Source organism: Chryseobacterium subflavum (assembly GCF_055762745.1).
The window spans coordinates 57672-115342 of the sequence record NZ_JBVTMR010000005.1; the positions used below are offsets into that span (position 1 = coordinate 57672).

Sequence of the window (57671 nt, forward strand, 5' to 3'; positions counted from 1 at the left end):
TTTCAGCTAATACATCCTTCAGTTTTTTAAGGTATTGTCCAAAATATTTATTAAATGTGTATTCACTGATCAGATAATGGAATCCGAATATCGCCGCATATATACATAATCTGAGAGGAAAATCAATTTTAGCCAGCAGGTCAAGTCCCTGAATCCAATCCACCCTATTATATCTGAGTAAAACTTCCGAAGAAATGATCAGCAATAAAAAAAGGAACCTTGTTGCTATAAGATAACGGCCATTGCTTTTGATAAGTTTCCTGATCTTTATTTCAATATCTTTCTTTACCGGGCCATTAAACGTTTCCAAACCATTGATCAGTTTTAAATTGAAAAAATGATAAATGATCATTACAGGCAGAATGGCGGCCGCCACCCATATAAAAAAACTGTTTCCCGTTTTATTTGCATTTATGCCTGCAATTATTAAAAAAACGAAAAGAGCGGGTAAAATCATCAGCTGCTTTTTTGTTCTTTTTTTGAGGGCATCAAGTGGAGAGGCTATCCCTCTTCTAGTAGCAGAAATAATATCAAATTCGTTCTGATCTACATTTACTGAAATTGTTTTCCAGTTGTTTTTCAATACATCTAATTCCATCTTATTTGTTGTTTGTTAAGGTTCTTAATTTGTCTTTAATCCTGTTCATCTTTACTCTCAACGTTGCATTGCTGATCCCCAGAATCTCTTCCATTTCATCGTAAGATTTATCTTCCAGGTACAACATTACAACCGACTTTTCCACATCATTCAGTTGTTGTATCGCTACATACAACTGTTGATGCTGTTCTTCTTTCAATCCCGTATCTTCTTCATAGGAAACCTGAACGTACTGCAGTTCAATATCACTGATCTGAATAGAACGTTTCGGTTTGGAAAGACTCATCAGAACCGTATTAATAGCAATCCTGTAGAGCCAGGTACTGAATTTTGACTCACCTCTGAATTTCGGATAAGATTTCCACAACTGAATAATAATATCCTGATACATCTCCTGAATAGTATTTGGATCATTACTATACATCCTGCAAACCTTATAGATTAAAAGTTTATATTCTTTTAGCCTGAGCTCAAACTCTAATTCTAAATCTGTCTTTTTCAAATCTTTAGATTTTAGCTATTTGTTATACGTTGTAACAAAATGTTACGAAATAATTGATCAAAAAAAATAATCCCTCCTGATGTTTTCCGGAGGGATTATTTTAAATCTTTTTCTAATTTATACTAATCAAACTTAATGAACATCTGATCGAAATTCATCGTCATTTTATTAAATTTTCGGATAACATCCTGCCCTATATTTCCATACACGGTTTCTTTATTGATCTTATCTTTTAATAAACGGATATCCCTTACTTCGATTTCTTTTCCAAGGATATGGAAAGTATGATTTATTTTAAATCCATCGTATTCGGCTTTTCCACCAGCTCCTCCCATGCCGATCTTACTTACTTTATAATGCTCATCGATTTCTTTTTTATTCTCCTGGTAAAAGGGAGCATATAACATCGTCTGATCTGCTCCCGTATCAAAACTATAGTGTTTTCCATCTATAAAAATAAGAGGTGAAAGACCGTCGATCGCCATATTGGAAGGACTACTTATTTTGGTTTCAGCCTCCGGTACAATAAAATAGTCATCCTGTGTCAGCTGTACTTCACGAAGTGCTTCAATAACAGGAAATCCAAGAATGCCATTGATCTGGTATTTAATTTGCGGAAAGCTAAGCGCAGTATCTGCAAACACCAAAAAAACAGCATTTTCTATGATGATATTCCCTAGCTTAAACTTTTCACAAACCGCAAGGTCAGCCTTTACGGATAGACCGGTAATTGCATCCACATCTATGCCTGCGGGAATAATCCTCATTTTCAAACGCTTAGCCGCAGATTCTGAAATAGTAGATATATTAGCTCCCGTATCGAAAATAAAATTCATAAAATCGTCACCAATCTGCACTTTGAGATTTTTTAAATTAGCCACATCTTTTTCCATTTTCATGTTTGTACTCCCTTTCATCGTAACTTTCTGACGAGGCTCCTTTTCAAGTGCCGTCCAGATTTTCAGGTTATTCTTCAGATCACTCCTCTCTTCTTCTGTCAATATCTGATCATATTTTTTCAGGGTATTCTGTACCGCAGTTTTTGCTCCCGCATAATCATATTGCTTCATACTGTTATCCTCTTTAAGATGAGATATTTTCAACAGTAGTGAATCTGGTAACGTTATTGTTTTCAACTCTTCCAGTTTCAAAATCTTCAGGTTAGACTCCCGGGGCTTATTGAATGCATTGTTAAGAATCGCTTCCGTAAAGTATTGGTATTCTACCGGCAATTTTTTCCTGGCTGTTGTAAAAATTTCACGTGCACTAAAGAAGTTTTTTTTCTGTATTTGCGCATACAAACTATTAAATTCAGAATTATGGGTCTGGCTAAAACTAAAGCTACAAACCAACAGGAAGGTCATTACCATAATTTGACCAATAATCTTATTCTTATGAAACAACTTTCCTCTTTCTAAGTTTTTTCTAAATCTTTTAAACTTAATTTTATAATTTTTCATAATAACAAACTTTTCACTAATAATTTAAATAGTTAGTCCGCTAATTTATTAAATACAGCAACGCTGCACATATAAATTACTTAAAATTTTAAACACTTACCTTCAATCCATTTTCCCTGATCATCCCTATTATCAATAATCTTGTCATATTGTTGCTGCAACCCTGTTCAATTATCAGCACTTAAACTGACCAGCTTGGTACCAAATTATTGAAGCAATTCCTCGAATTGATTCTTATTCGTTTTGTAAAAAAGACGACGTTTTTAATATTATATTTTTGTAATACAAAAAACAAATCCCTACCCGTTGAAATATTTAATTTTTATTTGTACATTTGCGTGACGTTACCGGATAATTGTAAACATTTTACAATTGAAGTGACACAGATTGTACCCGTTTAATGACCGGAATAAAAATTTAAGAAACAGATAATTAGCATTATTTGGAGTATGGATTTTATGATATGGACGTGACCATCTTTATACAAAATCAACTGAATTTTCTACCAATTCAGCCTGCTCATTTTTTCCAAATATACCCCTATTTGTATGTTATCTTTTTGTAATATTAAAAAAACAAATCTCCACCTATTGAAATATCACATTTTTATTCATATATTTGCTTAATATTGCTAAATAATTATAAATATTTATAATTATTATCACATAGATTGTACCAGTTTTTTCATAAGAATAAAAATATAAGTTTCAGGTGTTTAATGATATTTGAAGGCTAAAAAGAGGCATTGTTAAAAAATCATTACCAAATCGCCTTTATTATTAAACATATCACAGAATTAATTATTTTTATTCCATCATAACAGACGATCGTTCTATATATCGGACGTTCAGCATCCTGCTATGACATTTCCCGCCGTTTATCTCAAAATTATAAATGTAATGAAAAATCTAATCACCATCGACTTAAAGCCCCATGAAAAGAGCAATGTAGAATGCATGCCATATAAGCACCGCTCAATAGCATTTTGGAAAACCAATTCTTTTAAAATTAAAGAATAATCATTAAATACTATTTATTATTGAATATATAATATAATTTTACTATTTTTATTCCTCCATAACAAAACAACCGGATATAACATTAAACGTTTTACCGATTGGTTATAGGAATCCTGATCACTCAATATAAAAACGCCATGAAAAACATAACTATTATTGGGCTTACTCCTTTCGAGAAGCCGGATGCCCATCTTATATTAAAACTACACCAGGCAGGTGCATTTGCTGTTTTAAGCTTGGGACATGAGTCAGCAATCGCCCAGGCAGCACTTCATCAATTAGACCAGACCGATATACCTTCTTACGGTATTTATTCCTCCAATGATAAATTCGAATCCCTTCAAATCTCTGAAAAAGTAGAATTTGTGATCCTTCCATTTGGCAGTTCCGCCAATCTCTTCCCGAATTTACCGATTGTTTATCAGGTAAGCAGTCTGAAAGAAGCCAAAGAAGCTGAACGTATGGAAGCTGCAGGTATTATTATTAAAGGAAATGAAGCAGGTGGACTTGTAGGATATGAGTCAACATTTGTTTTATTTCAGCGAATCATAAAAGAAGTAACCTCTATCCCGGTATGGATCCAGGGAGGCGTGGGACTTCATACCGCTGCCGCCGCAAAAGCACTGGGAGCAACCGGTGTTGTACTGGACAGCCAGCTTTCGCTGTTTCCGGAAAGTTCTGTTCCACAGGATCTAAAAGATCTCTGCTCAAAGCTTAACGGAACCGAAACAAAAATCATTGCTAACCATCGTGTTTTGGTAAGACCCAACTCACCTTCTTTACCGGAAAATACCACCGAAGAAGATCTTAAAGAATTTTTCACAGATCTTGACCCGGCTAACAGCTATATCCCAATGGGACAAGATATTTCATTAGCAACAGACCTCTTTGAAGACTTCAAAAACCTGAAGAAAATGGTCTTTGGATTTAAAGAAGCCATGTATGGCCACCTTAAACAGGCAAAAGCCCTACAGGTAATTGACGAGGAAAATGCTTTAGCGAAAGAGCTAAACCTTCGTTATCCTATTGCTCAGGGCCCAATGACCCGTGTCAGTGATGTTCCTTCGTTCGCTAACGCTGTAGCTGATGCAGGCGCCTTGCCTTTCGTTGCCCTTTCTTTACTTAAAGGAAACCAGGCTAAAGATTTGGTTATGGATACTAAAAAGCTTGCGGGAGAAAAAACTTGGGGTGTAGGAATTTTAGGATTTGCTCCCCAGGAATTACGAGATGAGCAAACCTCTTATATATTGGAGGCAAAACCTCCTGTAGTTTTAATTGCCGGAGGAAGACCTGCTCAGGCAAAAATATTTGAAAAAGCAGGAATAACGACCTTTCTTCATGTTCCTTCACCGGCTTTGCTGGATATTTTCTTAAAAGAAGGAGCCCGAAATTTCATATTTGAAGGACGCGAATGTGGCGGACACGTAGGACCGCTTTCAAGCACTGTTCTTTGGGAAAAACAAATTGAACGTATATTAAAAGAAGAACACCCTGAAAATATCAGCGTCTTTTTTGCAGGTGGGATCCATAATGCATTTTCAACAGCATTTGTTTCTATCATGGCAGCACCTCTTGCAGCAAGAGGTGTAAAGGTTGGAGTATTGATGGGTACAGCATATCTTTATACCCAGGAAGCCGTACTTACGGGTGCTATCCAGGAAGAATTCCAGATACAAGCCATGCAGGCAAAAGACACCGTTTTATTGGAAACCGCACCGGGACATGAAACGCGATGCCTGAACACGGCATTTGCTCAACATTTCAGTGCTGAAAAAACAAAACTTCTGGCAGCCGGAATGGATAAAAAACAGGTTTGGGAACAGCTTGAAAAGCTCAACGTAGGCCGTCTGAGGATTGCAGCAAAAGGAGTAGATCGTCAGGGGGACCAACTCGTTAATATTCCTAAAAATCAACAGCTGGATCTTGGGATGTACATGATTGGTCAGATCGCTACGATGCACGACCGAGTTATTTCTATTTCGGACCTTCATGAAGATGTTGCTGTAGATAATTTTAAATATATACAGGATGCCGCTTTACCGGAAGAACCATCTTCCCATGAAAAACCGCTTGACATAGCAATCATAGGTATGGAATGTATATTTCCGGGTGCAAAAAATCTGGAAGAATACTGGCGTAATATCATTTTAGGAAAAGACAGTGTAACAGAAGTACCCGATGAACGATGGAATAAAGAACTCTATTATCATCCGGATTCAGATGGACCGGATGTATCCCATTCCAAATGGGGTGGATTCATTCCGAAAATTGATTTTGATCCGCTTGCCTTCGGAATACCTCCTCAATCTCTCGCCGCTATTGAACCTACACAATTATTAACATTACTGGTGGCCAAACGTGCCATGGAAGATGCAGGTTATGGTGAGAAACATATCAACAGAGAAAATATCTCTGTAATCATAGGAGCTGAAGGCGGTAATGACCTTGCGAACAGCTACAGTTTCAGAGGGTATTACAAACAGGTTTTCGGGGAACTTCATGATGAAGTAAAAGAAGCATTCCCACATACTACAGAAGATTCATTCCCGGGTATTTTAGCCAATGTAATCGCCGGAAGAATCACCAACCGTCTGGACCTTGGAGGAAGAAACTTTACGGTGGATGCCGCTTGCGCATCATCTCTGGCCGCAATAGAACTGGCATGCCAGGAGCTTGTATTAGGCAAATCGGATATGGTGCTGGCCGGTGGAGCAGATTTGCATAACGGGATCAACGATTATCTTATGTTTTCAAGCACACATGCACTTTCCCGAAAAGGAAGATGTGCAACTTTTGACAGTGAAGCCGACGGAATTGCCCTGGGAGAAGGGGTTGCTATTCTTGTCCTGAAACGATATGAAGATGCCTTACGTGATGGTGACCGCATTTATTCGGTGATCAAAGGTGTCGGAGGATCCAGTGATGGTAAGGCTTTAGGGCTTACTGCTCCACGAAAAATTGGCCAGGTAAGAGCACTGGAACGTGCTTATGCCCAAGCAGGTATTAGTCCTGCAGCTGTAGGATTAATAGAAGCTCACGGTACAGGAACTGTAGTCGGAGATAAGACCGAACTTAATGCATTAACCAATCTATTCAGCCGCTCTGGAGCGATACCGGGCCAGACTCACCTGGGATCTGTAAAAACCCAGATCGGACATACCAAATGCGCGGCAGGATTAGCAGGGCTGATCAAAGCATCATTAGCAGTGTATCATGGTGTAAAACCACCTACCCTTCACCTTCAGCAGCCTAATGCTTATTATAATGCACAAACCAGTCCTTTTGCATTCTATGCAGAAAGCGGATTGTGGGGCGATAAAAACCGTTATGCGGGAATCAGTGCTTTTGGATTTGGCGGAACCAATTTCCATACTGTGATTGCCAATCATTCGAAACAGGAAGAGCCTGTGACCATGCAATCATGGCCATCGGAATTATTTGTATTCCGTGGAGATACTTATGAAGAAGCAAAAAGCCAGCTAAGCCAAATCACTTCTTTACTGGAAATCAATGATGATATCTCATTGAAAGATATAGCATACAGCTTAAGCGTAGGTTCTGAAAAGCCTGTCCAGTTGAGTATTGTAGCGGACACAGCTGAAGATCTGATGATGAAGATCGAGCTGATTCTGTCCGGCATCGAAACCAAAGACACTTTTACCGTTAATAAGAAAGCCGGTAAGGTAGCCTTTTTGTTCCCTGGACAAGGCAGTCAGCGTATCAATATGGCGCGTGATCTGTTTGTCGTATTCCCTGCAATGCGTAAACTTCTGGACCAGTACCCTGAGCTTGAAAAAGTAGTTTTCCCTTCTACGTCTTTCGATCCGGAAACTTTAAAGCAACAAAAAGAAACCATTAAAGATACCCGCCTAGCACAACCTCTTTTAGGAATTGTGGATTTTGCACTGGCTAAATTCCTTCAATCTCTGGGGATTGTTCCGGATATGCTGGCAGGTCACAGCTACGGAGAACTGCCTGCATTATGTTTTGCCGGTGTTTTTGAAGAAGAAAAACTTGTAGACCTTAGCAGACGCAGGGCGCATGCTATTCTGAACTCTGTGGAAGGCGGAGATCCGGGTACCATGGTAGCTGTAAGCATAACAAAAGAACGTTTATTACCGATCCTTGAAAAAACCGAAGGCTGCTATCCCGTAAACTATAATGCACCTTCCCAGTGCGTGGTTGCAGGAAGTACCAATGCAATCAATAACCTGATGACAATCCTTAAACAGGAAGGAATTTCTGCTAAAAAGCTGGAGGTTGCCTGTGCATTCCATAGCCCTGTTGTTGCCAAATCCAAAGATCTGTATACAACGGTACTCAACGATATTCCATTTGAGGAAATGCAAATTCCTGTCTGGTCGAATACTACCGCAACAGTATATCCGACAGAATCTTCAGAAATAAAGGAAAGGCTAACAGACCATCTTGTACAGCCGGTGAGATTTGTAGAGCAAATTCAGGCGATGTACGAAGACGGAGCGAGAATATTCATCGAAGTAGGACCAGGAAAAGTACTTACCGGATTAACGCAATCTTCCTTAGGTAAAGATCAGTTGACCCTGTATGTGGAAGACAACAGTCGTAATAAATTCAGCCATCTTCTGTGCATGCTTGCCCAATATTTAGGTACGGGTCGAAACTTTGACATCAGCAAGCTTTTCGATGGCCGCAATACCCGATTTATTCAGATTGACCAACCTGATCTTTATAAGAAAAACCCGGCCATCTGGCGTGTTAACGGACAAACAGCACACCCTACTACAGGTAATTTGCCTGCCAATGGTGCACTACCCATTTTAAACCCTATCCAAATGAACAACTTTACTAATAATCAAGCACCTGCAACCGAGAATTTACCCGCTGCCGAGCGTATGCTGCAGGAATATTTAAATAGTATGAAGATGATGATACAGGCTCAAAGGGATGTAATGCTTTCATTCCTGGGTCAGAATCCTCAAATTACTTCTGCTCCCGTGTATCACGCACCGGTAACAAACGGAACCAATGGAACCAACGGGGCTAACGGGGCTAACAACGTGGTTACTATACCAACTTCGCAAATCGTTACAGAAAAACCGGCAGTTGTTACTCAGACAAAACAAGCCCCAACAAAAGACGTTAAAACTTTATTACTACAGGTTGTAAGTGAAAAAACCGGATACCCGCATGAAATGCTGGGCATGGAAATGGATCTTGAAGCGGACCTTAGTATCGATTCCATCAAAAGAGTTGAGATCATAGGAACACTTCGAAGTGAGCTGGGTGCTTTATCTATGGACAGTTCTAATGAAGACACTGTAATGGAGCAACTTGCCTCTATCAAAACTTTAAACGGGCTGGTTTCCTGGCTTACGGAATTTATGGGAGCTCCTGCTGCAGTGAATACAAAAACTGAGGCCGTAGAAGTTGCAGAACCGAAAAATCAGTCTTCTTTTTCCCTGGAAGACCTTCAAAATGCAATCCTGGATATTGTAAGTGAAAAAACAGGATATCCGAAAGAAATGCTGGGACTAGACCTGGATCTTGAAGCAGATTTAAGCATCGATTCCATCAAAAGAATGGAAATTATCGGAGATCTGAAAACCAAAATAGGATTCGGACAGGATTTAGAGCAGGCAGATGACATCATGGAGAAACTGGCAGCAATTAAAACCCTTCGGGGATTGGCATCATGGATCAGTGAGCTTAATGGAAAAAGCAGTGAAGCCAGCCATGAAGCAGAAGCTAAAATTACTGAACAGATATCAGGAGAAGCTCAGGAACAGGCCATGTTATCACGTCTAAGATTTGACCTTACGCCAAGTGATGTTTCTGCAATACAAAATACAGAAACAATAAAAGGAAAGCGTTTCGCCATTACTCCTGCTACGATTATAGAAACATTAGCCATTAAAAATATACTTGAAAAATGCGGAGCCATCGGTGAAGTGATCGATATGGAAACGGACCTTAAAGATTTTGACGGGCTTATCATTCTTGACATCTTCTCTTCTGAAGTAAAAAACGGCATCATTGAATATGTTGACCTTATAAAGAAGCTGGACTTCGATAAAGTAAAATGGGTATACCTGATATCCGATATTCCTGCACATCTTCAGGAACTGACCGATATTAAAGTATTACGCCATTATCAGGGATATCCAGGCTTCTTTAAGAGCCTTGCCAGGGAGTATGAGCAAACTTCATGCAGACTGATCAACCTGAGTACTCCTCAGGATCTTGATCAAATTGCAGATATTGCCTTAAAAGAAATACTTACGACAGACAAGCCATCCGAAGTTATTTATAAAGATGACCAACGTCACAAGGTAGATATTATACCATCTCCTCTATCAACCAGCCTGGAGGAAGCACACATCCAATTGAACAAAGAATCTGTAGTGCTTGTATTAGGTGGTGGACAGGGCATCACGGCTGAACTTGTTAAACACATGTCCGAAGCCTACCCTTGCACCTATATCCTTGTTGGCCGGTCTGCAGATCCGCGAGAAGGAACGTCTGATTTTAAAGAATTGGAAACCCTGAAAACGAAAGAAGAAATCAGAAGTTACCTGATTAAAACAGGACAATTTACTTCTCCTTCAGAAATAGAAAAAGAAACGGTTAGGGTATTTAAGAACAATCAGATCCTGCGTACTATCAGAGATATGGAACAACTTGGAAGTACGGTAGTTTACCATTCCCTGGATCTTTGTGACGAAGACGGATTATGCGATCTTATCAATACTATTTATGAAAAATATGGGCAGCTGGATGGCGTGATCCACGGTGCAGGCCTTCTGGAAGACAAACTATTTAAACAGAAAACAACCAGTTCGTTCGGACGTGTATTTGATACCAAAGTGAAACCGTTACGTGTATTAGCAGAACAGCTTCGTCCGGAATGCCAGTTTGTAGTTCTCTTCTCAAGCATTGCTTCCGTATATGGAAATAAAGGGCAGACGGACTACGCAGCAGCCAATAGTGTATTGGATGATTATGCCAAAGCTCTGGATAAAAAATTAACAGGAAAAGTGATCTCCATCAACTGGGGACCATGGAAAGGTGCCGGTATGGTTTCCTCAACCCTGGAAACAGAATATGAACGTCGTGGAATCTCTCTGATTCCGTTGGATCAGGGAAAAGAAATCTTCCTTAATGAGATCAAGTACGGAACGGAAAGCCAGGTGCTGATCATGTCAGGAAATAATTGGTAAATCGCTGTATCAGATAACTATGAAAAAAACAGATATTGCTGTAATTGGCCTATCCTGTGTCTTCCCCGGAGCACAGGATGCCAACACCTTTTGGCAAAATATCATTAATAAGGTAGATTCTACCCAAACTGCACCTGCGGATCGTATTGATCCGATCCATTTCAGCGATACACCAGGTTCGGTTGACCGTTTTTATTGTCAGCGTGGCGGATTCATTCCCGATTACGAATTTGACCCCACCGCCTATGGTATTTTACCGTTAGCTGTAGAAGGCACCGAACCTGATCATTTGCTAACCCTTGATCTGGTGCAAAAAGCATTAGACGATGCCGGTGTATTCAAAAAACAGGTTTCGCTCGAAAAAACAGGAATCATCATTGGTAAAGGAAATTATACAGGCCCGGGAGCTACCCGTGCTATCGAAATCGTAAGAACCGGGGAACAAATATCTTCATTGCTTCAGGAGCTGCTCCCACAAATATCTCCTGCAGAAATTGAAAAAGTAAAACATGCTTTCCAGGAAAGAAAAGGACGCTTTGCTGCAGATACTGCAATGGGACTGATCCCTAACCTTGTTGCTTCTTTAGTGGCCAACCGGTTCAATCTGGGAGGAGCCGCGTTCACAGTAGATGCCGCTTGTGCCAGTTCTCTGATCGCAGTAGACCACGCTGTTCAGGAGCTTAACAGGGGCCGTTGTGATATGGTTATTGCCGGAGGCGTACACACCGGACAAAATGCAGCTTTTTGGAGTATTTTCGCCCAATTGGGCGCCATGTCACGCCAACAGCAGATCAAACCTTTCAGCATGGATGCCGATGGATTATTGATTGGAGAAGGCTGCGGATTTGTTGTCCTGAAACGTCTGGAAGATGCCATCAGGGATCAGGATAAGATCTATTCCGTGATCAAAGGAGTTGGTGTAAGCAGTGACGGCAGTGGCACGAGTGTTATGAGCCCATCTGCAAAAGGCCAGCTGAAGGCACTGCAACAGGCATGGATCAATGCAGACCTTGATGAAAAGAAAATCGGTTATCTTGAAGCCCATGGCACTGGGACACCGCTTGGAGATAAAACAGAACTTCAGACGCTCGCTCAGTTTTTTGGAAAAGAAGAATCTGCTCTTACGGCAGGTATTGGATCCGTTAAATCCAATATCGGACATGCCATGCCGGCAGCCGGTATTGCAGGTTTAATAAAAACGTGTATGGCCCTGCATCATGATATCCTTCCCCCAACATTATATTGCGAAAATCCTATTGCCGATATGCAGCAAACCAGATTCGCACCGGTACAGGAACCTACAAGCTGGTCCAAAACCGGCTTACCGAAAGTAGCAGCTGTTAATGCATTTGGGTTTGGAGGAATCAATGCCCACGTGGTTCTTGAAGGATACGATATGCCTAAAAAAGACCGCGTATTGCTACTGGCCAGAAAAACACATCAGGAGTTACTTTCAGCTTTACAGAATAACGAAAGTACAACCGGAGAAGGAAACTACAGGGTGGCCATGTTTGATCCTACTCCTGAAAGAATAGAAAAACTTATTAAAATTGTATCCAAGGACAAACCTTGGCGTAATAAACAGGATATCTGGTACACCAATACTCCGTTGCTTCATGATGGAGGAAAAGTTGCTTTTGTATTCCCTGGACTGGATGGACTGGCAAAAGGCGAAGTAGAAAGCGTAAGCCGTTATTTCGGATTAACAGAACCAATACAAACAGAGGGCGAAGGCTTACTTACGGATGCACTAAACATATTCAACAACTGCAGTATCCTGGATAATTCATTGAAAAAACTAGGCATAATACCGGATATGAATGCGGGACACAGTTTGGGAGAATGGCTGGCCGGCTACTCCTCTGAGCTGGCAGAAGTGAATTCTGTAAAAGCACTGATCGATGTTCTGAATCCTGAAACATTTGAACTAAAAGATTCTAAGTTTATTGCGATCGGGGCAGGTATTGATATCATCACCCCCATTATTGAAACAATTCCGAATATCTATATTTCCAATGATAACTGCCCGAATCAGGTAATCCTTTGTGGCAGTAATGCTGCACTGGAAGAACTGGTCCCTTTATTAAAAGCCCAGCAGATATTTCATCAGATACTTCCCTTCCAATCAGGATTCCATTCACCTTTTATCGCAGATAAACTGGATATAATCCTGCAGGGAATGGAAAAAGCACAATTCCAGAAAACGAAAATCCCGTTATGGTCTGCAACGACGTTGGAGCCTTATCCTTCGGACGAGGAGGCCATCAGAAAACTAAGTGCGGAACATTTGGTTCAGCCTGTACGCTTCAGGGAACTGACGGAGAAATTGTATGAAGAAGGAGCCAGATTCTTTATCCAGATAGGTACCGGAGGACTGATCGGCTTTATAGATGATACCTTGAAAGGGAGACCATTCAGTACATTAGCATCAAGTGTCGCTACCCGATCTTCTCTTGCCCAGCTACAACGTGTAGTTGCCGCATTATTTGTGGAGGGTAAAGATATTTCACTCGACTTTTTAGAAATACATCACGCTTCTAAAAAATCATCAGGTAAAGGTATTAAACTGGAATTAGGATCACCTATCATCCGTAATTTTAAAGAAGCTAAAACACTGGCTAAATCTTTTGATGTACTAGCACAAAACGGAACTTCCGCCATCGCAACGAAAAGCGGGCATCCTCTTGTGCAGGCTTTCCAGGAAAATATTGCGGATATGATCCGTATGCAAGAAGAAGTTTTAACGCTATTCCAGCACGGACCAAAGACGACAACTCAAAGTCCGGTAATTACTCAACCTAAAGCACCTGTAAGCAAGAATTTTTCAAAATCCCTGCATGTGAATCTGGATACCCATCCATACCTCATCGACCATAGTCTGCTTAGACAACCTGCAGGCTGGCCTGATGTAACGGATATGGAACCTGTGATTCCCATGACCATGATCTTTGAATTACTAGCAGAAATAGCCCAGGCTGAGATCCCGGAAATGCAGGTCCATAAAATAATGAACATTAGCGTATTCCAATGGATGAACGTAGCCAAACCATTTGAAAAAACAGTGAATGGAGAATGGCGCTCTTCAACCCACGCTTATCTTGATATAGAAAATTTCGCCAATGCTGAAGTCATATTAAGATCTTCACCTCCTGTCGTACCGGTTTTTGATCTTTCGATCGGAGATCTGCTACCCATCCATCGTACTCCTGAGGAAATCTATGATAAACATATGTTCCATGGAGATGCTTATCAGGGAATTACAGAAATTTTATCCGTTGGAAGTAAAGGTATTATAGGAACTATTAAAGGAAATGGCGGAAAAGGTTCCCTGTTGGATAATGCAGGACAGCTGTTTGGCTTGTGGCTGCAACTTACCCTTACTAAAGACAGGATTGCTTTTCCGGTAAAAATAAGGGATATTGAATTCTTCGGAAACATGGAAGGTCAGGACGGATTATTCGAATGTACCTGTATTCTTACCGATTTAAATGAGGAATTTGCCACCGCCAATATTATACTGAAAAGAGATGGAAAGGCGTGGTGTGCCATTACAGGCTGGCAGAACAGAAGACTTGAAATCGATGAAGCATTATGGAATGTTTCCATGTCTCCTCTTCACAACCGTCTTTCAGAAGAAATAGCACCCCAGGTATTTTTCTTCCATCAGGCTTATACCAGAGTGGCTTCCTGGGACTTTATCCTGAAGCGATATTTCAACCAGACGGAAAAACAATACCACCAAAAACTACTACCCAACAAGAAGAAAAACTGGATGGTGAGCCGCGTTGCCGTAAAAGATGCCGTAAGGAATTTACTCCGTGAACAAAAGAATCACGCCTGCTATCCTATTACATTTGAAATAGGCTCAGATGAACTGGGCAAGCCTTACCTCATCAGCGATTTCACACAGGATATCCACGTATCCCTTGCCCATAAAGGAAAGGAGGCTGTAGCTATTGCACGCCATGGTAAGTCCGTAGGAATTGATATGGAAACGATCGAGGAAAGAAGTTCCGGTTTCTATGATCTGGTATTCACAGATTCAGAGCTGGAATTATTAAAGGACAGGGATCAGGCGGAATGGACGACCCGATTCTGGGTTGCCAAAGAAGCCTATGGAAAGTTCCTGGGAAAAGGACTGCAAGGCAATCCTAAAGCATATGAAGTACAACTAATAAAGGATGATCATTTGTGGATCAACCAAACTGAAATAAAAACCATAAAACATCAAAATTATATTATCGGATGGACACTATGAACAACACATTAAAAATGAATCACGAGGAATTATTCATTCTTTTGAAAGGTTTTATCACTGAAGTTATAGGAGAGGAATTTGTTGAAGAGATGGATATCACTCCGGAGAGTTCATTTACTAAAGATCTTGAAATGGACAGTATAGAAATTGTCTCTTTCTCAGAAAAAATAAAAGCACATTTTGGAGATCAGATTGATTTTACAGGGTGGTTGTCTTCTATGGACCTCGACCAGCTGATCAACCTGGATCTCCGTATGATCATCAATTATATTTACGAATGCCAATAATTACAGTTGATAACAGGAAAATTCATATTCAGGAACTTAATAAAGGTGCCCGGGAAACGGTTGTGCTTATCCATGGGATGTTCAGCAATCTGTCCATTTACTATTTTAACATAGCACCCATCCTGGCACAGCATTACCACGTAGTAATGTATGATTTAAAAAGCCATGGAATGAGTGAACGTATACTCGATGGATACGATCTTGAAAATATGGCTTCCGATCTTCTTGGCCTTATTGATTTCCTTGACCTGAAAAAAGTTCATTTGGTAGGTTATAGTTTCGGGGGACTTATTGCTTTGAAAACAGCATTGAAATATGCAGACCGCATAAATCAGCTTGTAATTATGGAAGCTCCTGATCCCAGGGATGAAGAAACCCGGGGGATTATCGATCAGTACAGTAAGGAATTCCTGGAACATTATGTAGCCAATTTTACAGACACTACAAAAGTGCAGATGGGCAAAAGGCAAATGGAAAAAAATCACAGAATGTATGAATTCCTATTTTATGAGACCAGTATCAAAGCGGATATGATCAGAGAGAAAGATTTCTTTACTGAAACCGATCTTACAAAGATAAATGTTCCGGCATTGCTTTTATATGGGAATCAGTCCAATTGTCGTCCTACGGGAGAATGGCTAGAGAAAGAACTCGGCCAGGCAAAACTTGAACTCATTCCTGGAGATCATAATATCCCGATACAGGAACCCGCTCAGATCGCTGAGGCTATTGTGCATTTTTTATCCAAATCATTATCTAAATCTAACACCTTAACACAAAATCATGGCTAAATTTGTATTTGTTGTTCCACCGTTGACGGGCCATGTCAACCCTACCCTGAGTATCGGGGCTGAATTATTGAACAGAGGACATGAAGTGGCATGGATCAGTCTTGACAAAAATCTTAATACCAAACTTCCGGCAGGAGGAGAGCTCCTGCTTATCCAATACGATCAAACTGACGAAGAAAAAAGAGATAGCGAACAGTACCTGGATATTATTTCCAAAAAAGTAGTATACGGAATAGACAGCATCAAATTTCTTTACGATGATGTACTTATCCCACTGAACAGGCATTGCTATAATGGTATTGTCCATTTACTCGATTCTTATAAACCTGACCTTGTAATCGGTGATCATCAGCTATTTGCAGCTGCTATTGCTGCAAAAAAGCTAAACCTTCCTTACAGCACTACTGTTACTGCTCCCGCTGCCATCAAAATCATGGATGAATTACCAAAGGTTCATGAGTGGGAAGTAAATAAAATCATTGAACTGCAAAAGGAACTGGGAATAATGGAAGACCATTCTTTGGCTTCCTCAGACCTCTTAACAATGGTTTTAACGTCCAGATATTTCTTTGGTGAAATGGAACTACCCTCCAATTACCAGTTTACAGGTCCTGTTCTTACGGAACGCCGGATATCCTGTGAGTTCGACTGGGAAAGGTTTAACAGCAGAACTCAAAAGAAAATTCTTGTAAGTATCGGTACGACTTTCGATCATGATCATAAAAAAGCTTTTTTCCAAAAAGTAATTGATGCATTTAAAGATGAAGACCTAACGGTTGTAGTTGTTTCAGATCCTCAGCTTTTCGACAGCTGGCCGGAAAATTTCATGGTATATCAGCAGATTCCTCAATTGGATCTCTTGCCGCATCTTGATGGTGTCGTTTGCCATGGGGGACATAATACGGTATCCGAAACGCTTTCAAACGGACTGCCGTTGGTTGTTATTCCGATTGCCTATGACCAGTCCCATGTAGCAGGACGTGTAGTACGTACAGGAGCTGGTGAGCGTCTTAATTTTAACCGCTTCAAATCAAACCATTTAAAAGAGGCGGTACAGCAGATCCTTAACAATCCTGATTATCGTAAAGCAGCAGAAATCATCCGTCAGTCTTTTATTGAGGCCGGAGGTACGGTAACAGCTGCCAATTTACTGGAAAAAGCTATTACCGATGCCACACAAAAGATAAAATCCCGTTCGAAATTCCTGTTTGTTATCCCTCCTTTTTTTGGACATATCAGTCCTACTCTGAGCGTCGGTGTAAGCCTTATCGCAAGAGGACACGAAGTAAAATGGTTCGGGATTACCCCGCTAGGAGATGAACATATTCCGGAAGGAGGATCGTATTTCTACCCTGAAGAAGATCTTATTCCGTATCAGGATGAGATCAAACGTATTTTAAAAAGACAGGATGACGGACCCGCCTGTTCCGGGCCTGAAGTTATGAAACTGGCATTAGAGGAAACTTATGTTCCTTTTGCCAAAATGATGATGCCCGGATTAAGCCGTCTTACTGAAAACTGGAAACCTGATGTTATCGTTAATGACTGTATTACTTTCGGAGGTGCCCTTTTTGCTCATAAACACAATATTCCATGTGTAACAACTACTCCTGTACCCCCGGATGTTATGGGAGATACAGAAAAAAGTGCTCCGAAAATATTTGAATGGCAACAAAACCTCATCAAAGATCTACAAAAAGAAGTGGGGATTGATGATGATGGAATTTTCATCCATTCCCATAAATTAAACCTTGTATTTACATCTCAGGCTTTCGCAGGTTTTGAAACAGTACCTGACCATATGAAATTTGTAGGTCCTGTGAAAGGACGTCCCAATGATGCTCCTTTTGACTGGGATCGTTTGCATGCGGCTACTACACCCAAAATATTTGTATCATTAGGAACACTCCTTGTAGACATCAGAAAAGCCTTTTTCGAAAAGATCATTGCGGCATTCGCGGATCAGCCGGTAACTATCGTTGCTGCCACGCCACCGGATATTTTTGAAGAATGGCCTTCTAATTTCATTGTAAACAGTTTTGTACCTCAATCGGCATTAATGCCTCATATGGATATGGTAATTTGCCACGGAGGTTTTAATACAGTTAATGATACATTCCGTAACGGATTACCAATGCTGATCACACCGATTGCCTACGATCATTTCCACATCGCAAAGCTCATCGAACAGGCTGGTTGTGGCAAGAGTATCCGTTATAAAAGATTACGCATAGATTCACTCCGTGAAACGGTTTTTGAATTGCTGGAAGATCCTGCTTACCGCAATGCAGCAAAAGAAGTTCAGACAACATTCCTTACTGCCGGAGGTAATGATAAGGCTGTAGAGCTACTGGAGAATTTTGTACAACAAGAACAATCAACATTAGTTTCTGTTTAAATCATGAAAAGAAGATTGTTATTTGGTGAGCGCATGTTGCTGGGGGATGGAACGGAACCCTTCAATGCAATTATTCCCTTCCGGTTAAAAGGAGATTTCAGGGAAGAAGACGTGCGGCATGCCTTATATCAGATCCAGGCCAAGCACCCTTGGCTGAGAGCACTCATCATACATGATGAAAAGAAAGTACCGTGGTTTGAAGTACCGGATCCTATTGTTCCTATTCCTGTAAGAACTGTGGTCAGAAAAGGGGAAAACGATTGGCAGGAAGAATCCATAAAGGAATGGCAAACCGTTTTTAAGTATGACCAATTTCCTCTTATCCGGTTTGTATGGATCAAGGGAGAAGGAGTATCAGATATGCTTTTTGTTTTCCATCATTGTCTGTCTGACGGTGGTTCTGCAATGGCATTTTTAGATGAATTTCTAAAGGTATTGGATAATCCATTGACAGATATTGGAACAGAGAATCCGATATTGGGAATTGAGGATGTGGTTCCATCAGCTATTTTATTGAACCGGAGACAGCGTCTGAAAGCAAAATTTATCGGGAGAGTCGCTGCCACAGCGATAAAATACATGCCCGTGAACAAAAAAGCCATTGACCGGAAAAATGACTACTTTATCCACTGGAAATTTGATCGTAAGACAAGCAGCCAACTGATCTCTTACTGTAAAGCCATGAAGGTTACCGTGAATACTTTTTTGAGCGCTTCATTACTTAAGGCTTTTAAGAAAGTAAAAGGTCCGGCGGCTTTCAATAAAGTTTCCTGTCCTGTAGATATCAGACGTTTTGCCTCACAGATAAAAGAGGATCATATCTTTGCTTTCGGGCTGATGATTACCCTGTCATCCAATGAAAAAGTGAGCTTTGAAGACAATCTGACGCTTATGCAGGAAGATGTGGAACGTAAAACATCCAAGCTTAACCCGTACATGGTAATGATGGTAATGGAGTCCGGACACGATGCCCTGAAAAACTTCACCAGGCTTCTGAAACAAGGAAGGTCTACCAATGATTGTATGTTCTCCAATCTGGGAAGGATCCAGATTCCTGAGAACTATAAAGAATTTTCCGTTGAAACCATATTCAGTCCTTCTGTAATCGGTCCTCTGGGTAATACAACAACCATGGTAACATCTACCTACAGGGGAGAAATGGATTTTTCTTTTATGGGTAGTGAGGGATATTTACCATACACTGAAGCTTTAGCCATACGTGATGAGATGATTGAGTCCATTCAACTTAAACTGGAATATGCCGAAGTATTATGATCAGATAAAAATCAGTGATATGAACTAAAAGATTGATAAAGTTACTTCTTGTCCGGTATTATTCGGGAAGCAGATGAAGTAAACGGAATGATATAAAACTAAAGAGATCCATTTTGGATCTCTTTGCAGCAGACAGCAAGAATGTAGGTTGGAATGATCAGAAAGCTTTTTGCATAAAAAACAAGAAAAACATTAATTTGATATAACCTATGAAAAGAAAACTACTATTTGGAGAACGAATGATATTAGGAGATGGAACAGAGGCTTTTAATGGCATTATCCCGTTCAGATTAAGGGGTACGTTCAAATTGGAAGAAATTCAGCGGGCTCTGGCTTTGCTTCAAAATAAACATCCCTGGTTAAAAGCACATGTAACCCATGACGAAGAAAACCTTCCATGGTTTGAAGTGCCCCAGAAAGTTGTACCCATTCCTATAAGAATTGTGATCCGGCAGGGAGAAGACGACTGGCAGAAAGAATCCATGAAAGAATGGTATATGCCTTTCGATCATGAAAAGTTCCCCCTGATAAGGTTTGTATGGATCAAAGGAGAAGAAGTTTCAGACATGTTTTTCTCATTTCACCATTGTTTATGCGATGGAGGTTCCGCAATGACATTATTGTATGAGTTTTTACAGGTATTGGACAACCCTTCCGCCGATATTGGTGTAGAGAATCCTATCCTCGGAATCCAGGATATTGTTCCTGCAAACATCTTAAACAGCCGAAGGCATAAGCTTAAAGCAAAAGTACTCGGCAGAGTGGCATCTACCATCATTAAATATGCTCCTGTAAACAAAAAACCAATAGAGAGGCAAAACGATTATATGATCCATTGGAAGTTTGACAAGGAAATGACTCAACAAGTAATTTCCTATTGTAAATCCAATGGTTTTACCGTGAATACTTTTCTTTGTGCAATTGTTCTTCAGGCATTTAAAAAAATAAGGGGGAAAGCTGCATTGAATAAAATTTGCTGCCCTGTGGATATCAGACGTCTAACAACACAAATCAAACATGATCATATTTTTGCCTTCGGGCTGATGGTTGAAGTTTCGATTAATGAAAAATTGAATTTTCTGGATAATGTACGGAAGATGCAGAAGCACGTGAAGCGTAAGACCTCAAAACTGGATCCATATACCAAGATGATGATCATTGAATCATGGCATTATGCCCTGGATAATTTCACGAGAATCCTGAGAAATGGAAAAGCAACCAATGACTGTATGCTTTCTAATCTTGGCCTTATTCAGGTGCCCCATGAATACAGGAACTTTACCGTAGATACCGTTTTCAGCCCTTCAGCTTTGGGCCCTCTGGGCCAGACTACCGGATTTGTAGTTTCAACCTTTCAGGGAGAAATGGATTTTTGCTTTATCGGTAGTGAAGGATATCTACCTTACTCAGATGCACAGGCCATTCGTAAGGACATCCTTGATACTATAAAATTAAAACTTGAATATTCAGCAGTATCATGATCAAGAGAAAACTAATGATGGTGGAGAGAATCATGTATGTTGATTCCGGAACACCCCTCAATTGCGTATTTACAGCAAAGATCAAAGGAACACTTCATGAAGCAGATTTTAAAACAGCTTTAGAAAAAATCCAGAAAAAACATTCTTTGCTCAGATCCAGGATCGATACCGATACTGAGCAATATCCCTTTTTTATAGAAGAAAGAGAGATGGAAGCCATTCCCCTTCGGATCATAGACCGGGAATCCGATGAAGATTGGTTGCGTGAGTCTGAAAAAGAATGGTTCCGCATGTTTGAAGATCATCGGAAACCTTTGGCTCAACTGGTATGGATTAAAGGAAATGAGGTTTCCGAAATTCTCTGGGTACTTCCCCACTGCATTTGTGATGGAACTTCCCAGGTAACTCTGATGCGGGAGCTTCTCTGCCTGCTGGATGATCCAACTATGGAACTGGATACATACCAGGCATTCAGCTCAGTTGATGACTTCCTGCCTTCCGGTTTTAATACCAAAAAGAAAGTACGCAAAGCAAGGCTATACCTGCTTATGGCCAGGCTCTTCTTTCTGATGCAAAAGAAAAGTAAAAAAAGAAATCTTGGAAAAAACTATGTGATCCATTGGAAACTGAACCCGGAAATAACGAACCAGATCACCAGCAAGTGTAAAGCGCATGGTGTTTCTGTACACTCGCTGTTGTGTGCTTCATTCATGCAGGCATTTCAGGAAATCCGGGGAGCTGAGGCTAAAAGAAAAGTGATCAGCCCCGTGGACGTGCGCCATTTTATTCCGGAAATAAAGCAGGATCATGTATTTGCTTTTGCTCCTACCATAGAACTATCATTGAAAAAAGGAAATCATGGGATATTTGACCAGGCAGGACACATCAAAAAAGACCTTCTTGAGAAATTAGAAAAAATAGAAGCACGGGAACTTCTTTGGATGGGTGAACAGATGCACCCGCTTGTCGAACGCATGATCAGCATGCTTAAATCAACCCATGGCGGACATGATATTACCCTATCCAACATGGGAAAAATTAATATTCCGGATCAATATCAGCGTTTTGAGCTCGAAACGATTATGAGTCCCACCGTTGCTTTTCCTTGGCTCAATTCGAACACCCTGGTTACCACTACCTACAAGCAGGAAATGGATTTTACGCTTATGTCGAATGAAGATTTCCTATCCAGACAGAAAGCCACAGAAATTAAAGATAAAGCCCTTGAACTACTTACTGTATCTTTACAGAACTAAACATGAAAACGGATAAATCCCCTACTATAAAAAAGAAAACCACTCTCAAACGCTTTTTATTAACGCGGACGATCTACTATGTTCTTCCGAATGCATTTCTTAATTTTATTATTGCCTATGCAAGCTTTCACGAGCTGGGTTATACTCATTTCTTCTCAGGTACCCAGAATCTGGCCCGGCTAACCTTGCCAATGGCCATTTTCCTGCCGGTTATCCTCACGATCGATATCACCAAAAGAGTCACTGCCGCTGCAGAAGAGGGAACAATAGAATTCATGGTAGATAACAAGCTGAATACAAAAAAGTTCATGACGAAATTCAGTATATTACATGGTGTTATCAGTGGGCTTCTTGTACTTTCTCTTCTGGTATTTGCTCAGTACAAATTTTCAACAAACTACAAGCTCGATGCTATGGCAATGGCCATACTCGTAGGAGCACTTGCAGGAATACTGTCTGTACTTTCCGTCTATTTACCCGTTAATAAACTAAGGAAATACCTGTATAAACCTGTTCCAGCAAACACTTCAGAATAATTGAATAGTAAATTCCGTGCTTATCAGACTCATCTATTCAAAACATAAAGACCTGCCATTGTAGGGTCACTGTTCAAAAATTTTCCAAACTTTTGGGATAAATTGAATTAATTAAATTTAATATCATAGATTTGTCTTAGTAACACAATTAAAACACATGAAAAATTTATTTTACCCATTTCTTACCGGATATCTATTCCGGGTGATCTGTTCCCCGCAACTTTCTGTTATCCAAAATCATATTACTCTTTTACATTTTCGTGAACAGCCGGGTAATTCAGCGTGATTCGGAATAAACTCTTTTGCGTTAGAGTTAGATGTTGCGCATAACATAGCGCATATTTCAAAAATAAATATCAAAAAAAAATGTTACTTTTGCTTTAGGGACGAAGTTTTTAATGCTATCTGATCCCGGAATTGCAAGGACGCCATATTATAAAATGTTAAAAATCAATCCAATGAGGAAAATAATTTTACTATTTACTTGTCTGTTCGGTATTTCAATTTTTGCACAAATTAAAGTGTTAAAAAATGAGACTCTAGTGGAAATTGGTAAAGATAACTCTGTTGGCTTATATAAAAAGGAGGATAAATTCACTATCAATTACCAGGATCTTAATACCAGCAACCTCAATACTTTCAGATCTTTTTCTTTTCAAAACCTGAACGGAGATGTCTCTGATCTATATAAACTGATTACGGACGGGTTTATTTCCCTTCCAGAAGGAAACATCGCTTTGGAGCTTCCAAACGATATCATTGAACTCCATTACGAGAAAAACTATGGCCAGCCAACCGTTCAGTTTATCCAGTTCATTAATAAAAACCGAAAATATGTTGGAAAATCTCAATTCTTAAATAAGAAGCAGGTCGATAAAATCTTCGGAAAAACAAATGGGAAATCATCTCTGTATGAGAGGACTGCCATGATGAACAATGTTCATTCCAATAAGCCGGACACTTCAGCATCATCTTATAATTCCGGCAATAAAAATAAGAAAACGAAAAAATAATAATTATTTTTACAATATAGCAGAGCTCATTCCTAAGAATGAGTTTTTTTATTTTATTTTTGCAAAAAGATCATTACACCCTATGTCGCTTCAAATAATCAATTTAACCAAAAAATTTGGTGACCAAACCGCCCTTAACCTGATTAACATCTCCATTGATAAAAATGAAATCATTGGCCTTCTGGGACCTAACGGCGCAGGAAAATCTACTTTAATGAAATCCATTGTCGGAGCTTTAAAAATAGATGAAGGGCAAATCATCTTTAATGATAAAGAAATTTCGGAATATGAGATAGAAGCTAAGAAGAATATTGGTTTTCTTCCTGAAAATAATCCTCTGTATCTGGAAATGTATGTTAAAGAATATTTGCAATTTGTGGCTAATATTCATAAAATCCCTGAAACACGAATTAATGAAGTGATAGAGCTTGTAGGGATCACTCCTGAAAAATCGAAAAAAATCAGTCAGCTTTCCAAGGGATATAAGCAGAGGGTTGGTTTGGCACAGGCTATTCTACATCAGCCTGATCTTCTCATTCTTGACGAACCTACCAACGGTCTGGATCCTAATCAGATTATTGAAATAAGAAATGTAGTAAAAGAGATCGGTAAAGAAAAAACCGTTCTGCTGTCAACCCACATTATGCAGGAGGTTGAAGCATTATGCTCACGGGTAATTCTTATCCATAAAGGAAATATCCTTCAGGATTGTCCGATTGAAGAATTCAAAGGAAAATTAGGCAGCCTGGAAGAAGCTTTTGCAAGCCATACCAGCTAAGATTTAAATTGTATTGATTGTTTAATGGCTTTATATTTGATTAGATTCAGGTAATCTAATTTTAAAACCTATTGCCATGATCAGAACAATCTTAATGGGCACATTTATTATAGCATTAGCTTCTCCAGCTTATGCATACGCTGCTAATGAAAATCCGGTTATAAAAACTGAAAACAGTTCAGAATATATCCAGCAGGTTCCCAAAACCGTTATTATTAAAACAAAGAAATTTAAAATACGGATCGATCTTCAACCTAACGGAAAATACCTTTATCAGGCATGGGGAGCCAATTCAAAACTTACCTCAAAACCTAATATGATCATCAGTGACGGAGAGCTTGTTCCAGATGGTTCCGGAGGTAATTATTATTATGATTTCGTAAATAAAGGATTTCATTACCAGGTCTGGAGAAATTACCTCACCGATTCAGCAACGAAAGCACCCTATACGCTCGTTGTAAGTGATGAAAGTGGTAATACTGTGGTACAACAGGATGGAATCGTGGTAAAAAAGTAAAATAAAAACTCCCGCATTGGATGCGGGAGTTTTTATTTTATGTACCTAATTGTTTGATCTGGGTATAAAAATTACTCTCTGCAAAACTTTCTTTTGCCGAATTATAGCCTATATTGAAAATCTCTTCAAGACGATCCTTTTTCCTTTCAAAAGTTCCGTAATTGGAAAGATCCTGTGAGGTAATGAACCAATCACAATAATCGAACTTTCCTTTTTCTATTCTGTACGAAAGAAGGTCATAAGAGCGTGAAACAATAGCTTTAATGGATTTTAAATCTTTAATATCGATTTCATGGGGCGGAGATACAAAAACCCCGATCAGCTTATCACATTCCTCCCTGATGATATCTGCAGGAAAGTTATTTAATACTCCTCCATCACAATACATCTCTTCGCCGATGATATAAGGCGTTGTAATCCCGGGAATAGAACATGAGGCAATAATTGCATCTGTAACTTTAAAATTTTCATCAAAAATTTTCTGCGTCCCGGACACCAGTTCCGTAGCTACGATCTTAACCTCTTTATCCAGATCTTTCAGCTTCATATCCTGAAAAATGGGTCTTAAATAGTTGGTAAAAATAATGGAGGATACCAGCCCGGGCTGGTTGAATGTAAAATGCTTCCAGTTGAAAAAATAAACCGAATTGAAGAATTCCAGAATTTCTTCAGGTGTTTTACCGACTGCATACAGGCATCCTACGATAGAACCTGCACTGCAACAAGACAATACATCAATATCAATATTCTTCTCAATCAGGAATTTTAAAACTCCGGCATGTGCAATACCCTTGGTACCGCCACCTGATAAAACAAGCCCTACTTTCTCAAGATTCATAGAATAAAATTAAGAAAACAGGGCGAGAAAATCTGATTATTTTTTTGAAATATTCTAATTTTAAAATTATTTTAATAAATATTCCTGCATAAACTATATTGAAAAAGCCCAGAATAATCTGGGCTTTTAAATATTTCTGTATTATAGATTAAATGTGGATCACTTCTCCATAAGCTGCCGCAGCTGCTTCCATGATTGCTTCAGAAACAGTTGGGTGCGGGTGGATAGATTTAATGATCTCGTGCCCTGTTGTCTCTAATTTTCTTGCAACAACAGCTTCGGCAACCATATCAGTTACTCCGTCACCGATCATATGACATCCTAACCACTCTCCATATTTAGCATCGAAAATAACTTTGATGAAACCATCTGTATTTCCGTTTGCAGTTGCTTTACCACTTGCAGAAAGAGGGAATTTACCTACTTTGATTTCATATCCTTTTTCCTTAGCCTGCTTTTCTGTAAGACCTACAGAAGCAACTTCAGGGTGACAGTAAGTACATCCAGGAATATTGCCATAATCAATTTTCTCTACGTGCAATCCTTTGATCTTTTCAACACATGTAATTCCTTCTGCAGAAGCTACGTGTGCTAAGGCCTGAGTCGGGATAAGGTCACCGATGGCATAGTATCCGGGAACTGAAGTTTCGTACCACTCATTAACCAAAACTCTTCCTTTATCTGTCTGGATTCCTACTTCTTCCAATCCTATATTTTCGATATTGGCAGCAATACCAACCGCTGAAAGTAAAATATCAGCTTCCAGGGTAATGTTTCCATTAGCAGTTTTTACATTTGCTTTTACACCTTCCCCGTTGGTATCCACGCTTTCTACAGAAGCATTGGTCATAATCTCGATTCCTGATTTTTTCAAAGATTTCTCAAGATGTTTAGAGATCTCTTCATCTTCTACAGGAACAATGTTCGGCATAAACTCAACAATAGTCACTTTTGTTCCCATCGTGTTATAGAAATCGGCAAACTCTACTCCGATTGCACCTGAACCTACAACAATCATAGATTTTGGCTGCTCAGGAAGAGATAATGCCTGTCTGTATCCGATTACTTTTTTACCATCCTGTGGTAAATTTGGTAATTCTCTTGAACGTGCACCTGTTGCAATGATAATATGACTTCCTGCATATTCAGTCACTTTACCGTCTTTATCTGTAACAGATACTTTTTTATCTTTTAAAACTTTAGCCGTACCAAGGATAACATCGATCTTATTTTTTTTCATTAAGAACTCGATTCCTTTGCTCATTTTGTTGGCAACACCACGGCTTCTTTGAATTACGTTTGAAAATTCAAAACTTGGCTCTACTTTATTTAAACCATAATCTTCAGCATGATTAATATAATGAAAAACCTGAGCAGATTTCAATAAAGCTTTAGTTGGTATACATCCCCAGTTAAGGCAAATTCCACCTAAATTCTCTTTTTCGATAATTGCAGTTTTGAAACCCAACTGTGCCGCTCTAATCGCTGTAACATATCCACCAGGACCACTTCCGATGACAATAATATCGTAATTCATTAGCTTAAAATTTTTATGCGAATTTAAGGAAAAAATATGGGATGATTCACGTTTATGCAAATTCATCCAATAATGAATCATATAGAAAATTTCATTTGATTATAATTAATTAAAAACATAACACAACAAAATATTCATAACAAATATTATATTATACCAAAAATTTCACAATACAAAATCTTCTCCCGAAACAATTTCAATTTTAATAATCCTAAAAAATCCCTGTTATTTCAGCTTTTAAATAATCACCGGTACTTTCATAGTCTTAGCTAATTGGTGATTACAGGTTATAAGAAACAGGCAATAGAAATGCGTGCACTAGTTACTATCTTACAAAAGATTTGGAAGTTCCGTGCCGATTGGTTTAATTAATAACGATCCGATATACTGAGTTTTAAAATAACATAATAAAAAGAGCAGGTATTTCCTGCTCTTTTGAGTCGTATATAAATTCCGGAGTATTATAGTTTTTTCAGTAATTTTTTTTCAATCCTGTACTTCTCATCCAAAGCCTTTAACTGGTCTCTTTTCATCTTTTTGGTAGCCAGCGGATGGTTCAAAATAAGTTTCCTTTCCCGATTGTATTTTCTTTCCAGCTCTTGCGATTTCTTTTCTATCAATTCGGTTCTCGAAGGATGTGGCGGAGGTGCCGGGCGCCTCTGAGCCTGAACATTCATCGATAAACCTATTAATACTACTGTTGTTATAAAAAACTTGTTCATGACCTTTACTTTTATGAATGATTTTAATAAAAAAAATATAATTAATTAATTTCATTCAGGTTCGGAGTAAATATTACATATATCATACCACAATCTTAAATTACTGAACTTCAACATCCTGCTTTAAAGTCAGATTTTTGGAAGAGTTCCCAATCATAATACGGTAAGTCCCTTTTTCTACGATCCAGTTCATTTTCTCATCCAAAAACTTCAGATCTTTTACGGGAACTTCTATAGATACCTTCTTTAATTCTCCCGGTTTCAGATATACTTTCTGAAATCCTTTTAGTTCAAGAACAGGTCTGGAAACTGAAGCCAATTTATCTCTTACATAGAGTTGGACAACTTCGCTTCCACTCACCTTTCCGGTATTTTTAATAGTAACCTTCGCAATAATGGTATCGTTTGTGTGATATTGGGTCTTGTTCAATTGTAAATCCGAAATCTCAAAAGTCGTATAGCTCAATCCATATCCAAAGGGATACAATGGCTCGCCACTCAGGTCATAATAATCATTTCCCCTGCCGGTAGGATGATGGTTATACGTTAACGGAAGCTGCCCTTCTTCCTGTGGAAACGTAACCGGCAGTTTTCCGGATGGGTTTTCGTCCCCAAAAAGAACTTTTGCGATTGCATTTCCCCCTTGCTCTCCAGGATACCATACATCTAAAATAGCTCCGACCTCATCTTTCCACTTTGTTGTTTTTATTGCTGAACCTCCGACTAAGACCACGGTAGTCGGTTTACTTAACTTCGACACCTGATGAATAAAGTCTTCCTGATTTCCGGGAAGGGCTAAAGATGAGCGATCCTGAAACTCGCCTTCATGAATTCCTGCGGTGACAATAATATGATCTGCCGTTTTTGCCAGTTCCAAGGCTTCATTAAAATTCTTTTTCTGATCTTCTACACCATAATTCCATATCAGTTCTATATGAGCTTCGCCCCTGTTTTCTTTAAATTCGATCTGAAGATCATAACTTTTATTTTTAACAAAATCTATTTCTGTGGTTTGAGTGGAATAGCTTAGCTTTTCCCACTGATCTACAACCAGTTTGCCGTCCAGATATAATCTGAAACCATCATTTCCACGAAGGCCCAACCGATACTTGCCTGAATCCGGAGCTTTTAATTGCCCGGTCCAACGCACACTGTAATTATCCGGCTGAAGCTTTTCCACATCAGGAGAATACAAAGTCCATTGAAAATTAATCTGTTCATCCTGTCTTTCAAATGCAGGATTTCCTTTGAATTCACTATTTGAAAAATAAAATCCTTTCAAGCCCTTTTGATTTCCAAAAGATAAAAATTCAGCAGGAACAGTCAGTACATCTTTCACATTCCGCTCAATTCCTTTAGCATATACTACCTCAATCCCTTTCTTTGAGCAAAAGTTCTTAATGCCTTCCAATATACTCACCTTATGATTTCCCGGTCCTGAATACCCGCCTAATCTGGCTTCCGTCGCATCAGCACCTACTAAAAGGATTCTTTTTGCATTTGCGGAAACAGGGAGTGTGTTGTTTTTGTTCTGAAGCAAGACAAAAGACTCTATTGCAGCTTTTTCTGCAAGACTTGCATAATTAAGCTTTTTTAAGCCCTCAATATCTTTATCGGATATGTATGGATCGTCAAATAACCCGAGTTCGAATTTAGCCCTCAGTACCCGCGAAACAGCATCATCTATTCTCTCCTGAGATATTCTTCCGTCCAGGAATGATGGAATAAATAATCGGTAATGCTCGTAATCCGTCTGAAAAATTACGTCCAGACCTGCATTAATTGCCTGAGCTGAGGCATCCTCATAATCTTTTGCCGTAAAATGCAATACATTGGCACCACCAACTGCACTTGCATCACTGATTACAAATCCTTTAAAATTCCATTCTTTTTTCAATTTTTCTGATAACAACCAGTGGTTTGCTGTGGCAGGTCTTCCATCCAACAAATTATAAGAAGTCATTACAGATCTGCTTTTTCCCTCTGTAAATGCTTTAAAAAACGGAATAAGGTGGGTTTCTTCCAGATATCTTTTGCTCCAGTGGATAGGATAAGAATCTCTTCCTCCCTCCCCCACGTTCGCAAGAAAATGTTTAGGCGTTGTAATGATTCCTGTATTTTCGAATGAGCTTACAAAACCGGTTCCCATCACGGAGGTCAAAAACGGGTCTTCTCCATATGTCTCCTCTGTTCTGCCCCATCTCACATCACTGGCCAAATTAACTACAGGAGTTAAGATCTGACGGATTCCCCTCAGTTTCGATTCTTTTGCAATCGCCATGGAGACTTCCTTCATCAGCCCTTGATTAAAAGATGAAGATAAAGCAATGGCTTGTGGAAAGGCCGTAGCGCCTTCTCTCATTAAACCGTGTAAAGCTTCATCAAATGGAATAATCGGAATTCCCAATCTTGATTCTTCAATAAAATATTTCTGAATACTATTGATTTTTCTCGCCAGTCTCTCTGCATCCTCATCTGCATTATATTTTAGCATTTGTCCGGCTACACCATCTCCTTGATTGGTGGCACTCACCTGTAATCCAAAAATCCCATGCCGGTACTGATCTTTGGAAACATGATCCAGGTCTCCGGGAATCATAAAACACTGCCAGAACTTTTCTTCAGGCGTCATTCTTTTGAGCAGATCCTGAACCCTTAGCTCAACAGGTTGTTTTGAATCTTTATACAGTGGTTTTTGAGCGGAAACAAAGCTTAGACTTAATAGCAAAGCGATTCCTGGAAATCGAAAACGGAACTTCATTATTTCTGTAGTTGAATTACAGTTGAATATATGAGCTGTTTACGTTCTGAAGGCAGGTGCACCTCAATGCTGTTTCCTTTCTGCTTCCACTGTACCTTCGAATCAATACCCAGAATTTTCAGGGATTTAGGGGTAAAGTTTTCAGGGACTGAAAAACTCAGGTCAGAAGGAGCTGCATAACTTGTTTTTTCATCGGTATGGAATACATTCACCGTTTTTCCGTCTTTGCTCGTGGTGTAATAAAAGTCCCCTTCATGAAAAGGAGCCAAGGTTCTTGTTGCAAAAACAGCTGCCCCATTCTTATCCATCCAACCGGATATTTCTTTCAGCCTTTCATATACCACAGCATCATAATCCCCATTAGGACCGGGAGCAATATTCATCAGATAGTTTCCTCCTCTTGAAATGATTTTAATGAGGGTTTCAATGATCTTTTGGGAGGACTTATAATGATCATTAGGTACGTAAGAAAAAGAATCTCCCATGGTAATACAGCTTTCCCAGGGAATTGAAAGAGGCTGATCGGGCACTGCCTGTTCCGGAGTTACATAATTTTCCCATTTTCCGGGAACCGTACGGTCTACGATAATGATTCCCGGCTGGTTTTTCCGGGCCATATTACCAATCTTATCCATATCGATATCCTGTTCCACCTTAATGGTTTTTTGCCATTCTACAGCAGGATCAATTGTTTTAAAGGGGCGCACCCAGCCACCATCCAGCCACAGTATATCTATTTTACCATAATTTGAAGTAATCTCATTGAGCTGATTCCAGGTAAACTTCTTAAAGCGTTCCCATCTTTCCGGATATTTTTTAGGATCATAATTTACATTCCGGTCTTTTGGAGGAAAGTAAGGCCACCAATAATCATCGGAATGCCAGTCCGGTTTAGAAAAATAAGCTCCGATCTTAAATCCCTCTTTACGGAATGTGGTAAAAATTTCTTGTACAACATCTGCTTTGGGATTTTTAGAAAAAGGAGTTTTAGCAGACGTTATTTTGTAATCAGATTCTTTCGTATCAAACATGGAAAATCCATCATGGTGCTTCGTTGTAAAAACTACATATTTCATTCCCGCTTTTTTAGCTGCATCAGCCCACTTCCGGGGATTAAACTGAGTTGGATTGAATGTTGTCTGAAGATTTTCATAATTCTTCACATATTCATTATATGTTTCTCCGTGTTCAGGCTTACGCTGAGTCCACGATTCGTCTTCCGGGCATAGACTCCAGCTTTCTACAATTCCCCATTGGCTGTACGTTCCCCAATGCATAAAAAGTCCGAATTTAAGATCCTGCCATTCTTCCAGGTTTTTCACAACCAAAGGGTCCGTTGGCTTCTCATAGCCTTTTGAAACATTATGGGCCTGTGAAAGAAAGGTTGCCGATATGAAAAGTGATGAAAGAAAAAAGGTTTTAGTTTTTTGTGGAATCAGCATAAAAAAATACTTTTTGCTAATGTAATCATCCTGCTGTAAACTCGCAAAAATTACTTCCCTGTATGACTCCTGATGAGTAGCTTCAGAGCTTTTAAACATTCAGGGTTTTTAAAAATATTTTCTCCCCGCGGATGAAATTTCTGTTTTTAGCTTACTAAGACTAATCCTTTATGGGGTTTCAAACCTAGATAAGTTTCTGTAAAGCAGAATCAATATCAGGATAGAGGAATTGAAAGCCATTTTTCATCAGTATTTCCGGATATACATTTCTGCTTTTAAGTAATAATTCTGTTTCTGTATTGAGAAATACAGACGCCAGTTCCAGTTGCCACACAGGGGAATTAATTCCAAACGGAATTCGTAAACGTTTCCGTAGTTTTTTCATTAATTCTTCATTAGTTAAAGGCTGAGGAGCGGTCACATTAACACAACCTGAAATGTATTCATGATGTATGATCCATTCAATGGCACGACAAAAATCTTCAATATGAATCCAGCTAACATGCTGATTCCCTCTTCCCTGTCTTCCTCCTAACCCTAGTTTTGTAACCTGGCAAAGTTTTGGGAAAGCTCCTCCGTTTTTCCCCATTACTATAGAAGTACGTAACGCCACTTTCCTTATCTCATCATGATGCACGGCAAAGAATTCCTTTTCCCAGCTTTTACAGATATTCATCGAAAAATCATCTCCTATAACTCCGTTTTCTTCTGTATTCAGATTCTTTTCAGAGTGCACATAAATGGTTGCCGAACTTGCATTCAGCCATATTTTCGGTTTGTCAGTGCATTGGTCTACCGCTTTTTGAAGAACTCTTGTACTTTCAATTCTTGAGGAATAAATTTCTTTTTTGTTTTTATCATTATACCTGCAGTCAACAGATTTCCCCGTAAGATTGATCAGGACATCACAGCTCTCAAGCTTATGTGACCACTCGCCGATATGGGTTGCATCCCAATACATTTCGTGTTCATTTTTAGGATTTCTGGTTAAAATATAGACCTGATTTCCTTTCGCACGGAAATACTCTTTCAGGTTTTCACCAAGAAATCCTGTACCGCCTGCAATAATGATTTTCATAAATTTAGGGTTTTAGAGGGTTAATTATTCTGAACTCCGTTTCAGATAATATATTTTTTTATTTTTACTTTAATCTCGGAACCTTCTGCAAGCATTACAGACAGAGGATCCTGAATGTTCAAAAATTTAAAATCTTTTCCGTAGATTCTTTCAAAATCTATCTTCAACTGATGATCTTTTACCAGATAATATTTCCATTGAGGGTGGCAAACTTCATACTCGGAAGTCTTGTTATCATTTTTTGTAAATCCGTAATAGTGTTCGGTAATGAACTCAAATTCAGAATCAGATTCCATAGGAAGTGCCTGAAGATCTGCAGTAATTTCCATAGAATGCCATGTTTTATCTTTCCATGAATATGTAACCAACATTTCGTGTTCCTTTTTTGCTATTGCGTTTTTCATCGGCAGCGTTTTATAATTTTCATTATAGATAGCATTTGCAATAAAGCTTAAGGCCGGTTTCGGAACAATCTCTTTAATAAAGACCACTCCTCTTTTCCATGCATTATTTTCTCTTTTTTTCACATAAAACCTAAGGTTAACTTCCTCAAAGTTGCGGTGAAAAGGGATGCGTAAACCGAGTAATCTGGTATTTAAAAACATAAATCCGACAAGACTTATATAGCATTTCCCTTTATAGAAATCAAGTTCTGTACCTTCAGGAAGATATTTTATCAGTATTTCAGGATCTATTTCATAATTGATGATCGCCAGTTTGCGCCATTCAGCCTTTAAAAAGTTCATAATTCTGCATTTTTTTGATGATTTCATTTCTTTTTACTAAAAAATCTTTGAGGTAATTTTTAAGAAAAAAATAATTAAACAGCATACCGATCATTCCCAAAGGAGATTCAAATTCGAAAATATCGGTCATGATCGTGTAATTTCCTTCCTGTTTGAAAAGGTGCTGATGCTTTAATGATTTAAAAGTTCCTTTCAGCATAACATCAGTAAACTCCAGAGGCTTTTCCATACTGATTATTTTTGAAGTGTGCGTCTGATATATTCCCAGATGCTTTGCACGCCATGTTACCGTTTCATTCAGTTCAATAAGTCCGTGCATACGTCCGGCAATAGCTTTCTCCTCTGTACCGGATGTTGATTGCTGATGCAGATCAATATCCCTTGATAGATCAAAAACTTTACAGATGTCTGCCTTAATGATTGTTTTTAAATAAATTCTAGACATAGTAATACAATAAAGTGATCAAGACAATAGTTCTGTAAATAATCCAACTTATGGACGGAATAAAATTCAATTCCAATATTTTGCAACGTCTTATGTGCTCTAGAAGCATCATGAAAACCACAATTCCAAAGTAAAAAATATAAAATAGAGAATTGAATTCTGTAAAGAGAGCAGGCAATAAAAGCAGGGTCCCGATCAGGGAAACAGTCATCATATTTCCGATATAATCCCATATTTTATCTTTCAGGTAGGCCTTTAAAAAAACAGTTTGCCAAGCGATCTGCCCTAAACAAATGGCCAATTCCCTTAAAAAATTCCGGCTAAAACCTAATCCCGTTTTTGTAACAAATACACTTAAAATACAGGAGGAAAAAATCACCACAAACAGGATGTATCCGATCCTGTACTTCATGTTAAAATCGGGAACACATGACTCTTCTGTATAAGGTTTAGATGATGGAATAATCTGTTTTCTGTTATATGACACAAAAGAATATAATTTTCTGAAAAACCAGTAAAAAGGTTGTATTCTCGCTATCTTCTCCAATACCGGAAATGAGTTTCCAATAATAGCAAGCAGGCTGTCCAGACCGTATATCACTTCATTTGTGCTATGATCAATCAACGCAATTTCATTTTTTGCCCGCTTATAATCAATAACCGATCTGCTCTTAACACTCAATTCACTAAAAGCCTCTCTCCCATTTTCATCAAGCATTCCACATTGTATAAAACCTTTAGAGTAAATATTACACATAGGACATTCATTGTCGTAGATGAGGGTCTGGTTCTTTAGAGTTTTCATATCCTTAATTTTAAAATGATTTTCTTTTCGAGAAGTACAAAATCAAAAACAAATGAATGATTAAATTTTTCATAATTATTATATTTTCAATAATTTTTGAAAGTTTATTTGAAATAAAAAAGGAACACTGTCCTTTTTAGCCTTATTTTAATAGATTCGTGATCTTTCCTACCAGCCAATGATCATCACTTTTGATCGCGAGATCCATAATATTATTAATCTTCCCCGTAACCGAACTAAAATCTTCCATCAACTTAATAAACTCTTTGGCTTCATCAGAATCACGGTCTTCAATATTCTTTAATTCTTCTAAAAAAGAAATTACCGGTTCGATTTCCCTTTTTCTTCTTTCTTTTGTGATTTGCTTAAACAGAAACCACACATCTTTTTCAGCAATGAAATACTCTTTCCGGTCTCCTTTTACAAATTCCTTTTTTACAATTCCCCAGTCCATCAGAGCCCGTAAATTCATATTGGCATTTCCTCTTGAAATTTCAAGCTGCTCCATTACCTCATCTGTTGATAATGGCTTTCCACTTGCCAAAAGCAATGCATGAACCTGTGCCATTGTCCGGTTAATCCCCCAATTGGTAGCAAATGTTCCCCACGTCTGAATATATTTTTCCTTCGCCTCTGAAAGTTGCATATTGATCTCTTTTTGAATTTCTATTACAAATGTAATAATAATTTTCGAACTTTCAATAATTTTTGAAAATTAAATTTAAAGTTTTTATATTATGGTAACATAGAATTCCTGCTTTTTCACCCAAATAACTCCAATTTAAAATTTAACCTTTTCCTTTGTAACAAATCTTGTATTACAACGACTATTCAATAATAATCTTTTTAGTAATGAAATATAACAAAATTGCCTCATTACTTTTTGTTTTGTCTGCAGGAAGTATGATGTTCGCACAGGATGACTTGATCAACAAGTTGAAAAACAATCAATCCCAAAATGCTAACTTTAAATTTACGACTCTTAAAGATGTTGGTGCTACTTCAGTAAAAAACCAGGGATCTTCAGGAACGTGCTGGAGCTACTCGGGGAACTCTTTTCTTGAGTCTGAAATGCAGCGTATGGGTAAAAAACCTGTAGACCTGGCAGAAATCTTTACCGCAAGAAACTCTTACCATGACAAAGCAAAATTATATGTTTTAAATAACGGAGCTATCAGTTGGGGAGACGGAGGTGAATTGCACGATGTAATCAATATGTACAAAAAGTACGGTGCAGTTCCTCAGGAAGTGTATACAGGATTGAAAGCCGGACAAACCACCAACAACTTCAAGGAAATGCAGGGTAAATTAAAGACTGTATTAGATAGTTTGGTTCAGGCTTCATCTAAAGGAAAACTTTCCGACAACTGGATGTCTTCTGTGGATGTTATTCTGGATGAGTACCTTGGAAAAGTTCCGACTAACTTTACATATGAGGGGAAATCCTACACTCCGAAAACATTTGCTAAGGAGGTCGTAGGAATCAATCCTGAAGATTATGTAGAATTATCTTCTTACAAAGATTATCCTTATTTCCAGAAATTTGTAAACCCGATTCCTGATAACTGGAGCCATGATTCTGACTGGAATATTCCGATGACAGATATGACTGCAATTGTTGACAATGCAATTTCAAAAGGATATTCTGTAGGTTGGGCAACAGATGTATCTGAACCTTATTTTTCATATAAAAACGGAGTGGCCTATGTTCCGGATGTAGATCTTGACCAGATCACTCCTGAAGTAAAAAAAGAATTGTTTACAGAGCCTAAAAAAGACAAAGCGATCACAGAAGATATGCGTCAGAAAGCTCTTAACAACCTTTCAACCACGGATGACCATGGTATGCATATCGTAGGTTTAGCAAAAGATCAAAGCGGAAAAGAATATTATATGGTAAAGAACTCATGGGGTGTTACCAATGATTTTGAAGGATATATCTATGTAACAAGACCATACGTTGAATATAAGTCAACTGCTATTCTTGTACATAAGAATGCCATTCCAAAAAATATTTTAAGACAATTAAAACCTACCAAAAACATCGGTTTATAATTAACAAAATCACTTTGTCATTTGATGACAATTTTAAATATTTACTCGGTTAAAAAACAGCTTCTGTAAACCAGAAGCTGTTTTATTTTATGTATAAGAATTATTTGATTAGTCATAAATCCAATAAGAGTGAAACCAAAACTGTTATATTTGTAATCTAATCAACAAATTAAAGCAATATGAAAAATTCAAAAAAATTATCCAAATCTGAATTAAAAAGAATTAGTGGTGGAAATCCACCGGACTGCGCAGAAGGAATAGCTTGTTATCATCGTCCCAAAAACGGATTTCCGGGTTACTGGACATGTAATGCAGGATCAAGCAGTTGTCCTGAAGATTAATTGATTCTACAGCCAAAATCCCCAAATTTTCCGGGGATTTTTTGTATAATAAATTTCTGAATTAAAATTAAATGAAATCAATAATGCAAAAAAAAGCTTCCGGGTTACCCGGAAGCTTTTTTGTATATTTTTTTGTCCTTAGAATATCGCCGGATATTTTTGAGGATTGGTTTCATTAAACATCGCATAGATCTTTTCTACCATATCATCTGCAGAAGGTTTGCTGAAATAATCTCCATCACTTGCATAAGCAGGACGGTGGTCATTTGCGGCAATTGTTAAAGGATCAGAATCAAGATATCTGAAAGCTTTTTGCTTCTCCAAAATCTGCTGAAGAATAAATGCTGAAGTTCCTCCTTCCACATCTTCATCGATCACCACTAATCTGTTGGTTTTCTTCACACTCTCAGCAATTTCGTTTGTTAAATCAAAAGGAATTAAAGACTGAACATCAATAACCTCTGAAGAAATTCCTAATTTCTCCAGCTCTTCTGCTGCCTCCATTACAATTCTCCATGTAGACCCATAGGTTACTAACGTTACATCCTTTCCTTCTTTCGTTACTTCAATCTTCCCGACAGGAACAGTAAACTCTCCCAGGTTATCAGGCTGCTTCTCTTTTAAACGGTATCCGTTCAGACACTCAACAATTACTGCCGGATCATCACTCTGAAGCATTGTATTATAGAATCCTGCAGCTTTTGTAAGGTTTCTTGGTACTAGTACCAGAATCCCTTTTGAAAGATTAAGAATTCCTGCCATCGGAGAACCTGAATGCCATACCCCTTCTAATCTGTGCCCTCTTGTTCTGATAATTACGGGTGCTTTCTGCCCTCCTTTTGTTCTGTACTGAACTGTTGCCAGATCATCACTCATTCCCTGCAGGCAGTATAGGATATAGTCTAAATACTGGATCTCGGCAATTGGTCTCAGACCTCTCATTGCCATACCGATTCCCTGGCCTAAAATAGTCGCTTCACGGATTCCCGTATCTGCAACACGAACTTCACCATATTTCTCCTGCATTCCTTCAAGTCCCTGGTTTACATCACCGATGTTTCCGGCATCTTCTCCAAATACAAGGGTTTCAGGATATTTTTCAAAAATTTTATCAAAGTTGTTTCTTACCACTACTCTTCCATCCACATCTTCTGAGCTGTCTGAATATACAGGCTTGATCTCTTTAACGTTTTCGGCCTTCCACTGAGACTGAGAATACAGATGAGAAGAATAGTTGTCTTTTTCTACTTCCAGGATCTCATTGTACTTCTGTATTAGCTGGTTTCTTTCAGGAGTATTGGTTCCTCTTGTTGCCAGTAAAGACATTCTTACCAAGTGGAAAATATCTTTTTTAGCTTTTGAGACTAATTTATTAAAATGAGTAATGTAATTTTCTATTTCTGCATTTTGACCTTTAAGGTTTTCCACCAAAGGTAAAACTGCTTTTGACAGGTCTGAAATGGTTTTCTGATAGTTTTCCCAAGCCAGTTTCTGTCCGGCTTTTACTGTCTTTTTAGCCTCGTCATCGATAGCATCCAGTTCTTCTGCGGTTGCAATCACCTCTTCTTTACCTTCAATTTCAATGGAATAGTTGAGAATCCACTCTCTGAACTTGACCAACCCGTCAAAATCTGCTTCCCATGAAAGACGTTCTTCATTCTTATATCTTTCGTGAGATCCTGAAGTAGAGTGCCCTTGTGGTTGCGTAACTTCAATGACGTGAACAACTACAGGAACACTTTCAGTTCTTGCAAAATGTTCAGCTCTTGCGTAGGCATCCAATAATGCAGGATAATCCCATGCTTTTACCTGAATGATCTCGCATCCCTGGTTTTCTCCTTCTTTTCTCTGGAAACCACTTAGCATTTCAGAGATATCCGCCTTTGCTCTCTGGTTTTTAGTAGGAACAGAAATCCCGTACCCATCATCCCAGATCGAAACGATCATCGGAACCTGAAGTGCACAAGCCGCATTCAGAGTTTCCCAAAAATGGCCTTCTGCTGTGGAAGCATCGCCAATTGTTCCGAAAGCTATTTCATTTCCATTGTTTGAAAACTTTTCAGAACCTTCAAATTGTACTGATTTATATATTTTAGAAGCCTGAGCTAACCCTAATAATCTAGGCATTTGTCCTGCTGTAGGAGAAATATCAGAAGAAATATTTTTTTGAGCCATAAGGTTTTTCCAGCTCCCGTCCTCATGTAAGCTTCTCGTTGCGAAATGCCCGTTCATCTGTCTTCCTGCTGATGCCGGCTCTCTTTCTACGCTGGTATCTGCATATAGCTGTGCAAAAAAGCTTTCAACCGTTAACGCATTGACGGACAAAGCAAAGGTCTGATCCCTGTAATATCCTGAACGGAAGTCGCCATTTCTGAAAACTTTCGCCATTGCCAGCTGTGGTAATTCTTTACCGTCACCGAAGATCCCGAATTTAGCTTTTCCTGTAAGAACTTCTCTTCTCCCCAGGTAAGACATTTCACGAGAGATTCTCCCTAATTTATAGTCTTCAAGTATTTGATTTTTAAAATCTTGAAAGGAAATCTTCTGTGTTTCAATATAGGTTGTTTGCATAGCCAAATATAAAAATTTTTAGTTCTAGAAGTATTTTGCTAATATACACTTTTTAAATTAATTTTAATTTTTAATAATCTTTTTTAAAAATTTGATAATAAGGCAAATTGTGTTTTATTTTAAATAAATTTGTATAAATGGAAAAAAAATCACCTCATATATTAAATGCATCCAGCAATCTTTTAGGATTTTCTCTGATTATAATCACTTCATTGAAAATCACTAAAATCAGTGGTAGTACGTATCTGGACGAATTTGCAGGTGTTGCTTGTATACTTTTTGCCTGCAGTTGTTTTTTTTCATTTCTGGCTATCAGAACGAAGAATGAAAAAAGAGAAACCAAGTTTGAGAACATTGCGGATTATTTATTTTTAATTGCTTTATTCTGCATAGTCCTGGCAGTTATCATCGTAACCATAAGAATAATGTAATCATTTATCCCGAATTGAAAGATAAACATTAAGTAGAGTTGAATATAAATGAATATTTAGGCCATATAATCAAATTCACTTTATTTTAAGATAATCTGATTATAAAAGCATTTATAGAATTTCCCAACGGATGGCAATTACAGAGAACTATAACAGGAAAAACCGCTTTAAGGATTAATTATTTACGGGAGATAAAAAAAGTACCGGCACTTTTAGAATTTTCTTTCGATCACATAATCCAGCATGCTGTGGAGTGATCTTTTAGCATCTGAATCGGGGAATTCATTAAGCAGGTCTTTTGCTTTTTGCTGGAAATCTTTCATTACACTGATAGCATAATCCAGCCCACCTGAGCTCTTAACAAAAGCGATAAGCTCTTTTACACGCTTCTGATCATTATTATAGCGTTTGATCGTATTGAGATAGTATTTTCTGTCTTTTTCACTTGCTATTGTAAGGGTATGGATCAAAGGAAGTGTCATTTTCTGTTCCTTAATATCAATCCCCACCGGTTTCCCGATAACATTTGAACTTAGATAATCGAACAGGTCATCTTTAATCTGAAAAGCCATTCCGGTATAAGTTCCAAAGTCCTGCATTCTTTTTGCAAGCTTTTCATCAGCGTTATTTGACAAAACACCTATTTCGCAACATGCGGCAATCAGGGTTGCTGTTTTCTGACGGATAATTTCATAATAAACATCTTCAGTAATATCAAGCTTTCTGGCTTTTTCCAATTGAAGAAGCTCTCCTTCAGACATTTCCCTGATGGTCCTTGAAATAACAGAAAGTAAATCATAATCTTTATGGTCGGTAGACAACAGAACTGATTTCGATAAGAGATAATCCCCAACCAATACTGCAATTTTATTCTTCCATAAAGCATTAATAGAGAAAAAATTCCTTCTTTTAAAACTTTCATCCACTACATCATCATGGACCAATGTTGCGGTATGGATCAACTCTATCATCGAGGCTCCGCGATAGGTCTTTTCTGTAACTTCACCTACCAACTTTGCGCAAAGAAATACAAACATAGGACGCATCTGCTTCCCCTTGGTCGTAACAATGAAACGTGTCACTTTATCCAGTAAAGGAACTTTACTTTGCATAGATTCATAAAACTTTTGTTCGAAAAGTTTCATTTCTTCATTGATCGGTTGCTTGATTTCTTCTACGATGTTTGCCACAATCTGTGAGTGATGGATAAATAATAATTAATATTCACAAAGATAATTTTTTTCAGGCAATTTTAGTAGAAAATTCAATCTTTGAATTCTTCTTTTGGAATAAAATACAGACTCTGCTTTACAGTTCCGAGTGGATAACGGAATTTCTCCCCGGAAATATAGACTCCTTTTTCATCTACGGCAATTCCTTCGATCTGCCCGATTGAGGTGGCACTTCCCAGATAATAGTGCTTTAATCTCTCTTTAAAAAAGATTCCCGGTTCAGTTTCATTAAAAATATCAAGGAAAACTTCTGTTTTTTTGGTGTATCCAACCAAATAGAGTTTATGATCAAAATAAGCAGCATCGGTTACTACAAAATCTGTTTTATAAGTTTCTATTTTTTCGGCTTTCTGCAATTCATCCGCTTTTGGATCGATGGTATAATGTGAGGTTGCTTTTGCGGACCATTCTTTGGTAAAAATATGCAGTTTACCATTCAAATAAATCATAGCTTCCGCATCGAAATCATTATTGGTGTTTTTGGGGACAAATTCTTTTTGTTCAGGATAATAAAAAGAAAGGGTTCTAATAGAGTCATTTCCCATCCTGCCATTAGAAAAAGGAACTTTATAAATTTCAAGGTCTTTTCTTGTTCCTGTATTATTTCCAAAATCTCCGATATAGAAATGAGAGTCATCATGAGTAAGCGCTTCCCAATCTTTATTTTTAGCTTTAATTTTCAGGATACTCAACACCTTTCCTGAGTCCTTGTCTATTTCAAAAAGCTCCGGGCTATTACCACTATCATTAAAAGTATAAAGTTGACCATTAAAGAAATCCAATCCCGATGTTTCTTTAACCTCATCTTCTAAAAAGGCTGTTCTGTACCTTTTTATTTTAAGAAAATCTGTCTGTTGGGAAAATGAAGTCTGAAAAAACAGAAATACAAAGATGAGGATAACCTTTTTCATTGAATAAAAATACTAATTTACCGGTTTAGCATAGCAAAATTGATGCTGTAAACGATGCACTTATCATATTGCTAAAATAAAACGGGCTTTTGGGCCCGTTTTACTGATTAAAAAAGTTGTTTGAAAAAATTTATGCTGACTTTTTATGTTGTTTGCGGATTTTCCTTGCAAAGTAATCTTTCTGATATTGCCTTACCGTCTTTCCTGTACCGTCATGTCTCCAGCCGGGAGAATTGAAAATATAATTGATCCTGTCTGAGAATTTCAATCCCGGTTGTTTGATATCTTTCCATATTTTTCGCCATTCATAGAACAGCACCGTATCAGGTCTGTCATCGGGCATTTTAGGGTATATCCCGTATTTCACAGGAATATTCGGATCCTCTTTTTCAAAAGTTCCGAACATTTTATCCCAGATGATCAGGCACATTCCCATATTTCTATCGAGATATTTGATGTTGCATGCATGATGTACACGGTGATGGGATGGAGTCACCAGAATATGTTCCAGGAAACCCATCTTTTTTACCGTTTGCGTATGAACCCATGTTCCATATACCTGTCCGATAGCGTACACTACCATAATATGCCATGGATTGAATCCTAAAAAGGCAAGCGGAGAAAAATAGAGGTACCGGTACAACGGTTGTAAAACAGGACTCCTGAATCCCGTTGTCAGGTTAAAGTATTCGGAATTGTGGTGGGTAATATGAACTGCCCAGAAAGCCCTGGAATGATGATCTACATAATGAAGCACATAATATGCAAAATCCGTGATAACAAAGCAGATCAGCCAGTACCAGATGGTGAAATCCCAAGAGAAAAGACGGTGATTGTAAAAGAAAAACATCACCCCCATTGCAAAAACCTTCATTACCAGATCCAAACCAAAATTCAGAAGAGCTAAAAAAACGCTTGTTGCTACATCTTTTTTATTATATAGTTTAGCCTCAGAAACGTGGCTATAAATCATTTCAGCTAAAATTACGGTGGCATGAAAGGGAATTGCCCAGGCATAGACATTTTCTAGTCCATCTTCGCCCAAAAAGTAATTCATCGTTACTAATTTTTGTACAAAGGTAGGACATTCTGAAAATCAGAGTCCCATTTTAGATAATTTTTTAAGGAAATTTTAATCGGTCGTCTTATTGGCCAATTGTCCGCATGCGGCATCAATATCTCCACCTCTGCTTTTTCTGATCATTACTGTAATACCCGCATTTTCAAGCTGACGAACATAATTTTCTTCTGCCTGTTTATTGCACTGGTCATATTTACCATCACCGATCGGATTGTACTGGATAAGATTAACTTTGGAAGGAACCTGCTTGCAATATTTGATCAGCGCTTTGATATCTTCATCACCATCATTAATGCCTTTCCACACACAATATTCAAAAGTGATCACGTTGCCGGTCTTTTTGTACCAGTATTGAAGAGCCTCCATAATATCAGTTAAAGGAAACTTATCTGAAAAAGGCATGATTTCGTTTCTCTTGGATTCTATCGCAGAGTGAAGCGATAATGCCAGTTTTACCCTAAGGTCATCATCAGCAAGCATCTTGATCATCTTTGGAATCCCGGAAGTAGAAACCGTAATTCTCCTTGGAGACATCCCCAAGCCTTCAGGCTGGGTAATTTTCCGGATCGCTTCTACCACATTTTTGTAATTCATCATTGGCTCTCCCATTCCCATAAAAACGATATTGGTAAGAGGGCGGTCGAAATACATTTTGCTTTGACTGTCAATAAGTGCAACCTGATCCACGATCTCGGCGACTTCAAGATTTCGCATTCTTTTTAGTCTTGCGGTAGCACAGAATTCACAGTTTAACGAACATCCTACCTGTGAGGAAACACAAGCGGTAGTTCTTGTTTCAGTAGGAATCAGAACAGATTCTACCATAAGACCATCGTGAAGTTTCACCCCATTTTTAATGGTTCCGTCCTTACTTTTCTGAAGCAGGTCCACAGATACCGGATTGATGGTATATTCTGCTGAAATTCTGTCACGAAGCTGTTTTGAAAGATTGGTCATCTCATCAATAGAATGGAGGTTTTTACTCCACAACCAGTCATAAACCTGTTTCGCGCGAAATGGTTTTTCTCCTAAAGTCAAAAAGTAGTCTTTAAGCTGGTCCAGTGATAAAGTTCGAATATCTTTCAAAATAGAGTTGAGTATAGATTTTAAATTATAAATTTTAGATTAAAATCCTCAAACGAAGTTAGGACTTAATCTAAAATTTACAATCTATCATTTAAAATTATTATAAAATAAGCATTGCGTCCCCGTAAGAATAGAACTTATACTTTTCTTTTACGGCTTCTTCATATGCATGCATTACAAAATCTCTTCCAGCAAATGCCGCAATCATCATAATTAATGTAGATTTTGGAGTGTGGAAGTTTGTAATCATTGAGTTGGCTACTCCGAATTCATGAGGCGGATAGATGAATTTATTTGTCCAACCGTTGAATGCAGAGATTTTTTTGTTGGAAGAAACAGAAGTTTCCAATGCTCTCATTGTTGTAGTTCCTACAGCACATACTCTTCTGTGTCCTTCTACTGCCCTGTTGATGATTGCAGCATTTTTCTCATCAATGATGATTTCTTCAGATTCCATTTTGTGCTTGGAAAGATCTTCAACCTCGATCGGATTAAATGTTCCCAGACCTACGTGAAGAGTTACTTCTGCAAAATCGATTCCTTTGATCTCCAATCTCTTCATCAGATGTTTGGAGAAGTGTAATCCTGCAGTCGGTGCTGCTACTGCTCCTTCTACTTTTGCATAGATCGTCTGGTATCTTTCAGCATCTTCAGGCTCTACAGCTCTTTTGATATATTTTGGAAGCGGAGTTTCTCCTAATTCTTTTAATTTTGTTCTGAACTCTTCATAAGAACCATCGAATAAGAATCTTAAAGTTCTTCCTCTTGAAGTGGTATTATCGATAACCTCAGCTACCAAAGATTCATCTTCTGTAAAGAACAATTTGTTTCCAATTCTGATTTTTCTTGCAGGATCTACCAATACGTCCCAAACACGTGTTTCTTTATCAAGCTCTCTTAAAAGGAATACCTCAATCTTAGCACCTGTCTTTTCTTTATTTCCATAAAGACGCGCAGGGAAAACTTTAGTATTATTGAAAATAAACAAGTCCTTCTCATCGAAATAATCCACTACATCTTTAAACAACTTGTGTTCTATAGTTTCGGTTTTTCTGTTAAGAACCATAAGTCTAGCATCATCTCTATGCTCGGACGGGTGTTCTGCCAATAGTTCATCAGGAAGGTCAAAATTAAAATCGGATGTTTTCATTTTTTTAAATTACGGTTTAAAAATTATTGAAATTACTGGTGTAATTTTCGGTGTGCAAATATACGACATTGAACACCCCTTTGTCAAGCTTTATTTGATAAAGCTGTCAAATGGTTAATAATTACTATGTATTTTGGTCTGAAAAAGATGTAATTTGGTCGCACAAAATTGATTAATTATGAGCAAATATTCGTTAGAATCATTCATTAAAGAAACCAAAGAAAATCCTGAAGAGCGGGACTATTTTGAACTTGAAAAGCCTCAGCTTTTAGAGATAAACCTTACCAATCAATCGGTTTGGACTAAAAGGGGAAGTATGGTGGGCTACATCGGAAATATAAATTTTGAAAGGCAAGGCATGCTTGCAGGAGGTATCGGAAATCTTCTGAAAAAAGCAATCAGTGGTGAAGGTACGAGATTAATGAAGGCAGAAGGCACAGGAAAACTGTATGTGGCTGATTCAGGAAAAAAAGTACGTATCCTTTACCTGAATAATGAAGCATTGTGTGTGAACGGCAACGATGTCCTGGCCCATGAACAAAGTATAAAAAGTGATATTACCATGCTTAAAAGTATTGCAGGAATGCTGTCGGGCGGATTATTTCAGGTAAAACTTTCCGGAACGGGACATGTGGCTATTACAACCCACGGAGAACCTTTAACGCTTATGGTAACTCCTGAAAACCCTGTTTTCACAGATCCTAATGCCACAGTTGCATGGTCCGGGAACTTAACTCCTGAACTTAAAACGAATGTTTCTTTTAAAAGCCTTATGGGTAGAGGAAGTGGTGAAGAATTTCAGATGAAGTTTTCAGGAAACGGATGGGTTCTTATCCAGCCCTATGAAGAAGTATATGCAATAGAAAAATAATAATACCTATAATGGGCTATTAACAAAATTAACTTCATATTTTTATTAAGCTTTAAAGCCGAAAATAAAATGAAAAATCTTTTAAAAATATTTTTTGCACTGATTCTTCTTCCCAATTTGGCAACTGCCCAATCGTCAAAGAAAAACTATCAATACAATATCGATCTTATTCATACGGATAATGACCAGGTGACGGTTTCTTTTACTCCACCCAAAAATAAGCTGGAAAAAGGTAAGTTTATTATACCCAAACTCGTTCCCGGATTTTATCAGCCCCTGAATTTCGGGCAATATGTTTCCGATGTTACAGCAATCGATAAAAAAGGGAAAAAAGTGGTTACGGAACGCTTAGATACCAACAGCTGGTTAATCCACGATCTCAGGCATGTAAAAAAGATATCCTATCGTGTTGCCGATGGCTGGGATTCCCTAAAGGAGCATACAGAAGGAGCAAAGTCAGCAGGAAGTACTTTTAAAAAAGACAGTGTTTTTGTGATCAATTATAATTCATTGGTAGGTTACTTTGAGGAAATAAAGGATAAACCATATGAAATCAGCATTAAGAAAAATAAAGATTTTTATGCTTCTTCTGCGTTGGATTATGAAAGAAAAAATGACAGTACAGACATCGTCCGGGCAAAAGATTACAGAAGCCTCGTAGATTCTCCTGTACTGTATTGCGTTCCTGATACGACCTGGTTAAAAATAGGTACCACTGAGGTGCTTGTATCATTTTACAATAAAAAGGAACGGCATTATTCCAAAAAAATAGCAGATCATATAAAGACGATTTTAGAAAATCAACAGGCCTACCTGGGTGGAAAATTGCCTGTCGAAAAGTATGCTTTTCTGATTTATTACGAATCTTCAGATAAAAAAGGGTTTATGGGAGATGGCCTCGAACACTCCAGGTCGACCGTATGTCTTTATCTTTCCGGGAATATCGGCTATCTGCCGGATGCATTGGACAGGGTTGCCTCCCATGAGTTTTTCCACATTATCACTCCGCTTCATATTCATTCAGGAGAAATCCAGCATTATGGTTTCTTAAATCCTTCGATGTCGAAACATCTCTGGCTGTATGAAGGTATGACGGAATACGCAACGATACACATGCCCATAAAGCAAAAGATGATCGGTATTCCTGAATTCGAAAAAAAGCTGGAAGAAAAGATAGCCGGTATGAAGGAGTTTGATCCTCATTTGTCCTTTACCGATCTGAGTAAAAACGCTATGGAAAAACAGGACCAGTACATGAACGTTTATCAGAAAGGCCCATTAATCGGGTTATGCCTGGACATCAGATTGCGTGAGCTTTCGGGTGGAAAAACGGGAACCCAGGATCTGATGCAACGCCTTATGCAAAAATATGGAGAGGATCGCTATTTCAATGACAATGATTTATTTGATGAAATTACAAAAATGACTTTTCCGGAAATCCGGGATTTTTTCAGGGATTATGTAGAAGGAACAAAACCACTTCCCTTAAAAGAATACCTTGCCAAAGCCGGTTTTGCCTATGATGACACTACGGGAAAGGTTACCGCCTTAGCTCATCCTGATCCGAAGCAAATTGCATTGAGAAAAGCCTGGATCGGCCAATAAGTTGTATGTAGGTAGCTCACTGAAAATACTTTTCCTCATGGATTAAAAATATTGAGTTTCAAAAATTGTTCTTTATTAAAACTGTTTACTATGAAAAAAACCTTTACCACATTTCTTTTATTAGCAATAAATGTGGTCTATTCTCAAATTTCAAATGTGGAAAAAGTAATTGATTCCAGTGTGAAGAATGATAATTTCAACGGAGCAGTTCTGATTGCCCAGAATGGCAGGACCGAATTACTTTCGTATAAAGGATTATCCAACAGACATTATAACATCAGCTTTTCAGACGAAACCAGATTTCATATATTTTCTCTCACCAAGTCATTTACTGCAGTCCTGATCATGCAGCTATATGAAAGAGGTAAAATCAACCTGGACGCTCCCATTGCAACTTATCTTCCGGATTACAAAGGGGAAGCCGCTAAAAAAGCAAGCGTAAGAAACCTTCTAACCTATAGCAGCGGGAGATTTAATAAGGACATCAGTTCTCCGGAACTCATTCACGAGGCATATGACAATACAATTTGGAACCTGGATGATTTTATCAAAACCTTTCTCTCTGAAAAACTGATCGATAAACCCGGAACAAAATTCAGCTATAACAATGGTGATTATATCCTGCTTGGAAAAATTATTGAAAATATATATGGTAAATCTTTTGAAGAAGTTCTGAAAGAGCAGATCCTGGTTCCTCTTAAAATGAATAATACAGGTCTTTTGCACCACAATGATATTATCCAGAATATAGATGACGGATATTCGGAAACAGATTCGGACCCATTTGCTCTTCATATCCCAACCAACACCTATATCGACAATTTTTATACGGCCGGGGGCATATACTCCACTCCCAAAGATCTTTTAACCTTTGACCAGGCCGTTTTCAATCATGTTTTATTAAAAAAATCAACTGTAGACACCATGCTTACTCCTTATAAGGAGCTTGGGGATACTGCTTTTAGCTTTTGGGTTTATCCTAAAAAATTCGGAAATATGACTACCCTATTTGTAGAACGTCAGGGTGAAGGTTACGGACATAGTGCGAACTGGGTGCATTTACCTGAAAAAAACCTGACGGTGATTATTCTGTCCAATACCAAAAACATCAACTACCTCAACAAAATGAGAGAGAGGCTAATAAGTGCATATTACGGACAATAAATAAAAATAAAATCAATTTTAAGAGTAAAATGATTCACTGGTTATTGATATTTTAATATCTTTAAATTTAAATAACATATTTAATCAAAAATATCATTTATGGATAATTCACGTAGAGACTTCATCAAAACAACTGCATTAGCTTCATTCGGAGCACTTGTTTTACCTCATTCTTTATTTGCCTATTCAAAAGGTTTTGTATCTGATAAAAAAGTAAGAGTTGGTTTTATAGGAGTCGGATTACGGGGACAGGAACATGTAAAGCTATTGGCTAAAAGGGACGATGTTGAGATCGTTGCTTTTGCAGACCCTAGTCCAATTATGTTATCTGCCAGCCAGAAAATCTTAAAAAGCAATGGTAAACCGGAAGCCCGTGAATTTTCAAATGGAGAATATGATTACAGAAATCTCCTGAAACTTGGCAACATCGATGCGGTTGTTATCGCTACTCCGTGGGAATGGCACCTTACACAGGGAGTTGAAGCGATGAAGGCTAAGAAAATTGTTGGAATGGAAGTATCCGGTGCCATTAAACTGGATGACTGCTGGGAATTCGTAAAAACTTATGAGGAAACAAAAGTTCCCATTTTTATGATGGAGAACGTATGTTACCGTAGAGATATCATGGCTATCCTGAATATGGTCCGTAAAGGAATGTTTGGAGAATTGGTCCACGGAAGAGGAGGTTATCAGCATGATCTTCGCGGGGTTTTATTTAATGACGGTGTTACGCCTTACAATTCCGGAGCCGAATTCGGGGAAAAGGGTTTTAGCGAAGCAAAATGGAGAACGGAACATTATGTAAAAAGAAATGGAGAACTTTATCCTACCCACGGCCTTGGTCCGGTTTCCGTTATGATGGATATTAATCGTGGAAACCGATTAACACGCTTATCTTCATTTTCTTCAAAATCCCTCGGCTTGCATCAGTATATTGTGGAACATCCGAAAGGTGGAGCCAACCATCCTAATGCCAAAGTGAAGTTTAACCAGGGTGATATCGTTACGACACAAATAGCTTGTGCTAACGGAGAAACTATTCTTCTGACACACGATACCAGCTTACAGAGACCTTATGATCTTGGATTCAGAGTGCAGGGAACTGACGGAATCTGGCAGGACTTCGGATCAGGAGGCGCAGATCAGGGACATATTTATTTTGAAAAGATAATGAATCACACCCATAAATGGGATAATACCGAGAAATGGATCAAAGATTACGACCATCCGATATGGAAGAAATTTGAAAGCAAAGCAACTGGCGCAGGACATGGTGGAATGGACTTTTTCGTTATGAACACCTTTATTGAATGTATAAAACGTAATATAGAATTCCCTATGGATGTATATGATCTTGCCACCTGGTATGCAATCACACCGCTCAGCGAAAAATCAATTGCTAAAGGAGGACAGGTTGTTGAGATCCCTGATTTCACAAAAGGACAATGGAAAAATCGTAAACCTATATTCGGAATGACAGATGAATTCTAAAAAAACACTTCTCATAGTAGCCGGAGGCTTAGGCACCCGCTATAAAGGCCTTAAACAAGTAGATGGAATATTGGGCAATGGCTCTCCTATTCTGGAATATTCTATTTATGATGCTCTAATGGTCGGCTTCAATAAAATTGTGATTATTATTAATCGTTTCATCCCTGAAAGCTATATAGAAAGGCTGGAAAACATTTCCAAAACCAACAACTTTGAGTTGCAATGGGTCTATCAGGATATGGATAAATACATTCCTTCAGGGTATGATTATTCGTCCCGGGAAAAACCTTGGGGAACAGGCCATGCCGTACTTTGTGCAAAAGAATATATTAGTGAACCTTTTGTAATGATCAATGCAGACGATTTTTACGGTAAAGAAGTTTATCAGTTAGCATCGAGTGAAATCGACAATCAAAATGTTTCTGATTCCCAATTTGAACTCATTGCCTATCCGCTTTCTACCACGTTAAGTAACAATGGTACGGTAGCCAGAGGTATTTGCACGGTGGATGATGATCATTTTTTGCTAAAAGTAGAAGAGCAGACTTCCATCCGAAAAGAAAATAATACTATTGTCTATACCGATGAAAACGGGAAAGACATAGAAGTAGCACCAGATACTTTGGTTTCTATGAATTATTTTATTTTCCATCCCATTATATTCGATTCATTAGAAATCTATTTTAAGGATTTTATTACATCCAATCCACAACCAAAAGAAGAATTTTATATTCCTACTGCTCTGCAGAAAATGAACGAGGAGAATACAATCAAAATTGCAGTCAGAACCTCGCCATCTCATTGGTTGGGAATGACCTATCCCGATGATAAAATTATTCTAAAAAGTTACCTTGAAAAAGAAATCCAAAACCAGCGATACCCTGAAGATCTATGGAGCTGAAGAATATTATCTCAAAATTTATAGGCACTGACAACTGTACAGTTACTCAGATCAATAACGGTTTGATCAATACTACCTATTGTGTAGAAAATAATCAAAACCGGGAAAAGTATATTTTACAGAAGATTAATACACAAGTCTTTAAAAGGCCGGAGCAGGTTATCAACAATCATTTGAAAATAAATAAGATTCTTAAAGAGGGTCAATATCATTTCAAAATGACACAACCGATTGCTTCGTCTTCAGAGGAGTTTTTAATCAGGGATGGAAATGGAGATTCATGGCGAATGACCAGCTTCATTGATAACAGCATTACCTTTCTTACTGTTCCTTCAGCAGAAACAGCTTCCAAGGCAGCAAGGGCTGTGGGTTATTTTCTTAGCATCATTAACACGCAAAGTCTTCCCATCATTGAAGATCCACTACCCGATTTTCTCAATTTTGAAAAGAGACTTACCGACTATAAAATTTCATTAGAAAGCGGATCATCTTCTTTAAAAGAAAATGCAAAAGCTGAAATAGAAATGATGAACCAATTGTTGTGGTTACCTGATCAATGGATCAAAATGCAAAATAATGGCCAACTTCCTAAAAGAATTGTTCATGCAGATGCGAAAATCAGTAATATTCTTTTTGATCAGAACCATGACCCGATGGCTATAATTGACCTGGACACAATCATGACTTCTACTATTCTCTATGATTTTGGAACCATGATCCAATCATACACCAATACCACTAATGAAGATGATGGAACAGCTCAAAATAATTTCAATTCAGAAATTTTCGAATCGGTAAAAGAGGGCTTTCTATTTCATCTTAAGGATCTATTGACTCCAGACGAGTTTGAAAATCTTGATTATTCCGCACAGGTGGCTATCTACATTCAGGGGCTTCGTTTTCTTACAGATTATTTAAATGGAAGCACTTATTATTCTACAACCTATCCGGAGCATAATCTCGACCGTACGAAGAACCAGCTGGAGCTTCTCAGGGGTTTACGCAGTTATTTAAAAGTAGATTAAAGTGCACATCTTATGATGATGTTGCTGGAGCATAAAGGAAATAAGGAAGGAGGTTATTTTAGAAATTCCATGATCTTTGACCATCCTTCTAATTTCTTTTCCAACGAAATGGTATGCAGCGGGCTTGTCGAAGGCAGCAGAATCACAGGAAGCCGATAACTTTTTCCTAAAACTTTCTGTAGGTTTTTATAAGATTTTCCTCCATTACAAAATATGGCAGTGATATTCGGATATTGTTCTAAAAGTTCTTCAATCTGATTGGCTTCTTCATTTCTGATCTCCGAATCAAGACTTCCTTTTCGCTCACAGGAATCAATCACATCCCAAAGTGCGATGTGATGTTTCTTCAATGTTTCAATCCTTACTGTATAATCTTCCGTAAATTTTTCATGAAGCAGCTCAAAAATAATCTTCCAGAATTTATTTTGAGGATGTGCATAATATTGTTGTTTTTCCAATGATTTGACCCCGGGAATAGAACCTAAAATTAAAATTCTGGAATGGACATCAATAATAGGAGGAAATGAAGAAATACGGTTTTGCATAATTCAAATATAAAAAAAACGGGCCAAAAGCCCGTTTTCGTTTTTATTGTTTGTTATAAAGTTTCTTTTAACCAGTCAAAGAATTCTCTTTGCCATACCAAACCATTTTGCGGGTGAAGCACCCAGTGGTTTTCGTTCGGGAAATACACTAATTTTGTTTTAAGGCCTCTTAATTTTGCTGCCTGGAAAGCCTCTTGTCCTTGCTCATAAGGCACACGGTAATCTATTCCTCCTTGGACAATCATGATCGGCTTATTCCATTTTTCAACAAAATTGCTAGGGTTAAATTCTGTATAAGCTTTTGGAAGCGGCTTCTCCCATGGAGACCCTAAATCCCAGTTGGCAAACCAGAGCTCTTCAGTGGTCAGATACCATGATTTCATATCAAATAGCCCGTCGTGAGCAATAAAGGTCTTGAATCTGTTATCGTGAATCCCCGCAAGCATAAATACACTGTATCCTCCATAACTTGCTCCTACTGCAGCTACTCTTTGTCCGTCCACATAAGGTAATGTCTTAGCATAATCTGTAGCGGCAAGATAATCCCTCATAGGTTGTCCACCCCAGTCTTTAGAGATTTCTTCATTCCACTTTGTTCCCCAGCCCGGCATTCCTCTACGGTTCGGCGCAACTACAATGTATCCGTTAGCCGTCATAAGAGCAAAATTCCATCGTACACTGAAAAACTGAGTCAATGCAGATTGAGGTCCACCCTGGCAATATACCAAAGTAGGATATTTTTTATTCGGATCAAAATTCGGCGGATAATGGAACCATACTCCCATTTCTTTTCCATCCGATGTTTTCACCATTTTTAGTTCAGATTTCCCTTGAGCCAGTTTGGAATAAGTATCTTTATTGGCTTCCGTAACCTGTTTCATTTCACCGTTTTTAATGTTTACAGAAAATAAATCTGTAGCATGGTTGACATCGGTTCTGCCTACCAATAAGGTGTTTTTATTATCAGCAAAGATTTCATTTACATCAAAATCTCCTTTTGTGATCTGTTGAACCTTTGCATTTTTAGGATCTAAGGAAAACAATTGTTTTGTTCCTCTGAATGCCGCTGTAAAATAGATGGTTTTGGAATCACCACTCCAGAAAACATCACCGGAAACACTTTCGTCCCAGCCTTTTGTTAGGTTCTCTGTTTTTCCGGACTTCCAGTCCATGATTTTCACATCATTTTTATCCGCTTCATAGCCATCTCTTTCCATGCTCTGCCATACCAGTGATTTTCCATCCGGACTGAATTTAGGATTGACATCGTAGCCTTTATTTGATTCTGTAAGGTTCTTTGTAGCACCGGAAGCAAGATCATAAGCAAAAATATCCGTATTTGTACTTGTAGCATACTCTTTCCCGCTTTTAGGCTTGGTAACATACAAAAGCTGAGAAGAATCAGGACTCCAGATGAAATCCTCAGCTCCACCAAACGGCCTCTGCGGAGAATCCCATGTCTTTCCTTCCAGTAAGTCTCTTGATGATTCCACTTTATCTGAAGTATTTACTACAAAAACATGATTGTATTTTCCCTCATTGAAATAATCCCAGTGTCTGTGGTTCAAGTCAGTATACACCTGTGCTGTTGTTTTAGGAGTATCGCTGTATTTATCTTTCCCCATTACCTTCTCCACTAAAACCTGCTTGCTGAAAGCGATTTTCTTTCCATCAGGGGAAATTACAATATTATCAACCTCACCGATGGTATAAAACTCCGTCCAGGTTTTTCCGTTATCTTTAGAAAGGAATATCTTATCTCCTTCCTGTGCGTAAATTCCATTCTTATCCCACTGAATAAGAGCTTTTTTACCTAAGTCTAATTTTGAAGACTGATTATTGATAACATTAAGGAAATAGTTTTCGTTTTTCGTTTTCTCTGTTTTCAGATCTACTTGTCCTACTTTATAAATAAGTGAAGACTGATCAGGTGAAACTGCCTGTACTCCCACTTTTTTCAAAGTCCAAAGAATTTCAGGCGTCATTAACTGTTGTGCATTCATTAAAAGTGGGGCTGCTAAAGCCAGCAGGCTGTACTTAAGTTTCATAAATTGCTTTTTAATTCAAAGATTGCCAAATTTAGTACTTAAAATAAAAATATGCGAAGGAATTAACAATTATCTTGTTTTTTGTTAAAGTGATGAATTGATTTACCTGTGATACATTTGATGATAAGACGCTTGTACAGTTGCTATTTATGTTATTTATATCCTTTTTGATGGACCCAATAAAAAATCCGCCAGCTCAACTGACGGATTTATATTGTTATGCTATACTTCTGTAAGCTTAGTCCCCATCTGAGAACATAGAATTGGCCAGTGAAGTGATCAATGATAAGGCGATACTAAAAATGAATGCCCACCAGAATCCATCTACAACCATACTGTCTATGAAATAATCTGCCAGAAGGATGATCAATGCATTAATGACTAAAGCAAATAATCCTAGGGTGATGATCGTTAAAGGAAGTCCCAAAAGACTTAAAACAGGTTTTACAATTAAATTCAAAAGTCCCAAAACAATCGCGAAAATAATCGCAGATGAAAAGCCTTCAAAATGTACTCCCGGTAAAATTTTCGTTAAAAGAAACGCAACAAGCGCAGTAATCAGTAAACGGATAATTAAGTTCATATGTTAATATTTTTAATAGTTTGTATACAAGTATCAAAACTCATTCCATCGGATCTCGGTTTGAATGATTAATAAAAGTCTTTATCCATCATGAATTGCTAAAGTTTATATTTTCAATACAATAAGGGAAAACACTGATTTTTCAAAAATGGGTATTTTCCCTTTGGGTTATGATCTTTTTATTCCTGAATTTTAAGTCTGCAAACCCCTTAAAAATTATGATCATGGACGCAACACACACAACCAATCTCACCAGAGTTGATGCAGGAAAAGATTCATCCTGGCATATTCACAAGGATCACCTGAAGTATTCCAATATTCAAAAAACAAGAGTGGACTTTAATGGACGGAGCCTTGAAAAAATTATGCAAAAAATTGCAGACAACGCATTTATTAATGCACCTTATCTACAATCTGATGAGCAAAACCGCTATTACCAGGAATGCCTTAGATGGATTGAAGAGAATTATGATTAATCATTTTTTTTAAATGGACAAATTGCCTAAGGTATCCTTAGGCATTTGTTTTTTTGGCAAGTAAGACGGCTGAAGTAAAAGTTACGTGTCTTTTTTTTAATTTTATAACAGCTAATAATCTTATATGAAAAAAGAATACACCCATTATTTCAGATATATTATGCTTGCTTCTATCCTACTATTAATCATATCAATGATAGTGCAGGTTAATCTGTTGGTCATTAGTGCTCTTTCTGTGGTTTTTATTTTATCTCTTATTCTTGTGCTTGACCAAAGCGAGTAGATTTAAATAACGGTGGATGCCCTGTAAATCAATTCGGTTTCCATAATAACCGTCTGATCCGGTGATGACGCATTTTGTA

The 57671-nt window shown here is 38.2% G+C and carries 45 protein-coding genes (2 of these 45 cut by a window edge); 22 read left to right on the top strand and 23 right to left on the bottom strand.

Annotated features, from left to right (window positions below; all coding sequences use genetic code 11):
- From AC0INN_RS19475 to AC0INN_RS19485, 3 genes are all read right to left on the bottom strand, one after another.
- Positions 1 to 598 carry the 5' portion of a hypothetical protein gene (locus tag AC0INN_RS19475; RefSeq protein WP_306614674.1) on the bottom strand. The gene continues 8 nt to the left of window position 1, outside the view, so the window shows 598 of its 606 coding nt (coding positions 1-598); it begins with the start codon at positions 596 to 598; its stop codon lies beyond the left edge, outside the window.
- A 1-nt stretch (position 599) separates the two neighbouring features.
- Positions 600 to 1100: an RNA polymerase sigma factor gene (locus tag AC0INN_RS19480; protein WP_228456965.1), complete on the bottom strand. Its 501-nt coding sequence runs from the start codon at positions 1098 to 1100 to the stop codon at positions 600 to 602.
- 122 nt (positions 1101 to 1222) lie between these two features.
- Positions 1223 to 2560 (bottom strand): retropepsin-like aspartic protease, encoded by a 1338-nt coding sequence (locus tag AC0INN_RS19485; protein ID WP_172279195.1) that lies wholly within the window; start codon positions 2558 to 2560, stop codon positions 1223 to 1225.
- Between the two features lie 1156 nt (positions 2561 to 3716).
- On the opposite strand from AC0INN_RS19485, the gene AC0INN_RS19490 reads away from it, so the two are divergent.
- From AC0INN_RS19490 to AC0INN_RS19545, 12 genes are all read left to right on the top strand, one after another.
- Complete coding sequence (locus tag AC0INN_RS19490; protein WP_306614678.1) at positions 3717 to 10778, top strand: SDR family NAD(P)-dependent oxidoreductase; 7062 nt, start codon at positions 3717 to 3719, stop codon at positions 10776 to 10778.
- A gap of 19 nt (positions 10779 to 10797) precedes the next feature.
- Positions 10798 to 15036, top strand: coding sequence for a type I polyketide synthase (locus AC0INN_RS19495; protein ID WP_306614680.1), 4239 nt, complete (start codon positions 10798 to 10800; stop codon positions 15034 to 15036).
- A gap of 14 nt (positions 15037 to 15050) precedes the next feature.
- On the top strand, positions 15051 to 15323 hold the full coding sequence (locus tag AC0INN_RS19500) for an acyl carrier protein (RefSeq protein ID WP_273648502.1): 273 nt from the start codon (positions 15051 to 15053) through the stop codon (positions 15321 to 15323).
- Complete coding sequence (locus tag AC0INN_RS19505) at positions 15314 to 16114, top strand: alpha/beta fold hydrolase (RefSeq protein WP_273648503.1); 801 nt, start codon at positions 15314 to 15316, stop codon at positions 16112 to 16114. The genes AC0INN_RS19500 and AC0INN_RS19505 overlap by 10 nt, the downstream gene beginning before the upstream one ends.
- Positions 16107 to 18512, top strand: a complete 2406-nt coding sequence (locus AC0INN_RS19510) for a glycosyltransferase (RefSeq protein WP_306614683.1) — start codon at positions 16107 to 16109, stop codon at positions 18510 to 18512. Before AC0INN_RS19505 ends, AC0INN_RS19510 begins: the two co-directional genes overlap by 8 nt.
- 3 nt (positions 18513 to 18515) lie before the next feature.
- Complete coding sequence (locus tag AC0INN_RS19515; RefSeq protein ID WP_306614685.1) at positions 18516 to 19787, top strand: condensation domain-containing protein; 1272 nt, start codon at positions 18516 to 18518, stop codon at positions 19785 to 19787.
- A 209-nt stretch (positions 19788 to 19996) separates the two neighbouring features.
- Positions 19997 to 21268 (top strand): condensation domain-containing protein, encoded by a 1272-nt coding sequence (locus AC0INN_RS19520; RefSeq protein WP_172279208.1) that lies wholly within the window; start codon positions 19997 to 19999, stop codon positions 21266 to 21268.
- Positions 21265 to 22524, top strand: coding sequence for a condensation domain-containing protein (locus AC0INN_RS19525; RefSeq protein ID WP_172279210.1), 1260 nt, complete (start codon positions 21265 to 21267; stop codon positions 22522 to 22524). Before AC0INN_RS19520 ends, AC0INN_RS19525 begins: the two co-directional genes overlap by 4 nt.
- Positions 22525 to 22526: 2 nt before the next feature.
- Positions 22527 to 23060 (top strand): hypothetical protein, encoded by a 534-nt coding sequence (locus AC0INN_RS19530; protein WP_172279212.1) that lies wholly within the window; start codon positions 22527 to 22529, stop codon positions 23058 to 23060.
- Between the two features lie 458 nt (positions 23061 to 23518).
- Complete coding sequence (locus tag AC0INN_RS19535) at positions 23519 to 24073, top strand: hypothetical protein (protein ID WP_172279214.1); 555 nt, start codon at positions 23519 to 23521, stop codon at positions 24071 to 24073.
- 82 nt (positions 24074 to 24155) lie between these two features.
- Positions 24156 to 24851, top strand: a complete 696-nt coding sequence (locus AC0INN_RS19540) for an ABC transporter ATP-binding protein (RefSeq protein ID WP_306614689.1) — start codon at positions 24156 to 24158, stop codon at positions 24849 to 24851.
- Positions 24852 to 24927: 76 nt separating this feature from the next.
- Entirely contained in the window at positions 24928 to 25368 is a 441-nt protein-coding gene (locus tag AC0INN_RS19545) for a hypothetical protein (protein ID WP_273648505.1), read from the top strand.
- A gap of 37 nt (positions 25369 to 25405) precedes the next feature.
- Here AC0INN_RS19545 and AC0INN_RS19550 read toward each other — a convergent pair whose 3' ends face one another.
- The 10 genes from AC0INN_RS19550 to AC0INN_RS19595 form a co-directional block, all read right to left on the bottom strand.
- The gene (locus AC0INN_RS19550; protein ID WP_172279220.1) at positions 25406 to 26206 is read right to left on the bottom strand and encodes a patatin-like phospholipase family protein; all 801 of its coding nucleotides are present in this window, start codon (positions 26204 to 26206) and stop codon (positions 25406 to 25408) included.
- 148 nt (positions 26207 to 26354) lie between these two features.
- Positions 26355 to 27743, bottom strand: a complete 1389-nt coding sequence (gene lpdA / locus AC0INN_RS19555; protein WP_273648506.1) for a dihydrolipoyl dehydrogenase — start codon at positions 27741 to 27743, stop codon at positions 26355 to 26357.
- A gap of 461 nt (positions 27744 to 28204) precedes the next feature.
- Positions 28205 to 28465, bottom strand: a complete 261-nt coding sequence (locus AC0INN_RS19560) for a hypothetical protein (RefSeq protein WP_273648507.1) — start codon at positions 28463 to 28465, stop codon at positions 28205 to 28207.
- Between the two features lie 100 nt (positions 28466 to 28565).
- Positions 28566 to 31226: a glycoside hydrolase family 3 N-terminal domain-containing protein gene (locus tag AC0INN_RS19565; protein WP_172279226.1), complete on the bottom strand. Its 2661-nt coding sequence runs from the start codon at positions 31224 to 31226 to the stop codon at positions 28566 to 28568.
- The gene (locus AC0INN_RS19570; protein ID WP_273648508.1) at positions 31226 to 32767 is read right to left on the bottom strand and encodes an alpha-L-fucosidase; all 1542 of its coding nucleotides are present in this window, start codon (positions 32765 to 32767) and stop codon (positions 31226 to 31228) included. Before AC0INN_RS19570 ends, AC0INN_RS19565 begins: the two co-directional genes overlap by 1 nt.
- 85 nt (positions 32768 to 32852) lie before the next feature.
- Positions 32853 to 33746: a TIGR01777 family oxidoreductase gene (locus tag AC0INN_RS19575; RefSeq protein WP_172279228.1), complete on the bottom strand. Its 894-nt coding sequence runs from the start codon at positions 33744 to 33746 to the stop codon at positions 32853 to 32855.
- Positions 33747 to 33787: 41 nt separating this feature from the next.
- Entirely contained in the window at positions 33788 to 34492 is a 705-nt protein-coding gene (locus tag AC0INN_RS19580; protein ID WP_172279230.1) for a YqjF family protein, read from the bottom strand.
- Entirely contained in the window at positions 34473 to 34937 is a 465-nt protein-coding gene (locus AC0INN_RS19585; protein WP_172279232.1) for an SRPBCC family protein, read from the bottom strand. The genes AC0INN_RS19580 and AC0INN_RS19585 overlap by 20 nt, the downstream gene beginning before the upstream one ends.
- Complete coding sequence (locus tag AC0INN_RS19590; RefSeq protein WP_172279234.1) at positions 34930 to 35742, bottom strand: DCC1-like thiol-disulfide oxidoreductase family protein; 813 nt, start codon at positions 35740 to 35742, stop codon at positions 34930 to 34932. The genes AC0INN_RS19585 and AC0INN_RS19590 overlap by 8 nt, the downstream gene beginning before the upstream one ends.
- Positions 35743 to 35884: 142 nt before the next feature.
- Positions 35885 to 36388, bottom strand: a complete 504-nt coding sequence (locus AC0INN_RS19595; RefSeq protein ID WP_172279236.1) for a GbsR/MarR family transcriptional regulator — start codon at positions 36386 to 36388, stop codon at positions 35885 to 35887.
- Positions 36389 to 36594: 206 nt separating this feature from the next.
- On the opposite strand from AC0INN_RS19595, the gene AC0INN_RS19600 reads away from it, so the two are divergent.
- Entirely contained in the window at positions 36595 to 37797 is a 1203-nt protein-coding gene (locus tag AC0INN_RS19600) for a C1 family peptidase (RefSeq protein WP_273648510.1), read from the top strand.
- 179 nt (positions 37798 to 37976) lie between these two features.
- On the top strand, positions 37977 to 38138 hold the full coding sequence (locus AC0INN_RS19605; RefSeq protein ID WP_273648511.1) for a bacteriocin-like protein: 162 nt from the start codon (positions 37977 to 37979) through the stop codon (positions 38136 to 38138).
- Between the two features lie 138 nt (positions 38139 to 38276).
- Here AC0INN_RS19605 and AC0INN_RS19610 read toward each other — a convergent pair whose 3' ends face one another.
- Positions 38277 to 40709 (bottom strand): alpha-ketoacid dehydrogenase subunit alpha/beta, encoded by a 2433-nt coding sequence (locus tag AC0INN_RS19610; RefSeq protein WP_273648512.1) that lies wholly within the window; start codon positions 40707 to 40709, stop codon positions 38277 to 38279.
- A 137-nt stretch (positions 40710 to 40846) separates the two neighbouring features.
- On the opposite strand from AC0INN_RS19610, the gene AC0INN_RS19615 reads away from it, so the two are divergent.
- Complete coding sequence (locus AC0INN_RS19615) at positions 40847 to 41140, top strand: hypothetical protein (protein WP_172279244.1); 294 nt, start codon at positions 40847 to 40849, stop codon at positions 41138 to 41140.
- A 212-nt stretch (positions 41141 to 41352) separates the two neighbouring features.
- Here AC0INN_RS19615 and AC0INN_RS19620 read toward each other — a convergent pair whose 3' ends face one another.
- The 5 genes from AC0INN_RS19620 to queA all read right to left on the bottom strand — a co-directional run bounded on the left by AC0INN_RS19620 (position 41353) and on the right by queA (position 46600).
- Positions 41353 to 42330 carry a polyprenyl synthetase family protein gene (locus tag AC0INN_RS19620; RefSeq protein WP_172279246.1) on the bottom strand — a complete coding sequence of 326 codons (978 nt, stop codon included), beginning with the start codon at positions 42328 to 42330 and terminating at the stop codon, positions 41353 to 41355.
- Positions 42331 to 42404: 74 nt separating this feature from the next.
- Positions 42405 to 43283, bottom strand: a complete 879-nt coding sequence (locus AC0INN_RS19625; RefSeq protein ID WP_306614697.1) for a hypothetical protein — start codon at positions 43281 to 43283, stop codon at positions 42405 to 42407.
- Positions 43284 to 43413: 130 nt separating this feature from the next.
- Positions 43414 to 44340 (bottom strand): sterol desaturase family protein, encoded by a 927-nt coding sequence (locus AC0INN_RS19630; protein WP_172279250.1) that lies wholly within the window; start codon positions 44338 to 44340, stop codon positions 43414 to 43416.
- Positions 44341 to 44415: 75 nt separating this feature from the next.
- Positions 44416 to 45450, bottom strand: coding sequence for a dual-specificity RNA methyltransferase RlmN (gene rlmN, locus AC0INN_RS19635; RefSeq protein ID WP_172279252.1), 1035 nt, complete (start codon positions 45448 to 45450; stop codon positions 44416 to 44418).
- 100 nt (positions 45451 to 45550) lie between these two features.
- Entirely contained in the window at positions 45551 to 46600 is a 1050-nt protein-coding gene (gene queA / locus AC0INN_RS19640; RefSeq protein WP_172279254.1) for a tRNA preQ1(34) S-adenosylmethionine ribosyltransferase-isomerase QueA, read from the bottom strand.
- Positions 46601 to 46778: 178 nt separating this feature from the next.
- Between queA and AC0INN_RS19645 the strand changes: the two genes are divergently transcribed.
- The 6 genes from AC0INN_RS19645 to AC0INN_RS19670 all read left to right on the top strand — a co-directional run bounded on the left by AC0INN_RS19645 (position 46779) and on the right by AC0INN_RS19670 (position 53657).
- Complete coding sequence (locus tag AC0INN_RS19645; protein WP_172279256.1) at positions 46779 to 47471, top strand: AIM24 family protein; 693 nt, start codon at positions 46779 to 46781, stop codon at positions 47469 to 47471.
- 69 nt (positions 47472 to 47540) lie between these two features.
- The gene (locus tag AC0INN_RS19650; protein WP_273648514.1) at positions 47541 to 49076 is read left to right on the top strand and encodes a M61 family metallopeptidase; all 1536 of its coding nucleotides are present in this window, start codon (positions 47541 to 47543) and stop codon (positions 49074 to 49076) included.
- A 90-nt stretch (positions 49077 to 49166) separates the two neighbouring features.
- Positions 49167 to 50240, top strand: coding sequence for a serine hydrolase domain-containing protein (locus AC0INN_RS19655; protein WP_273648516.1), 1074 nt, complete (start codon positions 49167 to 49169; stop codon positions 50238 to 50240).
- A gap of 99 nt (positions 50241 to 50339) precedes the next feature.
- Positions 50340 to 51731, top strand: a complete 1392-nt coding sequence (locus AC0INN_RS19660) for a Gfo/Idh/MocA family protein (RefSeq protein ID WP_273648517.1) — start codon at positions 50340 to 50342, stop codon at positions 51729 to 51731.
- The gene (locus AC0INN_RS19665) at positions 51721 to 52632 is read left to right on the top strand and encodes a nucleotidyltransferase family protein (RefSeq protein ID WP_273648518.1); all 912 of its coding nucleotides are present in this window, start codon (positions 51721 to 51723) and stop codon (positions 52630 to 52632) included. Before AC0INN_RS19660 ends, AC0INN_RS19665 begins: the two co-directional genes overlap by 11 nt.
- Complete coding sequence (locus AC0INN_RS19670; RefSeq protein WP_273648519.1) at positions 52623 to 53657, top strand: phosphotransferase enzyme family protein; 1035 nt, start codon at positions 52623 to 52625, stop codon at positions 53655 to 53657. Before AC0INN_RS19665 ends, AC0INN_RS19670 begins: the two co-directional genes overlap by 10 nt.
- A gap of 53 nt (positions 53658 to 53710) precedes the next feature.
- Here AC0INN_RS19670 and AC0INN_RS19675 read toward each other — a convergent pair whose 3' ends face one another.
- The 3 genes from AC0INN_RS19675 to AC0INN_RS19685 form a co-directional block, all read right to left on the bottom strand.
- The gene (locus tag AC0INN_RS19675) at positions 53711 to 54202 is read right to left on the bottom strand and encodes a DNA-deoxyinosine glycosylase (RefSeq protein ID WP_273648520.1); all 492 of its coding nucleotides are present in this window, start codon (positions 54200 to 54202) and stop codon (positions 53711 to 53713) included.
- A gap of 53 nt (positions 54203 to 54255) precedes the next feature.
- On the bottom strand, positions 54256 to 56250 hold the full coding sequence (locus AC0INN_RS19680) for a S9 family peptidase (protein WP_273648521.1): 1995 nt from the start codon (positions 56248 to 56250) through the stop codon (positions 54256 to 54258).
- Positions 56251 to 56488: 238 nt separating this feature from the next.
- A complete protein-coding gene (locus AC0INN_RS19685; protein WP_172279273.1) occupies positions 56489 to 56833 on the bottom strand; it encodes a phage holin family protein in 345 nt (114 codons plus the stop codon).
- 224 nt (positions 56834 to 57057) lie between these two features.
- Between AC0INN_RS19685 and AC0INN_RS19690 the strand changes: the two genes are divergently transcribed.
- Positions 57058 to 57309, top strand: a complete 252-nt coding sequence (locus tag AC0INN_RS19690; RefSeq protein WP_172279275.1) for a hypothetical protein — start codon at positions 57058 to 57060, stop codon at positions 57307 to 57309.
- A 285-nt stretch (positions 57310 to 57594) separates the two neighbouring features.
- On the opposite strand, the gene AC0INN_RS19695 is transcribed toward AC0INN_RS19690, so the two are convergent.
- Positions 57595 to 57671, bottom strand: the 3' portion of a protein-coding gene (locus AC0INN_RS19695; RefSeq protein WP_273648522.1) for a LacI family DNA-binding transcriptional regulator. The gene runs 934 nt beyond the window's last position; only the last 77 of its 1011 coding nucleotides appear in the window; its start codon lies off the right edge, out of view — the gene reads right to left on this strand; its stop codon occupies positions 57595 to 57597.

Excerpts from the sequence above, each read along its gene's own strand:
- AC0INN_RS19560 (WP_273648507.1), bottom strand. The coding sequence starts at position 28,465 with ATGAACAAGTTTTTTATAACAACAGTAGTATTAATAGGTTTATCGATG.
- AC0INN_RS19625 (WP_306614697.1), bottom strand. The coding sequence starts at position 43,283 with ATGAAAAAGGTTATCCTCATCTTTGTATTTCTGTTTTTTCAGACTTCA.
- AC0INN_RS19615 (WP_172279244.1), top strand. The coding sequence starts at position 40,847 with ATGGAAAAAAAATCACCTCATATATTAAATGCATCCAGCAATCTTTTA.
- AC0INN_RS19495 (WP_306614680.1), top strand. The coding sequence starts at position 10,798 with ATGAAAAAAACAGATATTGCTGTAATTGGCCTATCCTGTGTCTTCCCC.
- AC0INN_RS19645 (WP_172279256.1), top strand. The coding sequence starts at position 46,779 with ATGAGCAAATATTCGTTAGAATCATTCATTAAAGAAACCAAAGAAAAT.
- AC0INN_RS19530 (WP_172279212.1), top strand. The coding sequence starts at position 22,527 with ATGAAAACGGATAAATCCCCTACTATAAAAAAGAAAACCACTCTCAAA.
- AC0INN_RS19565 (WP_172279226.1), bottom strand. The coding sequence starts at position 31,226 with ATGAAGTTCCGTTTTCGATTTCCAGGAATCGCTTTGCTATTAAGTCTA.
- AC0INN_RS19550 (WP_172279220.1), bottom strand. The coding sequence starts at position 26,206 with ATGAATCTTGAGAAAGTAGGGCTTGTTTTATCAGGTGGCGGTACCAAG.
- AC0INN_RS19600 (WP_273648510.1), top strand. The coding sequence starts at position 36,595 with ATGAAATATAACAAAATTGCCTCATTACTTTTTGTTTTGTCTGCAGGA.
- AC0INN_RS19500 (WP_273648502.1), top strand. The coding sequence starts at position 15,051 with ATGAATCACGAGGAATTATTCATTCTTTTGAAAGGTTTTATCACTGAA.
- AC0INN_RS19545 (WP_273648505.1), top strand. The coding sequence starts at position 24,928 with ATGATCAGAACAATCTTAATGGGCACATTTATTATAGCATTAGCTTCT.
- AC0INN_RS19655 (WP_273648516.1), top strand. The coding sequence starts at position 49,167 with ATGAAAAAAACCTTTACCACATTTCTTTTATTAGCAATAAATGTGGTC.
- AC0INN_RS19520 (WP_172279208.1), top strand. The coding sequence starts at position 19,997 with ATGAAAAGAAAACTACTATTTGGAGAACGAATGATATTAGGAGATGGA.
- AC0INN_RS19595 (WP_172279236.1), bottom strand. The coding sequence starts at position 36,388 with ATGCAACTTTCAGAGGCGAAGGAAAAATATATTCAGACGTGGGGAACA.
- lpdA (WP_273648506.1), bottom strand. The coding sequence starts at position 27,743 with ATGAATTACGATATTATTGTCATCGGAAGTGGTCCTGGTGGATATGTT.
- AC0INN_RS19575 (WP_172279228.1), bottom strand. The coding sequence starts at position 33,746 with ATGAAAATCATTATTGCAGGCGGTACAGGATTTCTTGGTGAAAACCTG.
- AC0INN_RS19690 (WP_172279275.1), top strand. The coding sequence starts at position 57,058 with ATGGACGCAACACACACAACCAATCTCACCAGAGTTGATGCAGGAAAA.
- AC0INN_RS19675 (WP_273648520.1), bottom strand. The coding sequence starts at position 54,202 with ATGCAAAACCGTATTTCTTCATTTCCTCCTATTATTGATGTCCATTCC.
- AC0INN_RS19605 (WP_273648511.1), top strand. The coding sequence starts at position 37,977 with ATGAAAAATTCAAAAAAATTATCCAAATCTGAATTAAAAAGAATTAGT.
- AC0INN_RS19665 (WP_273648518.1), top strand. The coding sequence starts at position 51,721 with ATGAATTCTAAAAAAACACTTCTCATAGTAGCCGGAGGCTTAGGCACC.
- AC0INN_RS19585 (WP_172279232.1), bottom strand. The coding sequence starts at position 34,937 with ATGTCTAGAATTTATTTAAAAACAATCATTAAGGCAGACATCTGTAAA.
- AC0INN_RS19610 (WP_273648512.1), bottom strand. The coding sequence starts at position 40,709 with ATGCAAACAACCTATATTGAAACACAGAAGATTTCCTTTCAAGATTTT.
- AC0INN_RS19535 (WP_172279214.1), top strand. The coding sequence starts at position 23,519 with ATGAGGAAAATAATTTTACTATTTACTTGTCTGTTCGGTATTTCAATT.
- AC0INN_RS19680 (WP_273648521.1), bottom strand. The coding sequence starts at position 56,250 with ATGAAACTTAAGTACAGCCTGCTGGCTTTAGCAGCCCCACTTTTAATG.
- AC0INN_RS19510 (WP_306614683.1), top strand. The coding sequence starts at position 16,107 with ATGGCTAAATTTGTATTTGTTGTTCCACCGTTGACGGGCCATGTCAAC.
- AC0INN_RS19630 (WP_172279250.1), bottom strand. The coding sequence starts at position 44,340 with ATGAATTACTTTTTGGGCGAAGATGGACTAGAAAATGTCTATGCCTGG.
- AC0INN_RS19660 (WP_273648517.1), top strand. The coding sequence starts at position 50,340 with ATGGATAATTCACGTAGAGACTTCATCAAAACAACTGCATTAGCTTCA.
- AC0INN_RS19505 (WP_273648503.1), top strand. The coding sequence starts at position 15,314 with ATGCCAATAATTACAGTTGATAACAGGAAAATTCATATTCAGGAACTT.
- AC0INN_RS19685 (WP_172279273.1), bottom strand. The coding sequence starts at position 56,833 with ATGAACTTAATTATCCGTTTACTGATTACTGCGCTTGTTGCGTTTCTT.
- AC0INN_RS19580 (WP_172279230.1), bottom strand. The coding sequence starts at position 34,492 with ATGAACTTTTTAAAGGCTGAATGGCGCAAACTGGCGATCATCAATTAT.
- AC0INN_RS19515 (WP_306614685.1), top strand. The coding sequence starts at position 18,516 with ATGAAAAGAAGATTGTTATTTGGTGAGCGCATGTTGCTGGGGGATGGA.
- AC0INN_RS19650 (WP_273648514.1), top strand. The coding sequence starts at position 47,541 with ATGAAAAATCTTTTAAAAATATTTTTTGCACTGATTCTTCTTCCCAAT.
- AC0INN_RS19485 (WP_172279195.1), bottom strand. The coding sequence starts at position 2,560 with ATGAAAAATTATAAAATTAAGTTTAAAAGATTTAGAAAAAACTTAGAA.
- AC0INN_RS19590 (WP_172279234.1), bottom strand. The coding sequence starts at position 35,742 with ATGAAAACTCTAAAGAACCAGACCCTCATCTACGACAATGAATGTCCT.
- queA (WP_172279254.1), bottom strand. The coding sequence starts at position 46,600 with ATGAAAACATCCGATTTTAATTTTGACCTTCCTGATGAACTATTGGCA.
- AC0INN_RS19525 (WP_172279210.1), top strand. The coding sequence starts at position 21,265 with ATGATCAAGAGAAAACTAATGATGGTGGAGAGAATCATGTATGTTGAT.
- AC0INN_RS19570 (WP_273648508.1), bottom strand. The coding sequence starts at position 32,767 with ATGTTTAAAAGCTCTGAAGCTACTCATCAGGAGTCATACAGGGAAGTA.
- AC0INN_RS19670 (WP_273648519.1), top strand. The coding sequence starts at position 52,623 with ATGGAGCTGAAGAATATTATCTCAAAATTTATAGGCACTGACAACTGT.
- AC0INN_RS19540 (WP_306614689.1), top strand. The coding sequence starts at position 24,156 with ATGTCGCTTCAAATAATCAATTTAACCAAAAAATTTGGTGACCAAACC.
- AC0INN_RS19490 (WP_306614678.1), top strand. The coding sequence starts at position 3,717 with ATGAAAAACATAACTATTATTGGGCTTACTCCTTTCGAGAAGCCGGAT.